The organism is Streptomyces sp. N35, from assembly GCF_016464295.1.
Taxonomy (GTDB): domain Bacteria; phylum Actinomycetota; class Actinomycetes; order Streptomycetales; family Streptomycetaceae; genus Streptomyces.
The window spans coordinates 36,890-94,560 of the sequence record NZ_JAEIMH010000017.1 but is presented as its reverse complement, the minus strand read 5'-3'; the positions used below and the strand labels follow the sequence as shown (position 1 = coordinate 94,560).

The 57,671-nt window shown below is 69.5% G+C and carries 45 protein-coding genes (1 of these 45 cut by a window edge); 21 read left to right on the top strand and 24 right to left on the bottom strand.

From position 1 onward, the window contains the following. The 3 genes from JAO81_RS12460 to JAO81_RS12450 all read right to left on the bottom strand — a co-directional run. On the bottom strand, window positions 1-4,320 hold the 5' portion of the coding sequence (locus tag JAO81_RS12460; protein ID WP_199547876.1) for an Eco57I restriction-modification methylase domain-containing protein. 1,374 nt of this gene lie to the left of the window's left edge; only the first 4,320 of its 5,694 coding nucleotides appear in the window; the start codon lies at window positions 4,318-4,320; the stop codon falls past the left edge of the window. Further along, window positions 4,317-7,409 (bottom strand): DEAD/DEAH box helicase, encoded by a 3,093-nt coding sequence (locus JAO81_RS12455; RefSeq protein ID WP_199547875.1) that lies wholly within the window; start codon window positions 7,407-7,409, stop codon window positions 4,317-4,319. The genes JAO81_RS12460 and JAO81_RS12455 overlap by 4 nt, the downstream gene beginning before the upstream one ends. A gap of 194 nt (window positions 7,410-7,603) precedes the next feature. Then, window positions 7,604-8,977, bottom strand: a complete 1,374-nt coding sequence (locus JAO81_RS12450; RefSeq protein WP_199547874.1) for a serine/threonine-protein kinase — start codon at window positions 8,975-8,977, stop codon at window positions 7,604-7,606. 266 nt (window positions 8,978-9,243) lie between these two features. Here JAO81_RS12450 and JAO81_RS12445 point away from each other — a divergent pair, with 266 nt between their 5' ends. Then, complete coding sequence (locus JAO81_RS12445; protein ID WP_199547873.1) at window positions 9,244-10,770, top strand: CBS domain-containing protein; 1,527 nt, start codon at window positions 9,244-9,246, stop codon at window positions 10,768-10,770. 326 nt (window positions 10,771-11,096) lie between these two features. Here JAO81_RS12445 and JAO81_RS12440 read toward each other — a convergent pair whose 3' ends face one another. The 3 genes from JAO81_RS12440 to JAO81_RS12430 form a co-directional block, all read right to left on the bottom strand. Beyond that, window positions 11,097-11,513, bottom strand: a complete 417-nt coding sequence (locus tag JAO81_RS12440) for an Atu4866 domain-containing protein (protein WP_199547872.1) — start codon at window positions 11,511-11,513, stop codon at window positions 11,097-11,099. 74 nt (window positions 11,514-11,587) lie between these two features. Then, window positions 11,588-11,986, bottom strand: coding sequence for an aldo/keto reductase (locus tag JAO81_RS12435; protein ID WP_307813319.1), 399 nt, complete (start codon window positions 11,984-11,986; stop codon window positions 11,588-11,590). Between the two features lie 381 nt (window positions 11,987-12,367). After that, on the bottom strand, window positions 12,368-13,051 hold the full coding sequence (locus JAO81_RS12430) for an alpha/beta fold hydrolase (RefSeq protein ID WP_199547870.1): 684 nt from the start codon (window positions 13,049-13,051) through the stop codon (window positions 12,368-12,370). 218 nt (window positions 13,052-13,269) lie between these two features. Here JAO81_RS12430 and JAO81_RS12425 point away from each other — a divergent pair, with 218 nt between their 5' ends. The 3 genes from JAO81_RS12425 (at window position 13,270) to JAO81_RS12415 (ending at window position 17,519) form a co-directional block, all read left to right on the top strand. After that, window positions 13,270-14,787, top strand: coding sequence for an NAD(P)/FAD-dependent oxidoreductase (locus JAO81_RS12425; protein ID WP_199547869.1), 1,518 nt, complete (start codon window positions 13,270-13,272; stop codon window positions 14,785-14,787). A 70-nt stretch (window positions 14,788-14,857) separates the two neighbouring features. Next, on the top strand, window positions 14,858-15,856 hold the full coding sequence (locus tag JAO81_RS12420; RefSeq protein ID WP_199547868.1) for a diiron oxygenase: 999 nt from the start codon (window positions 14,858-14,860) through the stop codon (window positions 15,854-15,856). A 55-nt stretch (window positions 15,857-15,911) separates the two neighbouring features. Beyond that, complete coding sequence (locus tag JAO81_RS12415) at window positions 15,912-17,519, top strand: FAD-dependent oxidoreductase (RefSeq protein WP_199547867.1); 1,608 nt, start codon at window positions 15,912-15,914, stop codon at window positions 17,517-17,519. Window positions 17,520-17,603: 84 nt separating this feature from the next. Here the strand turns inward: JAO81_RS12415 and JAO81_RS12410 are convergent, their stop codons facing one another. The 11 genes from JAO81_RS12410 to JAO81_RS12360 form a co-directional block, all read right to left on the bottom strand. Beyond that, the gene (locus tag JAO81_RS12410) at window positions 17,604-18,293 is read right to left on the bottom strand and encodes a TetR/AcrR family transcriptional regulator (protein WP_199547866.1); all 690 of its coding nucleotides are present in this window, start codon (window positions 18,291-18,293) and stop codon (window positions 17,604-17,606) included. 58 nt (window positions 18,294-18,351) lie between these two features. Beyond that, window positions 18,352-19,320, bottom strand: coding sequence for a HEAT repeat domain-containing protein (locus JAO81_RS12405; protein ID WP_199547865.1), 969 nt, complete (start codon window positions 19,318-19,320; stop codon window positions 18,352-18,354). 335 nt (window positions 19,321-19,655) lie between these two features. Continuing rightward, window positions 19,656-20,105 carry a MaoC family dehydratase gene (locus JAO81_RS12400; protein ID WP_199547864.1) on the bottom strand — a complete coding sequence of 150 codons (450 nt, stop codon included), beginning with the start codon at window positions 20,103-20,105 and terminating at the stop codon, window positions 19,656-19,658. Between the two features lie 10 nt (window positions 20,106-20,115). Further along, on the bottom strand, window positions 20,116-21,630 hold the full coding sequence (locus tag JAO81_RS12395) for a long-chain fatty acid--CoA ligase (protein WP_199547863.1): 1,515 nt from the start codon (window positions 21,628-21,630) through the stop codon (window positions 20,116-20,118). 36 nt (window positions 21,631-21,666) lie between these two features. Beyond that, window positions 21,667-22,542: an amidohydrolase family protein gene (locus JAO81_RS12390; protein WP_199547892.1), complete on the bottom strand. Its 876-nt coding sequence runs from the start codon at window positions 22,540-22,542 to the stop codon at window positions 21,667-21,669. 5 nt (window positions 22,543-22,547) lie between these two features. After that, window positions 22,548-23,465, bottom strand: coding sequence for an SDR family NAD(P)-dependent oxidoreductase (locus JAO81_RS12385; RefSeq protein ID WP_199547862.1), 918 nt, complete (start codon window positions 23,463-23,465; stop codon window positions 22,548-22,550). Beyond that, window positions 23,452-24,414 carry a branched-chain amino acid ABC transporter permease gene (locus JAO81_RS12380; RefSeq protein ID WP_199547861.1) on the bottom strand — a complete coding sequence of 321 codons (963 nt, stop codon included), beginning with the start codon at window positions 24,412-24,414 and terminating at the stop codon, window positions 23,452-23,454. Before JAO81_RS12380 ends, JAO81_RS12385 begins: the two co-directional genes overlap by 14 nt. Next, the gene (locus JAO81_RS12375; RefSeq protein WP_199547860.1) at window positions 24,411-25,274 is read right to left on the bottom strand and encodes a branched-chain amino acid ABC transporter permease; all 864 of its coding nucleotides are present in this window, start codon (window positions 25,272-25,274) and stop codon (window positions 24,411-24,413) included. Before JAO81_RS12375 ends, JAO81_RS12380 begins: the two co-directional genes overlap by 4 nt. Beyond that, the gene (locus tag JAO81_RS12370) at window positions 25,271-25,945 is read right to left on the bottom strand and encodes an ABC transporter ATP-binding protein (RefSeq protein WP_199547859.1); all 675 of its coding nucleotides are present in this window, start codon (window positions 25,943-25,945) and stop codon (window positions 25,271-25,273) included. The genes JAO81_RS12375 and JAO81_RS12370 overlap by 4 nt, the downstream gene beginning before the upstream one ends. Beyond that, window positions 25,942-26,709, bottom strand: a complete 768-nt coding sequence (locus JAO81_RS12365) for an ABC transporter ATP-binding protein (protein ID WP_199547891.1) — start codon at window positions 26,707-26,709, stop codon at window positions 25,942-25,944. Before JAO81_RS12365 ends, JAO81_RS12370 begins: the two co-directional genes overlap by 4 nt. After that, window positions 26,706-27,893: an ABC transporter substrate-binding protein gene (locus JAO81_RS12360; RefSeq protein ID WP_199547858.1), complete on the bottom strand. Its 1,188-nt coding sequence runs from the start codon at window positions 27,891-27,893 to the stop codon at window positions 26,706-26,708. The genes JAO81_RS12365 and JAO81_RS12360 overlap by 4 nt, the downstream gene beginning before the upstream one ends. Before the next feature lie 149 nt (window positions 27,894-28,042). On the opposite strand from JAO81_RS12360, the gene JAO81_RS12355 reads away from it, so the two are divergent. Continuing rightward, window positions 28,043-28,873, top strand: coding sequence for a PaaX family transcriptional regulator C-terminal domain-containing protein (locus tag JAO81_RS12355; protein WP_307813318.1), 831 nt, complete (start codon window positions 28,043-28,045; stop codon window positions 28,871-28,873). On the opposite strand, the gene JAO81_RS12350 is transcribed toward JAO81_RS12355, so the two are convergent. From JAO81_RS12350 to xylB, 6 genes are all read right to left on the bottom strand, one after another. Next, a complete protein-coding gene (locus JAO81_RS12350) occupies window positions 28,857-29,726 on the bottom strand; it encodes an IclR family transcriptional regulator (protein WP_199547857.1) in 870 nt (289 codons plus the stop codon). The genes JAO81_RS12355 and JAO81_RS12350 overlap by 17 nt on opposite strands. A 186-nt stretch (window positions 29,727-29,912) precedes the next feature. Continuing rightward, window positions 29,913-30,851 (bottom strand): PDR/VanB family oxidoreductase, encoded by a 939-nt coding sequence (locus JAO81_RS12345; protein WP_199547856.1) that lies wholly within the window; start codon window positions 30,849-30,851, stop codon window positions 29,913-29,915. Beyond that, entirely contained in the window at window positions 30,848-30,997 is a 150-nt protein-coding gene (locus JAO81_RS12340) for a hypothetical protein (protein WP_199547894.1), read from the bottom strand. The genes JAO81_RS12345 and JAO81_RS12340 overlap by 4 nt, the downstream gene beginning before the upstream one ends. Window positions 30,998-31,056: 59 nt before the next feature. Then, a complete protein-coding gene (locus tag JAO81_RS12335; protein ID WP_199547855.1) occupies window positions 31,057-32,082 on the bottom strand; it encodes an aromatic ring-hydroxylating dioxygenase subunit alpha in 1,026 nt (341 codons plus the stop codon). An 89-nt stretch (window positions 32,083-32,171) separates the two neighbouring features. After that, on the bottom strand, window positions 32,172-34,391 hold the full coding sequence (gene yicI / locus JAO81_RS12330; protein ID WP_199547854.1) for an alpha-xylosidase: 2,220 nt from the start codon (window positions 34,389-34,391) through the stop codon (window positions 32,172-32,174). Between the two features lie 138 nt (window positions 34,392-34,529). Then, the gene (gene xylB / locus JAO81_RS12325) at window positions 34,530-36,011 is read right to left on the bottom strand and encodes a xylulokinase (RefSeq protein WP_199547853.1); all 1,482 of its coding nucleotides are present in this window, start codon (window positions 36,009-36,011) and stop codon (window positions 34,530-34,532) included. Window positions 36,012-36,283: 272 nt separating this feature from the next. Between xylB and xylA the strand changes: the two genes are divergently transcribed. The 5 genes from xylA (at window position 36,284) to JAO81_RS12300 (ending at window position 42,093) form a co-directional block, all read left to right on the top strand. Further along, window positions 36,284-37,450, top strand: coding sequence for a xylose isomerase (gene xylA / locus JAO81_RS12320; RefSeq protein WP_199547852.1), 1,167 nt, complete (start codon window positions 36,284-36,286; stop codon window positions 37,448-37,450). Between the two features lie 128 nt (window positions 37,451-37,578). After that, the gene (locus JAO81_RS12315; protein WP_199547851.1) at window positions 37,579-38,862 is read left to right on the top strand and encodes a sugar ABC transporter substrate-binding protein; all 1,284 of its coding nucleotides are present in this window, start codon (window positions 37,579-37,581) and stop codon (window positions 38,860-38,862) included. 14 nt (window positions 38,863-38,876) lie between these two features. After that, window positions 38,877-39,839: a carbohydrate ABC transporter permease gene (locus JAO81_RS12310; protein ID WP_199547850.1), complete on the top strand. Its 963-nt coding sequence runs from the start codon at window positions 38,877-38,879 to the stop codon at window positions 39,837-39,839. Between the two features lie 5 nt (window positions 39,840-39,844). Next, the gene (locus JAO81_RS12305; protein WP_199547849.1) at window positions 39,845-40,675 is read left to right on the top strand and encodes a carbohydrate ABC transporter permease; all 831 of its coding nucleotides are present in this window, start codon (window positions 39,845-39,847) and stop codon (window positions 40,673-40,675) included. Window positions 40,676-40,683: 8 nt separating this feature from the next. Then, complete coding sequence (locus JAO81_RS12300) at window positions 40,684-42,093, top strand: GH1 family beta-glucosidase (RefSeq protein ID WP_199547848.1); 1,410 nt, start codon at window positions 40,684-40,686, stop codon at window positions 42,091-42,093. A 68-nt stretch (window positions 42,094-42,161) separates the two neighbouring features. Here the strand turns inward: JAO81_RS12300 and JAO81_RS12295 are convergent, their stop codons facing one another. Next, the gene (locus tag JAO81_RS12295; protein WP_199547847.1) at window positions 42,162-43,445 is read right to left on the bottom strand and encodes an ROK family transcriptional regulator; all 1,284 of its coding nucleotides are present in this window, start codon (window positions 43,443-43,445) and stop codon (window positions 42,162-42,164) included. 159 nt (window positions 43,446-43,604) lie between these two features. Here JAO81_RS12295 and JAO81_RS12290 point away from each other — a divergent pair, with 159 nt between their 5' ends. From JAO81_RS12290 to JAO81_RS12240, 11 genes are all read left to right on the top strand, one after another. Then, window positions 43,605-44,903 (top strand): extracellular solute-binding protein, encoded by a 1,299-nt coding sequence (locus JAO81_RS12290; RefSeq protein WP_199547846.1) that lies wholly within the window; start codon window positions 43,605-43,607, stop codon window positions 44,901-44,903. Beyond that, window positions 44,900-45,874, top strand: a complete 975-nt coding sequence (locus JAO81_RS12285; RefSeq protein WP_199547845.1) for a carbohydrate ABC transporter permease — start codon at window positions 44,900-44,902, stop codon at window positions 45,872-45,874. Before JAO81_RS12290 ends, JAO81_RS12285 begins: the two co-directional genes overlap by 4 nt. Next, a complete protein-coding gene (locus JAO81_RS12280; protein ID WP_199547844.1) occupies window positions 45,871-46,692 on the top strand; it encodes a carbohydrate ABC transporter permease in 822 nt (273 codons plus the stop codon). The genes JAO81_RS12285 and JAO81_RS12280 overlap by 4 nt, the downstream gene beginning before the upstream one ends. Before the next feature lie 39 nt (window positions 46,693-46,731). After that, on the top strand, window positions 46,732-48,993 hold the full coding sequence (gene yicI / locus JAO81_RS12275) for an alpha-xylosidase (RefSeq protein WP_199547843.1): 2,262 nt from the start codon (window positions 46,732-46,734) through the stop codon (window positions 48,991-48,993). 36 nt (window positions 48,994-49,029) lie between these two features. Continuing rightward, window positions 49,030-50,043 carry a LacI family DNA-binding transcriptional regulator gene (locus tag JAO81_RS12270; RefSeq protein WP_199547842.1) on the top strand — a complete coding sequence of 338 codons (1,014 nt, stop codon included), beginning with the start codon at window positions 49,030-49,032 and terminating at the stop codon, window positions 50,041-50,043. Between the two features lie 144 nt (window positions 50,044-50,187). After that, on the top strand, window positions 50,188-53,115 hold the full coding sequence (locus JAO81_RS12265; protein ID WP_307813317.1) for a glycoside hydrolase family 3 C-terminal domain-containing protein: 2,928 nt from the start codon (window positions 50,188-50,190) through the stop codon (window positions 53,113-53,115). A gap of 99 nt (window positions 53,116-53,214) precedes the next feature. Continuing rightward, the gene (locus tag JAO81_RS12260; RefSeq protein WP_199547841.1) at window positions 53,215-53,679 is read left to right on the top strand and encodes an SRPBCC family protein; all 465 of its coding nucleotides are present in this window, start codon (window positions 53,215-53,217) and stop codon (window positions 53,677-53,679) included. Beyond that, window positions 53,676-54,014 carry a metalloregulator ArsR/SmtB family transcription factor gene (locus JAO81_RS12255; protein ID WP_199547840.1) on the top strand — a complete coding sequence of 113 codons (339 nt, stop codon included), beginning with the start codon at window positions 53,676-53,678 and terminating at the stop codon, window positions 54,012-54,014. The genes JAO81_RS12260 and JAO81_RS12255 overlap by 4 nt, the downstream gene beginning before the upstream one ends. A gap of 59 nt (window positions 54,015-54,073) precedes the next feature. Then, window positions 54,074-54,526, top strand: coding sequence for an SRPBCC domain-containing protein (locus tag JAO81_RS12250; RefSeq protein WP_199547839.1), 453 nt, complete (start codon window positions 54,074-54,076; stop codon window positions 54,524-54,526). Between the two features lie 73 nt (window positions 54,527-54,599). Then, window positions 54,600-56,123: an alpha-N-arabinofuranosidase gene (locus tag JAO81_RS12245; RefSeq protein WP_199547838.1), complete on the top strand. Its 1,524-nt coding sequence runs from the start codon at window positions 54,600-54,602 to the stop codon at window positions 56,121-56,123. A 136-nt stretch (window positions 56,124-56,259) separates the two neighbouring features. Then, window positions 56,260-57,543, top strand: a complete 1,284-nt coding sequence (locus tag JAO81_RS12240; RefSeq protein ID WP_199547837.1) for an ABC transporter substrate-binding protein — start codon at window positions 56,260-56,262, stop codon at window positions 57,541-57,543. Window positions 57,544-57,671 lie beyond the last annotated feature (128 nt).

Below are 57,671 nucleotides of genomic sequence, written 5' to 3'. Positions count from 1 at the left end.
GTCGACTGACAGCGAGTTCTCCTCCCCGGCAAGCTTCTGCCAGGCGATGAGCGTCGCGCGCTCCACAGTCACCACTCGGTTCAGGTGCGGCCTCAGGTCCCAAACGCCGTTGTTCTTGATACCTGGGATGACGCCCTTTCCGTCGTGGCGGAGGGAACGGGTGAGCACCTGCGGGTGCATCAGCCAGCTCAAGTGCTCAAAACCGATATTCCGCGTGTTGCCGTAGATATTTACGCTGAAGTGGCTGGCATTCCCAACTGGCGAGGGGAACAACTTGAGTTCATTTACGAAATCCGCATGCAGCCGCAAATGCTCGTACGCGGCTCTCCGCAACGCCCCCTCTTTCGCCCCCGTCAGATGCGTAGACGGATGCACCAGCCCAGCGATGCCATCCTGGCCAGTCGCCCGCCACGCCAGCAGCATGAACGCGCGATACATGTCCGGGCGGGTGCCGACCAGCTCCGGATACGTGTCCAGCGACGCCAGGAACGCCGATACGCCGGCCACGGTCTCCAGCTCACCGAGATAGAAGGAACGACGTACCGGATCGCGCAGGAGCTCTCCGACGTGTTCCGCGCGTCGCTCTTCAGCTGCTTTCCCTCCCAGCTCGAACCAGGGCTCAAGTTCGGCCAGTACAGCGTTCTCGTCCCACTCCTGCCGAACCCAAGGCGGATTCCCCACCATCACATCGAAGCCGCCCTCAGCGAAGACATGCGCGAGGCTCAACTCCCAGTGAAAGAAGCCGCGTTCCTCTGCGATTCGATACGACGTCTCGTACCACGGAAACCGGTCGCCCAGGTCGTACGGCTCCATCCAGACTGAGAAGCGCCGCATCTGCTCTTCAAGGGTCCCCTCCAGCTTGTCCAGCTTCTCCAGGCTGTCCGCGACCCGCACCTCGTCCAAGGAGACCTGCTTCTTGCCCGACTCGACTCCGACCCGCCCCAGGACAGCTTCGGCGAACTCGATCCAGTCGTCGAGGTTCTTCAGGGCCGTACGCCGCCCGTCGTATCCCTTCTTGATCTTTGTGAGGTCACGCTCGCCGGCGAAATAGCACGGATCGGTGCCGTTGAGCAGCCCGACCTCCTCCAGCGGCCAGAACCACAGCGCGCACCAAGCGTCCATGACCTGCTTGAGCCGCCAGTACGGTCGGCCCTCTTCTTCCAGCGCCTTGCGTACGGCGTCCCTGTCCATGACCTTCCCGCCCGCGCCTTCCCTGCGCTCGGCGAGCATTGTGCTGTCGGCGCCCCAGACGTCGATACCGCGCGCGATCTCCTGCTCGGACAGGCGCAGCCGCTTGACGACGAGGTTCCACAGGTACTCGACTCGCTGGGCGAGCGCCATCAGGCGCCCGACCTGTGCGTCTTCCTCGTCCTGCGCGGCCTTGTCGTCGACCTTCTTGGCGCTGCGGACCGCTTTGATGCCTCGCTGCGCGCCGAGAGTCGGCCGCGGAGTCCGCTCCTCGCCCCCGGAGAGCACATCGTCGAACCCCAACCCTTGTTGCTCCCAGACAGTCACGCCAGGGAGGTCCAACGCGCCCTGCCCAAACCCCTGTTCGTCGTCGACCTGCAGGGTGACCTTCGGCTTGCGTGCCGCAGCGGACTTCGCGGCCACTGGCTTCTTGCCGCTACCGCTACCGCCTCGCGGCGCCCGCCGAATCTGCGACCGCCATGCCTTCATCGCCTCGATGACGTCTGCGTCGAGCCACTCGGCGTCGGCCCCGGCAACCACACTGGTCAACTTGTCCTCGGGCTCGCCCTTCTTCGGCTTGCGCACCCGGACGTCGTCGGCGACCGACCCCCACCCCAGCGACGGCAGCAGAAACTGGTGCACTGCCTGACCGGGCAACGTCTGAGCCAGCGGCACAACGTCCGGCGCCCGCTGGCCCTTCGTCTTCAGCCACTCACCCTTCGCGAGTGCGTTACCCGGATAGGTCTTGCGCGAGGCTCCGACCAGTGAGTTACCCCGGTGCAGGTGCAGGCCGTACCAGGGAGCCTTCATGCCCTGATACATGGTGTTGAGCCACAGCGAGATCTCCGCGAGCTCGACTGCGGTGTCGTTGAGGTCGACGCCGTACGAGTTGTGCAGCGCGATGTACGCCTTGACCTTCTGCAGCTCCCGCAGATAGTTGTCGGCGTCGATGTCCTGGCCGGTGTCGCGCTTGGCGAGGCGGAGGTAGAGCTCAGCGAGCTGGTTGACGGCCTCGTTGAGGAACGCGCCGGAGCCGAGCGCCGGTTCGCACACCCTCCACTTCAGCACCTCTGCCGCGATGACCTCCGCGGCCTCCGGCTCGGCGGGGTCGATTTTTCCCTCGGGGTGCAATCGGAAGCGCAGGGCCTGTTCAACGGTGGCCTTGGTCAGGGACTCGGGGGTGTAGTAGGAGGCGCTGGTCTGCCGGTCGCGGCCGGCGAGGCGGTAGACGTAGGAGCCCACCGGATGTACGCGGGAGACCCGTTCGTCGGACTCGGGGTCGGGCCTGTCCTTGACGAAGACGCTGTGCCCCGGCTCGTCGGGGTAGCGGCCGGAGTTGACTTGACTGCTGGTGATCAGCCAGGAGCCGTCCTTCGGGTCGCCGCCCTTTGCCACCTCGTACAGCGCCTCCTCGGCGATGAAGCCGGTGTAAGACATCAACCCCTCATAGACGGCGCCAAGCTGGTTGATGCCGAGCTGCGCGTACGAGATGAAGCCGCCGCGCCCGAACTTGCCCTTCCCCTCGACGAGTGTGAGGTTGCGCAGCACCTGGTGGAGGGTCTTGTTGCGCAGCCGCAGGTCGAGGGGAGGGCGCGTGGTGCCCGGCTCGTCACCGAGCGGCTTCCAGGGCACCCGGCGGCCGACGAGCTTTATCGACGTCGGGTCGAAGAGCTTAGAGCGCAGCGCCTCGATGCGTACGTCGATGTGGCCGTCGTCGGCGGCGAGTTCCACCGACTCCGTCGGCTCGGGGGCGGCAGTGGCGGCATCGCGGGTGGTCTGGGTGTCGGCGACGGGGTGGCCGGTGTAGACCTTCTCGAAAAGCAGGTCCAGGGAGTCGTGGAAGTGGTAGCCGGTGCGGGCGTGGTGGCCGGTCAGTTCCTTGGGTACGACGAGCTCACGCAGCCTCGCGACGCTGTAGCCCTGGCGGTATTCCTCGCTCTTCATCGGGAGGATGCCGAGGTCGGTCCTGGCCTCGGCATACAGCAGGAACAGGATGCGGTAGAGGTAGCGCAGTGACTCGGTGGTCAGCAGCTTCGGGAGGTCGCCGGGTTCCTTGAGATCGTGGGGCAGCCACTCGGCGAGGTCCTCGGGGCGCACGCCTTGCTCACGGGCCAGGTCGAGGACCTCGTTGGCGATGAGCTGAACGGACTTCTGCAGGCCGTGACGCAGATCGGCGGTGACGCTGACCGAGTGGTCCCGGGACTCGGCCAGGAACCGGGCGATGTCATCCTCGGATCCGTCATCCTTGGGACGCAGTGCGTCCGCCCTGAACAACGCCGCGATGACGTCAAGTTCACCGGCGGTGGAGCCCTTGGCTCCCTTGCGGGGCAGCGCCACGTCCAGGCTGACCGCGAGGTGGCGGCCGCGGGGGAAAGCGTCGCGGTCGGCGAGGATCATCACGCCGCCGAAGAGCAGCAATGCGTAGCGGGGCGGGTTGGCCGCATTGCTGAACAACCAAGACGCGAGGTCAGTCACCGTGGTCAGGTGCTTGCCGGACGCGACACGGACCGGGGCGGGAAGCCGGTTCGCACCGGTGTCGCTGAGCGCGGTCTCGACCGTGGTCGCGAAGCCGCCGGAGAGAACGACGAGTTGTTCCTCGGCGTGTGCGAGGGGCACGGCGGCCAGGCCGCCCGCACCGCGCGCCGTGAGCACGACAGGTGTCGCATCGAAACCCAGCGCGCGCAGCAGGTTGACGTGCCACGTGTGCAGGGCGCTGCGCCAGGCACCTTCCGGGCTGCCGTCCTGAGCCCAGGCATCTGGGCCCGGCACGGGCTGCCGGGCGACGGGCGGTTCCTCGTCCTTGGGCAACGACTTGAGTTCCTGGGCCGCCGCCTCCTGAGCGGCCACGGCGTACCGGTCGGCCGTGGAGTTGTACTTCTCAGCGTCGTCGAAGAGAGCGGCTCGCGCCGTCTGGTAGGGACCGGTGAGGTCACGCAGCCCCTGCCGCGGAGTGTGATTGCCCTGCCGTTCCTGTTCGCTCCACTCCTTGAGCAGACCGCCGCGCAGCTGCTTGGGCAAGATCTCGCTCAGGTAGAAGGCGGGCAGGTACTCGCCTTGGTTCACCAGGGAGTCGAAGACCTCCCCGTCCGCACCCAGGCCGTTCTTGGCGGTGATCGACTTCGTCTCGCTCATGCGCTCGGCTCCAGAACCGCGAGGATACGTACCATCGGCTCACCGGCCGTCTTCAGCCTGCGTGCCTGCCTGCTCAACCGCTCGGCCGCGGCGTCACGTGCCGTGCGACCGCCGGACCAAGCACCCGGCAGGGGCTCCTGCCGCCACTGTGATACGGACATCTCGACCGCGTCGAGCGGGGCGTCGACGAGCTCATCGCTGATCTTGCGCCGCTCCTCCAGTTCGAGACGCGCTCGCTCCACCACACGAGGCACCACAGCTTCGAGCGCGGCGAGATCTCCCACCTTGTAGTGATCATCCATCGCAGGACCGACGCCGAGTTCGGCGAGCAGGTCCCGCGTGAGTTCGCGTACGCGGGGCTCGTCTGCGGCGAGTTGGTCGACGGCTAGCCAGGCGACGACTGTGGGCCGCCCCTCGGTGTTGGACCACACGCCCTGGACAAGGAAGACGGGATCGGGCACGTCCCTCGCGCTGACCTGGAGCACGGGGGCGGTCTGGCGGCGCTGCTGCACAAGAACCTTGTCGGTGATCCACTCCACGACCGGGTGGAGCTCACCCACGTAGTGCGCGTCCGGCCACAGCGAAGCAGAATCCGCGTCTTCACGCGCCCGGCGCAGCGAGTCGGCGGCGTCCGAGCGGCTGAAGGTCAGCTTGATGCGCTTGTCGACGCCTTGGTCGCGGCGGTACGAAGTGGGCAGTACGGACAGCCGCGCCTTGAGGTCGTCCGGAGTATCGAAGCTGAGGTCATTGCCGTCGACGGCCGTATTCAGGCGGAACGCCTCCAGGTCCTGAAGCTCGTCGAGCGCAGTCAGCACGAAGTCACGCGTCTTCGTGAAAAGCCGTAGTTCGTCCGCCGTCTCGGGCGGAGCGGCGTCGTGCGGCCCATCGTATTCGGGGACGGCGTCCTCCACTTCCGTATCCGTGTCCAGCAGGTCGAGCAGGTCGAGACCGCTGCCGGTGCCGAATTCCCCCATGAGGGCTTGCTCCACCGGGAGTTCGACCTCGGTCGCGTCGGCGGTCGCGTCCGGCTTCGGCGCGGCCTCCATCGACCGCACCGCGTCCTCGGGGCTGTCGGTGAGCAGGGCCTCCATAAGCCGTTTTTCCTCGACGTCCGCGTCATGGTGCGCGGACACCGCCTCGACCGTGCCGAGAACCTTGTGGACGGCCGCTTCCCGCTCCAAGACTCGCTGCGCCACATGCGTGTCGTCCATCGCGCCCTCGGTCACGGACTTGAGGATCATCGCGCGGAACTCGGGCTGGTGCAGCTGCCCGTAGCGGTCGATGCGGCCGTTGCGCTGCTCGACCCGGATCAGACTCCACGGCAGATCCCAGTGGATGAGGTGGTGGCATTGGCGGTGCAGGTTCACGCCCTCGGAGGCGCCGTCGCCGGTCAGGAGCAGCCGGACCTCGCTGCCACCGCGCGCGAACTCGTCGACGTAATCCATCTGTACGGTGTCGGGAATCTCGCTGTGCAGGACCTTCACCGCGCTCGGCGCGTCCTTGGGGCGCCAGCCGAGCAGCGCGGGCAGCACCGTACCCAACCAGTTGAGAGTCTCGCGCCGCTCGGAGAAGACCACAGCTCGGGTGGTACTGCCGGGCCGGACACCGATGCGTCCGAGTTCCTCGACCAGCGCCTGGAGCTTGGCGGCACACCGCGTGTTCCCTGCGGCGGTCTGCTGCTCGATGCGACGGGTGAGCTCCGCGAGGCGCAGGAGCGACGCTGTCTCACGGCCAGTGGCCATGGCGGGATCGATGAGGCCCGGCGGGTCGGTGACCTTGTAGTTCTCCTCTGTCGCGTCCTTCTCCTTGGGCTTCCAGTGCTTCTGGCGTACGAGGCGGGCACGTACGGTCGCAAAGAGCGCGCGGTGCGAGGACAGGAACGACTTCAACATCACGTACGGGAAGAGCCGGTCTTCTCCGTCGAGGACCAGCGCGGCCGCGTCCTCGGGAGCGCTGCCCGGTGGTCGCAGCCAGTGGGCGGCGAACTCGGCGAAGACCTGCTCCTCCAGGTCACTGGCGGTGCAGGGAACCGAGAAGGACCCTCCCCGCGGCGCCCAGGATCCCTGCAGCGCCTTGGCCACTTCGCGGCTTGTCTTGGTACGCCGGATGTAGAGGTGTTCCAGCTCCTCGGGACGCGGGTCGTTGGCGTCCTTGATGGCCATCGGGTCGAGGAGGCGTACGAGGCCGGCGAATGAACGGATCTTGCCGTTGTGCGGGGTGGCGCTGGCCAGGATCAGGGCGTCGGACTGGTCGGCGAGCAGTTCGGCGAGGGCGCGGCGGGCGCTGGACTCGCCGATGAGGTTGTGCGACTCGTCGATGACGACGGCGTCCCAGCGAACGTCCTTCAGCCATCGTCCGTAACTGCCGGCGTTCTTGATCGTATCCATGGAGACGATCGCCCGCTTGAAGTGTGTGAAGGGGTTCCGGCCGGCCGGAATGCGACGCTCGATGCGGGCGATGCCCACGCTGTCGAGGCGGACCAAGGGCAGCGAGAACCGCGTCCACATTTCGTGCTGAAACTGCTCCAGGACCGGCGCCGGCGTCACGACCAAGATCCGCTCACCGCGACCACGCCTGATGAGCTCCCCGAGTAGCACCCCGATCTCCAGGGTCTTGCCGAGGCCGACCACGTCACCGATGAGTATGCGCGGGCTAAGCGGGTTGGCCAGCGCCTTCTCGGCGGGGCGCAGCTGGTAGTCCATGCGGTCGAGGAGGAAGCCCTCGGTGAGCGCGAGCCTCCGCTCGGCCTGCGGCAGCGGCGTCTTCCGCATCACTGCCTCGAGGAAGAGACGGCTGCGGCGGAACTCAGGCGAGGCGTCGGGTACCAGGCGAGTCTCCTCCGGCCGCAGCACTTGCGGGCGGTCGAGAGAGGTGAGGAACCGCGCGTCATGGCCCCGTACGAGATCCGAGGCACCGGTCGCCTCGATCAGGAACTCTCCTTCCCTGATCTGCACCGCGTTCCGGACCAGCCACTCCTCGTCGCGCACCTCGATCTGCGCGCCGGGAGCTAGGCCGAGCTGCGCGGCGCTCGTCGCGGTGTCCGGTGACACGGCACTGGCTTCGGCGCGTCCGGCCGCTGCGTCGGGCATGGAGTTGATCCCTCTCTTCGTTGCACACGGGCTTTCGTGGGCGCTCGCGACCGGAGTCACCGGCGTCGAGCCGCCCTCATCAGCTCCTCGGCGAGCCTATGCCCAGACTGCTCGCTCCTGGCATCGGCGAGGCGCAACCAGGGCTTCAGCCGGCCCATACGTGACTTTCGGCTCCCTCAGCGGAAGCTGCGTGCCTACAGCTGGGAGCTGTGGGCGTACGCCTTGCGCAGGTCTCGCGCCGCACGGAGGGCGGCGGCCGGTGCTTCGCGGACCGGGGCGGGAGGCAGTGCGGGGGCGGGCAGAGGCGGAGCGATGCGATAGCTGGTGGTGTCGCCACTGGATTGGTTCTGGCGCGGCTCCGGGCTGGCGGCCGGCGCCGGGTCAGGCACGGTGGGCGTGTAGGCCGGAAGCGGCCTAGTGTTGGCCTCGTCGGACGGTGCCGGAGCCTGCGGGTCGCCCTGGCCGGGCAGCTGGAGGAGCTGGTTGAAGAGTGCATCCCATGGGGCGTCAGGAGCATTGCCATCATCCACCGCCGCCTGGGCCGCCTGCTCGATGACGGGGTTAACGGCTCCTGGGGAGGCACTGGCCGGCAGCTCAGGGGCAAGCCCTGCCTGCACGACGAGCTCCGCGAGCTGCTCCTGTGCCGTCGCTTCTGTCAGCGAACTCGTGATGAGCAGCTCCTGGAGATCGTTCTGCACCTCGTCAAGGGTGGGACGCTGCTCAGGAACATGAACGATGATCTTGGCAAGGAGCGGGATGAACTCCGCGCCCACGTCCGTCCACGAGGGAGGGTTGTTCGTGGGGCCCCACTTCCCGTACGGGGGCCGACCGCCGGTCGCGACGTAGAAGAGCGTGGCGCCCAGCGAGTACACATCACCGGGTTCCTTGACGCTCCTGAGGTCTTCGGCCTGCTCCCTGGGCATGTAGTGAGGGGTCCCGAACCCCATGCCTGCCTTGGTCAGAGCCTGGCTGGTGCGGCGGTCGGCCAGCGTTGCGAGTCCGAAGTCCAGGATGGCGGGTCCTGAGGGGCCCAGCACGACGTTCGACGGCTTGAGGTCACGATGCAGGAGATTCGCGGCGTGGATGGTGCGCAGGGCGTCCACAAGGGCCAGGCCCAGCGCGGCGTAGGGACCTACTGAAAACTTGACGTCGTGGTCGCCGAGGTATTTCACCAAGCTGCCCAGGTCCGGCCCGTGCAGGTACTCGCTGGCGAACCACGGCAGCGGGGCCTCGGGGTCGGCGCCGAGGAAGGCCGGTACCCGGTCGCTGATCACGGCCTGTACGGAGCGGATCTCGCGGTCGAAACGGGCCCTCTTCTCCTCCTGGCTCACGTCCTGATGATCGGCTTCGAGGAATTCCGGGAGGATGACCTTGACTGCGGCCAGCTCGTTCTCGCGGGCCTCATCACGCTCGGAGAGGAAGTACCCGGCCTCCATCTCCGGGCCGAGTCGCTCCAGGGGCAGCCGCCGGGCCAGATACACCTTGCCCATGCCGCCCTTGCCCAGCACTGCGAGCAGTTCGAACGGGCCGAGCACCTGTGGGTCCTTCTTCGGGTCCAGCTCTTCCATCGGCACCCTCGTACCCCCACCCGACTCGTGATTCCAACTGCGCTCACCGCTGCGGCACCCATGCCGGAGAGCATCGGTCATCAGCTCGGTACCGGCGTGCGGCTTGTCGATCAGTCTAAGGGGACACTTACGAAGGCAGGAGGCTCCCGCGGCCCCGAGGAAACCACTGTGGCTGATTCTCTTGCGTGGTACCCGAGTTGCTTGCCACTGCTGATCGGCTCCTGCAGGATCAAACACCTGGTGGAATCTCGGGTTTCGGGGGCGGCATGCGTGCATGGACGGTTCGGGCAGGGCGCGACGGAGAGCGGGAACAGGCCGCACTCGACGACGGGCTGATCATCGCGGGCTGGCCGGGCTCGGGAGATCTCACAGAAGCGACCACCCGGGACGAGATACGCGCCGTCGTGCAGGACTCGTATCCGCATGAAGGCCCCAGGGTCGTGGCGAACTGGACCGGACAGCTGCTCCGCTTCCGGCAGGAGATCCAGATCGGCGACCTAGTGGTGCTGCCCCTGCGGTCTTGGCAGCTCGCCGTCGGCCGAGTGACCGGCGACTACGCCTACCGTGCGGACGCCGAGGACGGCCTCCGGCACGTACGGGCCGTGGAGTGGCTGGTGAAGGACCTGGACCGGGCGGCCGTGCAGCAGGACCTCCTCGACAGCATGGGGTCCCTACTCACCGTTTTCGAACTGAGCCGGTTCAATGCCGCGGAGCGCGTCGCGGCACTCGCGCAGACCGGCACCGACCCGGGTCGTCCGGACCCGGCAATCAGCGTCGCCACTCCGGACAAGCTCGCTGCAGCGGTGGCCGCGCGCCCCGCGAACCAGCCGCTCAAGATCTCCATCCGGGACTTCCTCTCCGTATGGAACGCACCACGCCGCTATTCGTCGGTGATCGACGAGATCCAGACGGACCTGCTGCGCCTCGGCCTGGTGACGAGTCCATCCTTCACAGAGGGAACCATCGACAGCGAGATCACTGTGCTGTCTGACGGGGAGGAGCCCGACGATGAGGGAAGCAGCAGCCTCATGCGGTCCGGAGTACAGGTACTCGGCGAGCCGGAATTGCCGCCGGTGGCGTACCGCATCAGCAACCTGCCGGCGGCGCACCAGGCGCTGGCCTCCGTACGCGTAGGCGACAGCCTTCGGTCGGCGACGACAAAGATGATCCTGAACCACTACTCGCAGCTCCCGGTTCTCGACGCTGACGACAGGTTGCGCGGCGTCGTCAGTTGGGAGACCATCGGCATGGCCCGACTCGCGGACCCCGACGCCCAGTTGGACGCCGCGACGAAGCCGGCCCGCGAGGCCGACAGCAACGACGACTTGCTGAACTGGATCGGCGAGATCCGCCAGTCCGGATACGTCTTCGTACGGGACCCCGATCTGAAGGTCACCGGAATCATCACCGCGGCCGACCTCACTGTGCAGTTCGGCGCCCGGGTACGCCCCTTCATCCTGCTGGAAGAGATCGAGCAGCGACTTCGACGTGCCGCGGACGCCCACTTCACCGTGATCGAGCTGAGGGCCCACGTCCCCAGGTCTCGCAGGGACACGGTCATGAGCGCAGCGGGCCTGACACTCGGCGCATACGGCTATCTCCTCAAGGAAGAGGAGCATTGGAAGCGCCTTGGCTGGGACGTCGACCACCAGCTCTTCCTGGAGTGGCTGGAGGAGTGCCGGATCTTCCGCAACAACCTCATGCACTTCAGCCCCGACCCGCTCACTGAAGAGCAACTCCGCCCGGTCGAGGGGCTCTTGCAGCTACTCCGCTCCCTCGACCCTCGGCCCTGAGTGTCGACTTGACGCCCGCCGAGTGAGGGGCTGAACCAGGCGCGGCGGTGATCCGTGGCGGCCCGGCCTCGTACGTCGTCCGGGCAGAGAGCATCAAACGCTCATGGTCGTGATCAACGTGGCCACGGCTGAGCTACAGAAGTTGCAGTCACCCCGCATCACCGGCATGTGCGTATGGTTCAGCTCCCCCCCCTCGGACACCAACCAAGACCCCACGGCGTCCTGAGACCGGGGGGGTTTGGGTTGGGCCCGGCTCCCCCCCCCGACCCCCAACCAGCCCCCCTCGGCCTCTGACGCCGTGCGGTCTTGTCGTCGCACCGGTCACCTCACCGGGGGTGGAGGGTGTACCCGCTGAGCTCGACGTGCGGATGCGGGTCTTCGTCGACCAGGGTGCCCGCGGCGCGGGCGCCGTCGTCCGCGGAGGGCGTGAAGCCGTCGTCGGTGGCCTTGTAAGTACCTTGGTAGGCGGCCTGCTTCCCGTTCAGGTCCTCCGTGAAGGTGTCGTCAGCACGGAGCGCGAGGCGCAGATCGCCGCCCTCGCTCTCCCAGGTGCCGATCAATTCGGCCTGCGCGGAGGCGGCTTCGCTGCTCTTCGCAGGCGCGGATTGCGATGCCGCCTCAGAGGGACGGGCCGCGGACGGCTCAGCTGCCGTCCCATCCCCGTCCCCATCCCCGCCCGCGCCGCAGGCGGCGAGCGTCACCAGGAGTGCCGCCGCGGCCACGGCCCTGGCCGGCCGGCTCATCGACCCGCTCCCGTGGCTTGGGCCTGACCGCTGATCTCGGCGAGGTCGGTCTCGGTGAGCTGCAGGTCGGCTGCTTAGTGCCAAGAGCCGGTCTGGTCGGGAGTGCGGGCACCGACGATGGCTCCGCTGACTCCGGGCCAGGCCAGGGCCCAGGCGATCGCCACCGAACCGACCGCCACGCCGCGCCGATCCGCGACCGTGCGCAGCCGGTCGACCACCCGCAGGTCGGCGGCCAGGTCCCGGGTGAAGTCCGGATGGGTGCGGCGCCCGTCATCGTCCGCGAGTGCCTGGGCGCGCGCGGTGGTGAAGGTGCCGGTCAGCAGGCCGGAGTGCAGCGGGGAATAGGCGATCACTCCGGTGCCGTGCCGATCCGCCCAGGCGATCTCCGCGGCGGCCGAGAGGTTCAGCACGGACAGCGGGGGTTGGACGGCGTCGATCGGGGCGACTGCCGCCGCACGTTCGAGCTCCTGCACGCTGTGGTTGGACAGCCCGATGGCGCGGACCCTGCCCTCCTTGCACCGGTGTCCGGCCAGTGGACCTGGTAGAGATCGATGGCCTCGCCCAGGTCCGACCCTCGGCGTCGTCAGCCAGCGGGGCACGGCCTATCGTGGACCGCTGTCCGACATCATCAGCCGAGCCCTGGCAGCGGACGAGCCACTGTAGCCAGTGCGGATTGGTCCCGCGTGCCGCCTACGGGATGACGGGCGCCAGCTCCGCCGCGAGCGAGCCCGCCCGGTTTTTGTGGCGCCGGGGGGGCGTGGTGTGGGGGCGCCCCAGCTCCCGCGGGAGCGCCCCCGCGGCTTTTTGAAGCCGCGGGGTCCTGTCGTTGTGGCGACCCTCATGGCCGCTCGCCATTACGAGTCGGCGGCCTCCGCCAGCGCGCGGGCCAGCTCGCGAGGGCGGGTGGTCATCGGCCAGTGGCCCGAGTCGAGGTCCACGTAGTCGAGGTGGGTGGCGCGGGCCAACTCGGGACTGTCGCCGTCGGCGATCCACTCCTTGGCCTGGGCCGCGGTGAACTCGGGGCAGATCAGCACGACGGGGACGTCGAAGCGGCGCTCGTCGGTCAGGTGCACGACCCCCTTGGCGACACCCTCGGGGACCGGAACGGCGGCGGACTCGAAACGGCGCCGGGCCTCCTCGTCCAGATCGGCGGAGTCGGCTCCCTCGAAGGGGGCCCAGCCCGGGAAGGGCATGACGCCGCCCTCCGTCGCGAAGTAGTCGGCGTAGGCCCGGCCGTCGGGGGCGGGGAAGCCGCCGATCAATACGGCCTTGGCCACCTTCTCCGGTCGTGCGTCGGTGGCCAGCCAGGCCAGACTTGCCGCGGCGGAGTGCCCCACGATCAAGGGCTTCCCAGGCGCCGCGTCCACGGCGGCGAGCACTGCCGCCAGCTGGTCGTCGAGCGTCGCGGAGGCGGTGCCGTCGCCTTGGCCGGGAAGGGTGAGCGGCACCGGGCGGTGGCCGAGCTCGGTGAGTTCGGGCGCCACGTCGTCCCATGCGGATCCGTCGAGCCACAGGCCGGCGATGAGCAGGATGTCCACTGGTGTGCTCCCTGGGGAGAGTTGGACCTGACTGCCGCCCAGGCTATCGGTGGGCTCGGACAACGAGCCAAGGCATCCCTGCCGGTAGTCCTCGCCCCTGTGAACGCACGTGACCCACATCACGTTACCGCCGGTATCTGAAACAGTGTGTCGCAGGTAAATTGCGGGAACGCACAGAGATGGAACCGCGTGCCCGACCGAGAGTGGGGACCTCCGTAATGGAGCAGCAGTACGTCGACGTCCTGGTGATCGGTGCCGGAATCTCCGGCATCAGCGCCGCCAGTCATGTCCTGCGGGACGCGCCCGGCACTTCGCTCGTCGTGCTCGAACGGCGCGCGCGGGTCGGTGGCACCTGGGATCTCTTCCGGTATCCCGGTATCCGCTCCGACTCCGACATGTCCACCTTCGGATTCGGTTTCCGGCCGTGGCGCGACGCGCGCATCCTGGCCGGCGGTGCGGAGATCCGGCAGTACGTGGAGGACGCCGCGGGCGACACCGGCGTACTTGAGCGCATCCGCTTCGGGCGGCGCGCGATCCGTGCGAACTTCTCGCACGCCACCGGGCGTTGGGACGTCGAGGCCGAGGACGAGGCCACGGGCGAGCGCGAGTCGTACAGCGCGGGCTACCTCGTCGGCGCGACCGGCTACTACGACTACGACCGGCCCTACCGCCCGCAGTTCCCGGGCGAGGCCGACTACCAGGGCACCGTGGTCCATCCGCAGCACTGGCCGGAGGACCTCGACCACAGCGGCAAGCGCGTCGTCGTCATCGGGTCAGGTGCCACCGCCATCACCTTGCTGCCCGCGATGGCCGGCGAAGCCGCGCACGTCACCATGGTGCAGCGCTCGCCCACGTACATCCTCGCGCTGCCCGAGGTCGACCCGCTCACCTTCGTGCTGCAGAAGCTGCGCGCACCCGCGGCGCTGACGCACAGGATCGCGCGGGCGCGCAACATCGCGCTGCAGCGCGGGAGTTACGCCTTCTGCCGCAAGTACCCGCGCCTCGCCCGCCGGGCGCTCCTCGGCCTCGTACGGGCGCGGGCCGGAAAGAGTGTCGACATGCGGCACTTCAGCCCGCGCTACAAGCCCTGGGACCAGCGGCTGTGCGTGGTGCCCGGCGGCGATCTGTTCAAGGTTCTGAAGAGCGGCAAGGCGTCGATCGCCACCGATCACATCGACACCTTCACCGCCGACGGCATCCGCCTGAAGTCCGGCGAGGAGCTGACGGCCGACATCGTGGTCACCGCCACCGGCCTGAGCGTCCGTCTCCTGGGCGGCATGGAACTCACCGTCGAAGGACGCCCCGTGGACATCGCGAACCGTGTCCTCTACAAGGCCGTCCTGCTCGAGGGCGTACCCAACATGTCCCTCGTGATCGGCTACACCAACGCCTCCTGGACCCTGAAGGCGGACCTGGCGGCCGACTACACCGCCCGCCTGCTCGCGCACATGCGGCGCCACGGGCACGACATCGCCACGCCGGTGGCCACGGACGGCGACCGTTCCGAGTTCTCCGTCATGGGCGAGGCGCTGACCTCCGGCTATATCGCCCGGGCCAATGAGGTCATGCCGCGCCAGGGCACCCGTGACCCGTGGCGGCTGTGGAACAACTACTACCGCGACCGCGCCATGCTCCGGTCCGCCCCCATCGACGACAGCGCCCTGCGCTTCGAGAAGGCCGACCCGGCTCGTGCGGACTCTGCGGTCGACGCCCAGGAACCGACCCACGCCGCCTGACCGTTCGGCAACCCACGCCGCCGGCCGGTGCGGCTCGTCCAAGCCACCCCGCAGACAACCGAGGACGAAGATGACCGCGAACCTGACCAGGAAGGTCTACGACGAGCGCCTGCGGACCCTGTCCGAAGGCTCCGTGAACGTCAACTTCAACGCCTTCACCGACATCAAGTGGGACGACCCCGAGTTCGCCGTGGACACCGGCGACCCCCGCTGGGTGCTCACCTCCGCGGACGCCCTGGGCGCCCACCCGTGGTACCGGAAGCAGCCGCTCGAGACGCAGATACGGATCGGGATCTGGCGGTGGGCGACCATCGCCAAGGTGGGCATGCAGTTCGAGAACCTGCTCATGCGCGGGGCACTGGACTACATCTACCAACTGGGCAACCGCAATGAGGAGTTCAGGTATCTCACCCACGAGATCACCGAGGAGACCCACCACACCCAGATGTTCCAGGAGCTGGTCAACCGCACCGGCGTGGACACCGCCGGCGGAAAGCGCTGGTTCCGGCAGCTGAGCCGGGTCCTGCCGCTGGCCGGCTCGCTCTACCCGGAGGCGTTCTTCACCGGCATCCTCGCCGGCGAGGAGCCCATCGACCACCTGCAGAAGGCGGCCCTGCGCAGCGGGGAACCGGTGCATCCGCTCCCGCAGCGGATCATGCAGATCCACATCGCGGAGGAAGCCCGGCACATCTCCTTCGCCCATGAGTTCCTGCGCCTGCGCGTCCCGCGCTTCGGCAAGGCCCGCCGCGGCGCGCTGTCCGTGCTCTTCCCGCTGATCATGCGGGTCCTGTGCGACGTCATCATGATCCCCGACCGGAAGTCCGCCGCCGAGGTCGGCATTCCGGCCTGGGTGCTCAAGGACGTCTTCTGGAAGTCCGACGCCGGCCGGAAGATGCTCCACGACCTCTTCTCCGACGTACGGATGCTCGCCGAGGACATCGGTCTGATGAACAAGGTGTCCCGTCCGGTGTGGAAGGCGCTGCGGATCAACGGCAGGCCCGCGCGCTTCCGCGGCGAGCCCGCCCCGCTCACGGCCGCAGACCGCCCCGCCCCGCTCGCCGCCGACTGAACGGCCCTGGGCCGCACCGCACTTCCCCGACCATCCGAACGGAGACCAGCCCGCCGTGCCGTACGTCGTCACCCGATCCTGCTGCGCCGACGCCTCGTGCGTGCTGGCCTGCCCGGTCAACTGCATCCACCCCGCACCGGGAGAGCCGGGCTTCGGCACGACCGAGATGCTGTACGTCGATCCGCGCACCTGCGTGGACTGCGGCGCCTGTACGACGGCCTGCCCGGTCGACGCGCTCAAGCCCCATACGGCGCTCACCGAAGGGGAGTTGCCGTTCCTGGAGCTGAACGCGTCGTACTACAAGGAGAACCCGCACGCCGATCGCGCACCCATGTATGTGGTGCCCGGGCAACGCGGCCTTCCGGCAGGCGAGATGTCCGTCGCCGTCGTCGGCGCGGGGCCCGCGGGCCTGTTCGCCGCCGACGAGCTCCTGCGCCACCCGGGCGTGCGCGTCACCGTCCACGACCGGCTCCCCACGCCGTACGGTCTGGCGCGGGCCGGTGTCGCGCCGGATCACCAGGACACCAAGCAGGTCACCGAGCTCTTCCGGGCCATCGAGTCACAGCCCGGTTTCCGCTACCGCCTCGGCGTCGAGGTCGGCACCGACCTCACGCACGCGGACCTGCTGCGCGAGCACCACGCGGTGATCTACGCCGTCGGCGCCGCGACCGACAGGCGCCTCGGCATCGAGGGCGAGGACCTGGCGGGCAGCGTCTCCGCGACGGAGTTCGTCGCCTGGTACAACGGCCACCCCGACCGTGCGCACGACGCGTACCCCTTCGACACGGAACGCGCCGTCGTCATCGGCAACGGCAATGTCGCGCTCGACGTGGCCCGTACCCTCACCGCCGATCCCGAGGCGCTGGCCCGTACCGATATCTCAGACCGCGCACTCGCCGCGCTGCGCGCGAGCAAGGTCCGCGAAGTCGTCCTGCTCGGCCGCCGCGGGCCCGCCCAGGCGGCGTTCACCGTGCCCGAACTCCTGGCGCTTCGCGCCCTGAAGGACGTGGACGTGCGGGTGGAAGGCTGGCCCGAGGACCTGGCGCCCGATACCACCGAGAAGACCCGGCTGCTGTGGGAGCTGGCCGGCCGGACGCCGGTCGAGGGCCGCCGCCGTATCGTGCTGCGCTTCCTGGCCAGTCCCGTACGGATCATGGGCGAAGGATCCGTCCAGGCCCTGGAGCTGACCTCCACCGAGCTGGCCACCGACGGCGACGGCACTGTCCGCGCCCGGCCCATCAGTGTGCCGGGGACCCTGGAGACCGGTCTCGTTCTGCGGTCCGTCGGCTACCGCGCCCGGCCCGTACCGGGCCTGCCCTTCGACGAGGACAGCGCGACGGTCCCGCACGAGCGCGGCCGGGTGCGGCCCGGTGTCTATGTCGCGGGCTGGATCAAGCGGGGGGCGACCGGCTACATCGGTACGAACAAGACCTGTGCCCAGGAGACGGTCGAGTCCCTGCTCGACGACTTCGCCGCCGGTCTCCTAAGCCGTACGGAACATCGCGTGGGCGTCGCGGTCGACGGTCTTGGCCTGGACGCATGGCGCGCCATCGACCGCGCGGAGGTGGCGGCGGGTGAGGCCCAGGGCCGGCCGCGCGTCAAGCTCACGGACGCGGAGTCCCTGCACCGTGCGGCGAACGCCACCCCGGTGCCACGCGGCTGAGATCCATGACGTCCGGGACCACAGGTTCAGATCCCTCATCCGGGGCCGGACAGCTTCAGATCCCTTGCGCGGGACCGGAGACGCTCAGAGCCCTTCCAGCTCCGAGACCTTCTGCCGCGGTGACAGCTCCACACCCAAGTCCCGCAGCGTCGCGTCGAGGACCGCCCAGACCGAGCGGCACAGCATCGCCCGCAGCTCCTCCTCGGACTGCTCGCGCCCGGGGTCGTGGACCCACTGATTGACCGCGGTGTCCACGAACCCCACGATCCCCACCGCGACCGAACGGATCGGCGCCTCCTGCAGCCCGAGCGCCCGCAGGATGTCCCGGAAGCGGTCGGCCAGCATCAGCGCGATGGCGGACTTGGCGTCCGCCACCAGCGAACCGTCCCCCATCGCATGCTCCCCGACGCCCATGTAGGCGTAGAGCCGCGGATGTTCGACGACCCAGTCCAGATGCGCACCGACCACCCGTTGGACGGACTCCTCGACGGTCCCCTCGAAGCTGAGCGTGGGCTCCATCCGCCGCATGAAGGACTCCACGACCCGGCGCCTGATCAACTCGTCCAGCGTCGCCCGGTCCTTGAAGTGCCGGTACAGCACCGATCGAGGCAGCCCCACACGCTCCGCGAGACGCTGTACGCGGAACGCCGTGCCCTCCTCCTCGATCAGCGCGACCGCCGCATCCACCAACTCGACCCGGCGCTGCGCCTTGTGCTCGCTCCAGCGCGTGGAGCGCCCGTCGATCTGCGGCTCACCACCGGTTCTGTCCACCATCCCGCCAGAATATCCACCACCTGACCAGCCACGGAGCCGGCCGCGGCAGCGCCCGCGGCTACAGGAGGCCGCACGAGCCCTCGCGCTCCAGGAGGCCGCACAAGCCCTCGCGTTCCGAGGGAAGCCCCACCTTGCGGAGCCAGATGATCCTGCCGGCGGTGTTCCCCCAGTCGTCGTCGTATTCCAACGCGGCTCTCAGGAAGGTGCGTTGGGCCCGGGTAAGCGGCGTACCGGCCCGATGCCCGTCGGGAAACGCCTTCACCATCAAGGGTCCCCAGTCCCACTCGACCGTGAAGTGGCTGCTCATCCGCAGCATGGCGACCGCGGCCGGGAGCAGCTCCTCGAGCGTTGTGCGCTCCAGGGCGACCCGCAGGAGCGTGAAGCGGAACCAGCCGTCGAAGTGCGGCAGATGCGGCCGGAACCAGGGATCCGCCTCGGCCGGTCGCTCCAGCGCGGCCAGCAGGAGCGCGGTGGCCTTCGCCTCGCCGGCGTTGCGGTCGGCGAGGGCGGCACAGGTGGCGACGGCGGGGTCGGGATCGTCGAGGTACGCCGTGGTGTCCTGACCCCACAGGCCCAGGGTGACGGCGCAGACGGCCCGCTCCCGCCGGGACGGACTGTGCGTGAGGGTGTGCCGCAGGTGCCCAGCGGCGTGCGGGATGCGTTCCGCGAGGTCGGGGGCGCGCAAGAGATGGGTGACGGTGCCCACCGCTGCCTCCCGTATCGCCGGATGGGGATCCGACAGATACGGCTGCACGCTCTCGAAGAGCACGGGCCTGACGGCACGGCATGCCGCCGTCACGCCCGGCCCGTTGGAATCCTCGCCCCTGGCCGCCTCGCCGTAGGCGGCACAGTCCGCGATCCGGCCGAGCCATTCGATCAGCGCGGCGCGCAGCGGGCGCGCCCGGTCGTCCCAGGGGTAGTGGCTCTCGTGCTCGGCGAGGGTGCGCGGATGACCGAGGACGGCCGCGACGCAGAGCGCGGCGGGTGGCGTCGCGGAGTACAGCGAACCATGGTGGAGCACCGCCATGTCGAGCATCCCCAGCGCCTCGGACTGTCTTGTCCGCGTCCGAGGCGAGCAGCCCGGCCAAGTACGGAGGGATGTCGCCGGCCGGACCGTAGGCATGCTCCAGCGCCCCCCCAGTCCGTATGGCTCAACTCGCCTGCCGCATAACCGGAGAGCTCCTGCTCCGCCACGCTGCCCACCCCTGGTTTCGGTCCGACGCCGGCGGCACACGATGCCGTATGCCACTGACAACGGGCGCCGAGTTGAGTTGCGTCCGGTGGCAAGGGGCGCCGAGTTGAGTTCCGTCCGGTGGCAACGGGCGCCGAGACGAGCCCCGTCCACGCGGCGGCGCGTCCGTCTCAGCGGTAGAAGCGCGAGACGGACTGCAGCACGCAGGCCGGCTTGGGTGCCTCCTCGATCTCGATCGTGCCGTCCACCGTGATCTGGACGCCGCCGCCGGGGACGTCGGCCGCCTCGGTGAGGCGGGCGTGCAGGCGCAGGCGGGAGCCGGCGGGGACGGGGGCCGGGAAGCGGACTTTGTTGAAGCCGTAGTTGACCTTGGTCTTCACCCCGTCCACGTCCAGGAGCGCCGTGAACATCGGGATGAAGAGCGACAGGGTGAGCAGACCGTGGGCGATGGGGACGCCGAAGGGGCCGTTCTTCGCCTGCTCGGGGTCCACATGGATCCACTGGTGATCGTCGGTGGCGTCCGCGAAGGTGTCGATACGGGCCTGCGGGACCGGGAACCAGTCGCTCGTGCCCAGCTCTTTGCCGGTCATGCCGACGAGGTCGTCGATGTGCACATGCATGGAGGGCTCCTCAGCCGTGGAGGTCGCGCAGGCGGGATTTGAGGATCTTTCCGGCCGCGTTGCGCGGCAGTTCGTCGACGAACACCACCGATTTGGGGATCTTGTACGAGGCCAGCACGCCCCGGAGGGCGTCGATGACGCGAGCGGTAGTGAGCCCCGAGCCGGGCCGGGGGATCACGACGGCGCGGCCGACCTCGCCCCAGGTGGGGTCGGGGACGCCGATGACGGCGCAGTCGAGGACGTCGGGGTCGGCCGCGATGGCCTTCTCGACCTCGGCCGGATAGATGTTCTCGCCGCCGGAGATGATCATGTCCTTGAGCCGGTCGGTGATGAACGCGTAGCCGTCCTCGTCGAGTACGGCCAGATCGCCGGTGTGGAACCAGCCGTCCCTGAGGACGGCGGCGCTCTGTTCTGGCAGGCCCCAGTAACCGGCCATGACATGCGGGCCGTTGACCAGGACCTCACCCGGCTCGCCCGGCATGACGTCCGTGCCGTCGGGGCCGACGACGCGTACGTCGGTGAAGAAGTGCGGCACTCCGGCGGAGCCAGTCTTGGACACGGCGTGGGCCGCGTCGAGGAACAGTGTTCCGGGAGCCGCCTCCGTCATCCCGTATCCCTGCAGGAAGGTCAGGCCCCGGGCGGCATAGGTCTCGATGAGGGAGGGCGGGACCGGGGAGCCGCCGCAGGTCAGCAGGCGCAGCGAAGTCAGGTCCGCGGCAGGCCACTTGGGGGACCGGGCGAGCTCGTTGAACATGGTGGGTACGCCGAACATGAACGTGACCCGGTGGCGCTCGATCAGCTCGAAGGTGGAGTCGGGTGTGAAGGCCGGGACGAGGACGCAGGCGCCGCCCTTGAGCAGCACCGGCAGGGTGAGCATGTTGAGCGCGGCGGTGTGGAACAGGGGCGCCGAGACCAGGGCGGTCTCGTCGGCGATCAGATCGGTGTCGACCAGGACGTTGAGGGCGTTCCAGGTGAGGTTGGCATGGGTCAGGACGGCCCCCTTGGGGCGGCCCGTGGTCCCCGAGGTGTACATGATCAGGCACAGGTCCTCGGGCGCCACCGGCTCGTCGAGCGGATCCTCCGGGGCCGCCCGCATGATCTCGGCGTAGCCGACCGCATCGGGGGAAGGGCCCGCGAGCGCCACGTGCACGCGTACATCCGTCGTGGCGCGCAGGGAGCCGACCAGTGGTGCGTGGGCCGGGGCGTGGATCAGGACGGACACCCCGGAGTCGGTGAGCTGATAGCCGATCTCCGGCGCGGCCAGACGGGTGTTCAGCGGGACGAAGACGGCGCCGATGGCTCCGGTGGCGAACAACGTCTCCAGGAACGACGGGTGGTTGGGGCCGAGATAGCCCACGCGGTCGCCGCGCTGTACGCCCAACGTGCGTAACGCGTGGGCGAGTCGCAGCACGCGGCGGTGCAGCTCGCCGTAGGTGATCGTGCTGCCGTCATGGACCAGGGCGGTGCGGTGCGGGGTCTTGCGCGCTCTGCGGGTCGGCCACGACCCGATTCCCTCGTTGCGCATGTGCGTGACCTCCTCTCGGCTCCTCGCGCGGATGGCTCAGGTCTTCCGCAGACCCAGCAGGCGGGCCGCGTTCTCCTTGAGGATCAGGGGCCGCACCTCGTCCTTGATCGGGAGCTCGGCGAAGTCGGCGAGCCAGCGGTCCGGCGTGAGCAGCGGGTAGTCGGAGCCGAACAGCACCTTCTCCCTGAGCAAGGTGTTGGCGTACTGGACGAGCTGCGGCGGGAAGTACTTCGGCGACCAGCCGGACAGGTCGATGTAGACGCCCGGCTTGTGCGTGGCGATGCTCAGTGCCTCGTCCTGCCAGGGGAACGAGGGGTGGGCCAGGATGATCTTCAGATGCGGGAAGTCGACGGCCACGTCGTCCACATGCAGCGGATTGGAGTACTTCAGCCGGATGCCGCCACCGCCCGGAACCCCGGAGCCGATCCCGGTCTGCCCGGTGTGGAACAGCGCGATGGCGCCCAGCTCCTCGATCGCCTCGTACAGGCCGTAGGCGATCCGGTCGTTCGGGAAGAAGCCCTGGACGTTGGGGTGGAACTTGAAGCCCCGTACGCCGAACTCCTCGACCAGGCGCCGCACTTGACGCACTCCCGCCTTGCCCCGGAACGGGTCGATCGAGGCGAACGGGATGAGGACGTCGGGGTTGCCCGCGGCCGCCTCGGCCACCTCCTCGTTGGGTACGGGCGGCGTCCCGGTGGCGTGCTCGGCGTCCACGGTGAACACCACGGCGGCCATGGAGCGCTGACGGTAATAGGCCGCGATCTCCTCCAGGGTGGGCTTGCGCCGGGTCGGGTCGATCTTGAAGTACGTGCTGGACGCGTCGTTCAACTCCTCGTCCAGGGAGGCGTTTCCGCGCGCGGAGACCTCGGCGTGCGTATGCACGTCGATGGCGGTGAGCTCGTCGGGGTTCAGCACGGTCAGGCCTCCGGGACCACGGGGGCCGGGATGCCCACGGACTGGGGCTCGCGGCCGAGCGAGGCGGGCCAGACGGCGGCGATCGTCTCCGGGCTCCAGCCGCCGTCGGCGTAGGCCGCCGCGATCTCCTGCGGGTGCGACCAGAGCGCGAGCTTGTCCCCGCCGATGCCGATGCACTGCCCGGTGATGTCGCGGGCCGCGTCCGAGGCGAGGTACGGGACGAGTGCGGCGCAGTCCTCCGGTGTGCCGAACCCCTCGCCCTTGCGCAGGAAATCGGGCAGCGGGCGGCCCTTGCGCTGCTCCTCTATATACGGGGCGAACGCCGGGATCGTCTCGGTCATGGCGGTGGCCGCGACGGGGATGATCGCATTGACGGTGATCTCGGACCTGGCGAGCTCCATCGACCAGGTGCGGGCCATGGCCGCGATACCCGCCTTGGCCGCGGCGTAGTTGGTCTGCCCGAAGTTGCCGCGCTGTCCGGCAGGCGAGCCCACCAGGACGATCGAGCCGCCGTCGCCCTGCTCCCGCATGCGTACGGCGGCGGCGCGGGCACAGGTGAACGTGCCCCGCAGATGGACGCCGAGCACCGCGTCGAAATCGTCGTCGGACATCTTCCACAGCACCCGGTCGCGCAGGATCCCGGCGTTGGTCACCATGACGTCGAGCCGCCCGAACGCCTCGACGGCACGCCCCACGAGGCGGTCGGCGGCCGCGGTGTCGCCCACGGGCACGACCTCCGCCACCGCTTGCCCGCCCGCCCCGGTGATCTCCTTGACGGCCGCCGCGGCGATCTCCTCGTCCACGTCGTTGACCACGACCGAGGCGCCCGCACGAGCCAGCGCCCGCGCATAGGCGAGGCCGAGGCCCCGCCCGCCGCCGGTCACGACGGCCACCTTGCCGTTGAGATCAATTCGGCTCATAGTGCATCTCCTTCGGGGCAGTTGACGGAGTGTCGGCGGGCTCCCCGGTGCGGCGCCGCGGCCACCGGACGTGCCGTGACCACCAGGACGTCGCGCTGGGCACCAGACCGCGCGGCAGGAAGAGCACCACGAGGATCAGCAGCACTCCGTAGACGGCGTAGGACAGGACCGCGGGCGCGGAGGCGGGCATGCCCTCGCGGGTGCCGAGGTCGTTGAGCCACTGGAGCAGCAGGGTGATCGCGGTGGCGCCGGCGAGCGCACCCCAGATGGTGCCCGCGCCGCCGACGACGGCCATCACCACGTACTCGAAGGAAAGGAGCACGGGGAACGAACCCGGTGACACATAGCCGATGTAGAAGGCGTAGATACCGCCCGCCAGACCGGCGAACCCGGCCGACAGACTGAAGACGACCAGTTTGTACGTGGCCACCGGCACCCCGGACGACTCGGCGGCGACCTCACTGGTGGCAAGGGCCCGCAGACCGCGCCCCGGCCGGGAGGCCACGACGTTCCGCGTGATCAGGACGACCAGGAGCAGGGCGGCGAGAGCGAGACAGATGTACGGACGGTCGCCGGAGAATTCGTAACCGCCGATGTTCAGGAGCGGAATCCCCTGCAGGCCGATGTCGCCGCCCGTCCACTCCTGCTGCCCCACGATGCTCAGGAGCACCAGCTGGACGGCGAGTGTGGCGAAGGCGAGGCGGTGGCCGCGCAGGCGCAGGAGCGGGATGCCGATCAGGGCGGCGGCCGCCGTGGCGACGAACGGCGCGGCGAGCAGGCCGAGCCAGGTCGGCTTGCCGTGGGTGGCGAGCAGAGCCGCGGTGTAGGCGCCGATCATGGTGAAGGAGGCCTGGCCGAGGGAGACTTGGCCGGCGTAGCCCATCAGCATGGACAGGCCCGTGACCACGATCGCGGAAAGCAGCAGAAGGACCAGGACGGATTCGTTCATCGGGCCGCCTCTTCGGTGAGCGACGTACGCTGCGAGGCCTGCCAGATCATGATCGCGAGCATCAGGAGCAGCGCGACCACCGTCTGGTACGAGGCGTCCAGATACCCGGCCACCATGGACTCCGCGACGCCCAGGATCAGGGCGCCGACGAGGGCGAGCCCCGGCCGGGTGAGGCCGCCGAGGATCGCGGCGGCGAATCCGCTGGTGATGAGCAGGACATCGCTGTTGTACGAGATCGGAAGGAGCGGGGTGAGCAGCACGCCCGCGGCGCCGCCGAGCATCCCGCCGAGCGCGAAGGCGATCAGCCCCATCCGGGTCACGTCGATGCCCACCGCACGCGCCGCGTAGGGGTTGGAGGCGCAGGCGGTGAAGGCCTTGCCGAGGTAGGTACGGGTGAAGAACAGGCCGAGCAGGGTGAACACCACCGCGGTCACGCCGATGACGAGGAACGACTGCTTCTGCACGTAGGCATCGGCGATCTGCACCGAGCCGCGGAGCCCGGGATGGGAGCGGGGGTTGTCGCCCCAGATCATGATCTCGACGGCGTACGCGACGAAGCCCACGCCGAGCGTCACGATCAGCGCGGACTGCGCGCTCGTCCCGGGTCTGCCGGTGGCAATCAGACCGACCAGCAGACCGACCGCGCCGGCCACCAGGACCGCGAGGAGCTCGGCGGCCCCGTGCGGGAGGCCGGCCGAGAGCAGCGAACCGGCGGTCAGGCCCGCCACCACGGCGAACATGCCCTGCGCGAAGTTGACCACATGGGTCACCCGATGGACGGCCACCAGACCGCTGGCGAGCAGCGCGAAGCCGCAGCCGACGGCCAGGCCCGCGACGAGGTACTGGAGGAAGTCGCTCACAGGACCGCCCCCAGATAGGCGTCCGCGACCTCGGCGCTCGCCGTGAGCTCGGCCGCGGTGCCCTCGGCGCGGATCCGGCCCGCCTCGAGGACATAGCCGCGGCCGCACAGGTCGAGGGCGAGCCGTGCGTTCTGCTCGATCAGAAGGACGGCCATCCCGCGTTCGGCGTTCAGGGTGCGCAGCTGCGCGGCCAGGTCCGCGGTGACCAACGGGGCGAGACCGAGGGAGAGTTCGTCCACGACGACCACATCCGGATCGGCCATCAGGGCCCGTCCGAACGCGACCATCTGCTGCTCGCCGCCGGACAGGCTGCCCGCGCGCCGCTCGCGCAGGCGGACCAGACCGGGCAGCACCTCGTACACCTTGGCGGTGTCGCGGGACCCGGAGTCTCTTCTGCGCCGCCAGGCGCCGAGCGCGAGGTTGTCGTCGACGGTCAGGTCCCCGAAGAGCTGCCGCCCTTCGGGCACGAGGGCGGCGCGGCCGTGCACCGCGACGCGTCCCGACTCCGGGCGGACGATGCCGAGGACCGCGTTGACGAGGGAGGACTTGCCGGCCCCGTTCGGGCCGATGAGCGCGACGAGTTCACCGGCCGCGACGCTCAGGCCGACCCGGTCGAGAGCGGTGGCCGTTCCGTACCGGACGACCAGGTCCTCCGCCTCGATCACGTTCATGCTGCCTCCTTGCCGAGGTAGGCGGCGATGACCCGCTCGTCCTGGCGGATCTCGGCCGGGGTGCCCTCGGCGATGTGCGCGCCGAGGTCGAGCACGCTGATCCGGTCGGCGAGCCGGGCGACGAAGGCGACGTCGTGCTCGACGAGCAGCGTCGTCGGGCCCTCGCCCCGCAGCGACTCGATGAGCTGGGCGAGAGCCTCGCGTTCGGCGGCGCGCAGCCCCGAGGCCGGTTCGTCCAGGAGCAGCAGCCGCGGCCGGGCGCACAGCGCGCGGGCCACCTGGAGCGAGCGCTGCTGACCGAGCGGAAGCTCCTCGGCGGCCCGGTCCGCCCAGTCCTTGAGGCCCACCCGGTCGAGCGCCTCCAGGGCGTCGGCTTTGATCGCCCTCTCCTCCTTGCGGTGCGCCGGAAGCCGCAGTGCCGCCGAGAGGAAGCCGTGCCGGGTCCTGGCGTGCGCGCCGACCATCACGTTCTCCAGAGCCGTCATGCCCAGGAAGAGCCGGGCGCCCTGGAAGACGATCGCGATGCCGAGCCTGGCCCGGGCGTGCGGGGTCAGCCGCTCCAGACGCCGCCCGGCATAGGTCAATGTGCCGTGATCGGGCAGGAGATGGCCGCTGATCAGATTGAACAGGGTCGACTTACCCGCCCCGTTGGGGCCGATCACCCCGCGCAGCTCGCCCTCGGCCACGCTCAGGCTGACATCCCGTACGGCATAGACACCGCCGAACGCCTTGCCGACGTCGTTCACTTCGAGCAGCGAGGTCATCCCGCGGCCTTGGCGGTCGCGGCATTGCGTTCGGCCGACCACTCGGTGGGCACGAGCTTGCCGTCCTTCACCCGGTTCATGGAGATGTCCGTCGGCTTGAGCCCCGAGTGATCGGTGGGGGAGTAGGTGTACTTGCCCGTCGGGGTGACCAGGGTCAGCGACTCGAGCGCATCGCGGATCTTCTCCTTGTCGGTGCCGCCCGCCTTCTCGATCGCGGCCGCGAGCAGCTTCACGCCCGCATACCCGTCCATGGCGAACTGCGGCGGCTCGTACCCGTACTTCTCCTTGAACGGGACGGACATCTCCTCGATCGAGTCCTTGAGCTTGCCGTCGGGCAGCGTGTCGCCGATGACGCCGATGGCGCTCTGCACGTACACGCCCTCACTCGCGCTGCCCACCGGGTCGAGCCAGAGCTTGCTCGCCTGCGAGGCGGTCATGAACAGGGGAAGCTTCAGGCCCGAGTTGGGGAACTGCTTGGCGAGGGTCACTCCCGGGGCGCCGCTCGCCCACGCGACGAGGGCTTGCGCGCCCGAGCTCCGCACGTGCGTGAAGACCGGGCTGAAGTCGGTCGCCGTGGTCTCGTACGGCTCCTCCTCGACGATCGTGACGCCGTATTGGGCCGCGTACTTCTTCATCCCGGCGAAACCGGCCACGGAGTAGGAGCTCTTGGTGTCGTACGCGACGGCGATCTTGGTGATCTTGTGCGCCTGGAAGTACTGGAGCATCGCCTCGGCGTACTTGGACGAGATCGCCGGCACCACGAACGTGTACTTCTGGACGGGGTCGACCTGTTCGTCCGCCGGGGCCAGGGAGATGTAGGGGATCTTCGCCCGCTCGGCCAGGGGCTCCACCGCGAGGCCCACGTTGGAGAAGGTCGACCCGAGGATCGCGGTGACCCCCTGCGACCTGAGCTCATTGAAGTGCAGCACGCCCTGGTCGGGTGCGGTCTTGTCGTCGAGGGTGATCAGTTTGATCTTCCGGCCGTCGATGCCGCCGGCCTTGTTGATCTGGTCGACGGCCAAGTCGACGGTCTTCTTCGCCTCGCCGCCGAGTGGGGCGTAGTTGCCGGTCAGCGACTCGATGAAACCGATCTTGATGGTGTCACCGCCGCCACCGGTGTCCCCGGAGCCGCAGGCGGTCAGGGCCAGCGCGGCCGCCGCAAGTAAGGGGATGAGCTTGCGCATGGAAGACCTCCTGGGAATGGATCTGGTCTGCCGCACCCTCCCCGGCAACGTCCGGCGAAGAGGTAACCTGCCTGAAGTTAGGCGTGTTGGTCACGACCGTCAATAATCTGCCCAACATCATCTGCATCATCCGAAGGGGAGCGGAACGAGTGGACACAGATCCCGCCGGGGCACCTCCGCGACTGCGGCCGCAGTCCCTGATGCTCACCTTTCTCGGCAACTACGTGCTGCGGCGCGACATCGCCGTCTTCTCCGGCAGCTTCATCGAGCTCTTCGGGCGCCTCGGTGTCAGCGAGCACGCGCTGCGCTCCACGCTGACCCGCATGGTCGGCAAGGATCTGCTCACCCGTCACCGGCAGGGCCGGCGGATGCACTTCGGCCTCACCGACCGCTCGCGGCGCATCCTCATGGACGGGGAACAGCGGGTCTGGACCCATGGCGCGGTCAACGACGACTGGGACGGATCCTGGACCGTGCTCGCGTTCTCGATGCCCGAGTCCTGGCAGAGCCGCCGGCACGAGCTGCGCTCGCGGCTGACCTGGGCCGGCTTCGGCTCGCTCGGCAACGGCATGTGGATCGCCCCCGCCGAGGTGGACGTGACTCCGATCGCCGCGGGACTCGGCCTGAACGGGCATATGAAGGTCTTCACCGGCGCCGCACAGGAGCCGACGGACGTACCGTCGATGATCAAGGACGCCTTCGACCTCGACGGCCTGACCGAGAACTACCAAGCGTTCCTGGCCCGTTGGGACCGTCCGGACCCGCTGCCCGACGCCCCCGACGACCTGGCCAGGTTTCTCTGGATGACCACGGAATGGCTGCAACTGGTCCGCTTCGATCCCCGCCTGCCCGTCGAGTACCTGCCCGAGGACTGGCCGGCGATCCGTGGCGAACGCGTCCTGTGGGAGCTGCGGGCCCGCTACGAGGAGCCGGCGCGGCGCCTCGCGGACGAAGCGCTGGAGTTCATTCGGGTCGACTGAACTCGGGGCTCGCACCGTTGAGTTGGGGGCCGGAGCGGAGGGGTGCGCCCTGCGGGCCGATGCTCTGGCTGAGGCGGTCGGCCGAGTCCGGGGCGCGCAGCGCGCTCGGCGCGCCCAGGGCGCGGGAGATGCCGCGGACCCCCGCGCGTACGGCGGGGATGAGGGCGCGCGGCTCGGCACCCTCGGCGGGGACCACGATCGACACCGCGGCCACCACCGTGTCGTCCGGACCGTGCACGGGCGCGGCCACCGACAGCGCCACCAGCTCGACCTGCCCGTCACTGACCGCCACCCCGGTCCGCCGCACCTCGGCGAGCACCTGGCGCAGCCGCTCCCCGGAACAGATCGTCTTCTCGGTGAAGCGCCGCAACGGCCCGGCGTACGCCCGTTCCTGCGTGGCCCGGTCCGCATGCGCGAGCAGCACCAGGCCCACTCCCGTCGCGTGCGCGGGGAAGCGGCCGCCGACCCGGGTGAACACATGGACGGCGTTCCGGCCCGAGAGCCGCTCGAGATAGATCACCTCGAGGCCGTCGAGCACGGCGAGCTGCACGTTCTGGTGGGTCGCCTCGTACAGGTCCTCCAGAAACGGCAGCGCGGCCTCGCGCAGCGCCGGGCCGCGCGGGGCGAGCGAGGCGACTTCCCACAGCCGCAGGCCGATCCGGTAGATCCCCCGCGGATCGCGTTCGAGTGCGCCCCAGGCGACCAGTTCGCCGGCGAGGCGGTGCGCGGTCGGGGGCGGCAGACCGGTCCGCCTGCTGATCTCGGCCAGGGACAGCCCGGGCCGCTCCGGCGTGAACGCGTCCAGGATCCCGAGCGCCCGCCGGGTCACCGAAGGCCGGGCGGGCTTGTCCATCGCCGTCTCCGCTCCGTCGCGTCCCTGAAGCCGCCCGGGTCATCAGGGCTTCCCGGGCCACTAGCGCTCGCTGGGATCCCAGCGCTCGCCGGGCTTCCAGCGTTCGCCGGGCTTCCAGCGTTCGCCAGGCTTCCAGTGCTCGCCGGGCTTCCAGGGCTTCCAGGGCGACGGAGTCTACGGCGGACGTCAAAGATCGAGAAGGAGTCGCGAGGAATGGGCGCGCGAGACGCAGATCATCATGAACTCCCCGCTCGCACGCTCCTCTTCGGTGAGCACCGCGTCGCGGTGGTCGGGGACCCCGGCCAGGATCTCGGTCTCGCAGGTGCCGCAGGTGCCCTCGCGGCAGGACGACAGGGCGGTGACCCCGGCCGCCTCCACCGTGGCGAGGATGGAGCGGCCGGCGGGCACCTTCAGTGTCAGACCGCTGCGGGCGAGCTCCACCTCGAACCCCTCGTCCTCCTCGGCATCGTCCACCGGCTTCGGCGTGAACCGCTCGACCCGCAGGGCCCCTTGGGGCCAGCGGGCGCAGCGTTCCTCCACGGCGGCCAGGAGCGGCTCGGGACCGCAGCAGTAGACCAGGGTGTCCGGCAGCGGCGTGCGGAGCAGTCCGTCGAGATCGAGCAGCCCGGTGGTGTCCTGCGGCCGGATCCGCACCCGGTCGTCGCCGTAGCGGGCCAGCTCGGTGCGGAAGGCCATGGACGCCGTGCTGCGGCCTCCGTACTCCAGACGCCAGTCCGCTCCGGCCGCATCGGCCGCCGCCACCCTCGGCAGGATCGGCGTGATGCCGATGCCTCCCGCGAGGAACAAGTAGCTTGGCGATGAGGCGAGTCGGAAGTGGTTACGGGGCCCCTCGGCCGTCAGCCGCACACCGGGCCGCAGCCGTTCGTGGACCTGGGCCGAACCCCCGCGCCCGTCCGGCTCGCGGAGCACGGCCACGCGCCAGGACCCCGTATCGGCCGGGTCTCCGCACAGGGAGTACTGGCGGACCAGGCCGTCGGCGAGCCGCAGGTCGATATGCGCACCGGGCTCCCAGGACGGCAGCGGTCCGCCGGACGCCCGGCGCAGGGTCAGGGCCACCACATCCTCGGCCACCCGCTCGCGGTCCGCGACGACGACCTCGATCACCGTGCCTCCGGGCCATGGTCGGGGTGGGCGAGCAGCCAGTTCCAGACACCGACGGGATCCTCGGCGCGGACGACCGCCCCGCAGTGGCAGGTCCCGGTGAGTATGTCCGAGCCCGGTTCCCACAGCACCTGGAACCCGCGCTTCACGCCCGGCATTCGGAACCCGTTCCCCTCGCGGCCCGTACCCGGCACGTGAACCCCGCGCTTCACGACTGCTCGATCAGCCGGTGCAGCATCCGCCGTGCGGCCAGACCGCCGGTGTCGATGTTGATGCTGAGCTCCTGATACCCCTCGGGCTCGGCGGCGATGGCCTGTTCGAGGAGGTTCAGGGCGGTCACGTCCTGCAGGACCACGGTCCGGTTGCTCTCGGCGAGAAAGGCCGAGACCTCCTCGTCGTCGCGCGCGAAGTCCCGGGCCACCATCCAGAAGTCGAAGGTGCTGTGCTCGGTCTCCGGAGTGATCGCGTAGACGATCTCGGCGTGGTTCGCCGCGCTGTCGTCGCCGTCAGGACCGGGTTCCAGACCGGTGGGGGCGATCCGGCTGTGCAGCAGATACAGACAGGGCGGGCGGTACTCGATGTCCTGCCACCGGTCGATACGCCCCTTGATCCCGGTGGAGTTGGCGTAGAACGGCGGGCACTCCACGTCCTTCATCCGGCGCCGCGCGTACACCACACCGGCGTCCTCGTCGGTCTCCGTGGTGATGGGTGTCTGGGCGACCTCGGGCGTGCCGATGTATCCGGCGTGCAGATACGTCTCGTGGGAGAGGTCCATCAGGTTGTCCACGAGCAACTCGTAACGGGCGGCGAGGGGTTCCATCCCGCGGACCGTCGTGTAGTCGGGCGAGTCCAGCCACGGCGCGCGGGGGATGGCGGCCGTGTCGGCCGCGGCGGCGTCCCCGATCCACACCCAGATCAGGGAGTCCTGCTCCACGACCGGATACGACAGGACGCGGGCCGTCCGCGGAACGCGTGACTGGCCCGGCACGGCCACACAGGAACCGTCGGGGTCGTAGGTGAAGCCGTGGTAGCCGCACACGATCCGGTCGCCGACCCTGCTGCCCGCCGACAGCGGATAGCGGCGGTGCACACAGCGGTCGGCCATGCCCACCACGCGTCCGTCCGCCGTCCGGTAGAAGAGGATGGGCTCACCGCAGATGGTCCGCCCGAACAGAGCGTCCCCGATGTCCTCGCCGTACGCGGCGACGTACCACTGGTTACGTGCGAAGGGCATGGCTTCGGCTCCCCATGGTCGAACGGACCTGCCTGCGGTCCATCTCACCGGTGAACAGCCCCTGTGCCTACGGGGTTTCCGTCTACGGTTCACAGCTCCGTCACGGACGGAACTGGCACCCCCTCGGACGCCGACACGGCCACGCCCGCCTGCCGGGCCACCCGGTACACGGCGGCGGTGCGCCCGTCGTGGTCAGGGACCGTGACGGTCACGTCCTGCGCGTCGGGCGTGCCCAGGAGCGTGAGGCCCTCGGCCCAGTCGCCGCCCGGCCGCTGCTCGTCCGCCGCCAACGGCAGGACGGCGCCGGGCCGTACGTACAGCGGGAGGCTGTCGAAGCCGTGCGTCTCGCGCCGCCAGGCCGGGCCCTGCACCTTCTCGCCGGTGAGCAGGTGTGTCCAGGTGCCCTCCGGCAGATAGAACTCCACGTCGCCGTCGGCGGAGAACACGGGCGCCACCAGCACATCGGGACCCAGCATGTACTGGCGGTCCAGAGCGCGGGCCGTCGGGTCCTCGGGGAATTCGAGGAGCATCGGCCGCATCAGCGGCACACCGGCTCCGTGCGCCTCGGTCGCCGCGCCGTACAGATACGGCATGAGCCGGTGCTTGAGCTTGGTGAACTTCCGCGCCACGTCGACCGCTTCATCACCGAACTCCCACGGCACGCGGTACGAGCTCGACCCGTGCAGCCGGCTGTGCGAGGAGAGCAGGCCGAAGGCGAGCCAGCGCTTGAAGACCGCCGGGTCGGGCGTGCCCTCGAAACCGCCGATGTCATGCGACCAGAAGCCGAAGCCGGACAGGGAGAGGGACAGGCCGCCGCGCAGCGATTCGGCCATCGCGCCGAACGACGACCAGCAGTCGCCGCCCCAGTGCACCGGGAACTGCTGGCCGCCCGCCGTCGCGGACCGCGCGAAGAGGACCGCCTCGCCCAACCCCCGCTCCTTCTGCAGGAGTTCGAAGACCACCTGGTTGTACAGCTGGGTGTAGTAGTTGTGCATCCGCTCCGGGTCGGAGCCGTCGTGCCAGACCACGTCCGTGGGGATGCGCTCGCCGAAGTCCGTCTTGAAGCAGTCGACGCCCTGGTCGAGCAGGACCTTCAGCTTCGCCTGGAACCAGGCGCTCGCGTCCGGGTTCGTGAAGTCGACGAGCGCCATGCCCGCCTGCCACAGGTCCCACTGCCAGATGTCGCCGTTCGCCCGCTTCACCAGATAGCCCAGCTCTGCGGCCTCGTCGAACAGGGCGGACTTCTGGGCGATGTACGGATTGATCCATACGGAGATCTTGAGGCCGCGCTCTTTGAGCCGGGCCAGCATGCCGACCGGGTCCGGGAAGACCTCCGGGTCCCAGGTGAAGTCGGACCACTGGTACTCGCGCATCCAGAAGCAGTCGAAGTGGAAGACGCTCAGCGGGATATCGCGCTCGGCCATCCCGTCGACGAACTTCGTCACCGTCGCCTCGTCGTACTGCGTCGTGAACGACGTCGTCAGCCACAGCCCGAACGACCACGCGGGCGGCAGCGCCGGGCGGCCGGTGAGCGCGGTGTAGCGACGCAGTACGTCCTTCGGGGTCGGTCCCGCGACGACGTAGTACTCGAGCGACTGGTCCTCGACGCTGAACTGCATCTGGCCCACCGACTCGGAGCCGATCTCGTACGAGACCCTGCCCGGGTGCCTCACGAACACGCCGTACGCACCCGCGGGGGAGATGTGCAGGCTGAACGGGACGTTCTTGTACGCCTGTTCGCTGCTCGTGCCGCCGTCGGCCTGCCACATGTCGACGACCTGGCCGTTCCGGATGAACGGCGTGAAGCGCTCGCCGAGGCCGTACACCTGCTCACCGACGCCGAGTGCCAGCTGGCCGGCCATGTGAGGGGAGCCGTCACCGGTGGTGAAGAAGGCGGTGCCCTTACGGCCGGCCGAGGTCACCTCGCGGCCGTCCGCATCGTGGAAGGACAGCGTCCAGGGAGCGGCGGTGTCCAGACGCACCGACAGGGCGCCGCTCGTCAGCTCGACGACCTCGCCGTCCCGGAGCACCTGCCCGACGGACGCGTCGCCGCCGGGCAGTTCGAAGTCGGGGCCCGTCCTGCGCCGGCCGGCCAGATGCGTCGTACGGACGCCGATGACGCCCTCGGCGGGGGAGAAGCAATCGGTCGTGAGGAGCGGGGAGTTGAGGGTGTCGCCGCGGCGCTCGACCCGCTTGACGGCGGCGTACGCGGTGAAGCGGTCGGCGTCCGCGCGGATGTCGCGGACCTCGGTGGCGTACGAGGCCTGGACCCCGTCGCGCATCAGCCAGAAGCCATCGGTGAACTTCATGATCTTCCCAGGGGAGCAGGGGTGGGTCGGTTCGTCGCCGGCGGTGGACACCGGCAGGGTGGGTCGGGTGTTCGGTGGTGTTACGGGCCGGCAGGGTGGGTCGGGTGTGCGGCGGTGTTGCGGGCCGGCTGCGGTGGATCAGCTCAGCAGGGCGGGCGTCGCCCGCTCCAGGGCGTCGGACAGGCGGCGCCAGGCCGGCAGGTCGCGGGGGAGCGCGGGCAGGAGCGTGCCGCGGCCGGTGTCCCATGCGGTGGCCACGGCGACGGGGTCCCGGCCGGTGACGGCGCCGGCGGCCAGGGCGGCGGCGCCGAGCGCCACCAGTTCCTCGGCCTCGGGTACGAGGACGGGACGGCCGGAAAGCCGGCGCACCGTCTCCACCCAGGCGCGGCCCCGCGCACCGCCGCCGATCAGCCGGACCGGGCGTGCGGCCGCCTCCGGGTCGTCGGGGTCGAGACCGCAGGCGCGCAGCAGCTCGTCGAGGGCGCGCAGCAGGGTGAACGCGGCGCCCTCGTAGGCGGCGCCGAGGATCTGCCGGCCGCTCGTGGCGTGCCGCAGACCGGTCAACAGGCCGGCCGCGTGCGGGAGATCGGGGGTGCGCTCCCCGTCGAGATACGGCAGCAGCACGACCTCGCCGCCCGGCTCGGCGTCCTCGCGGTCCAGGCCGAGCAGCGCCGCGATCCTGTCGACGGCGAGCGTGCAGTTCAGCGTGCAGGCCAGCGGGAGATACGTACCGTCGGCCGCGGCGAAACCGGCGAGGGCCTCGGAAGCGGGCCGGGTGCGGGTCGTGGCGAACACCGTGCCCGAGGTGCCGAGGCTGAGCACGGGATGGTCCAGGAGTCCGGCGCCGCCGAGGCCGAGCCCCACCGCCGCCGCCATGTTGTCGCCGGTGCCCACGCCCACCGCGATGCCCGGTGGCAGGCCGAGCTGCCCGGCGGCGCGTGCGGTGAGCGAGCCCGCGCGTGCTCCGCCGCCCGGGGCGAGCGCGGGCAGCAATCCGGGTGCGAGACCGATGAGGCCGAGGATCTCCGGGTCGTACGCGCCGGTGGCCGTGGAGTACCAGCAGGTGCCCGAGGCATCACCGGGGTCGGTGAGCGCCACGCCGCACAGGCGCTCGGTGAGGAAGTCATGGGGCAGCCGCACGGCCGCCACCGCGAGCTCCGGTTCGGTCTCGCGCAGCCACTGCCACTTCGCGGCGGTCATCGAGGCGACGGGCACGGTGCCGGTGCTCTCGAGCCAGGCCCGCGCGCCACCGAGCCGTTCGGTCAGCGCGGCGGCCTGCGGGGCGGCGCGGGTGTCGTTCCAGAGCATCGCGGGGCGCAGCGGACGGCCCTGTGCGTCGAGGACGACGAGGCCGTGCTGCTGCCCCGCGACCGCGATGCCGGTGACCGCCTCGGGCGGGACACCGGCTTCCTCGAGTCCGGCCGCGACAGCGTCGCGCAGCGCCGACCACCACAGCTCCGGGTCGCTCTCGCGCGCGCCGTGCTCTCCGGTCACCAGATGCGGGGCGCGACCCACGGCCAGCAGGTGTCCGGTGCCGGCGTCCGTGACGGCCGCCTTCGTGGACTGCGTCGAACTGTCCACCCCGATCACGACTGCGGAAGGCGGTGATGACGGTGGCATGGCGCCTCTCCACTTGCTTGCGACCTTGAAGTCAAAGACTGTGTCGGCGCCATTTGATCGTACAGAAAACAAAAGGGCAAGAGGTGAGGGCCCCTGAATCATCGAAGCGCTTCGATCCTTCTTACAGCTGGTGATTGAGGGTGTGCTGGGGGTCATCTGAGCTTGAGGGTCTAGCGCTTCGACGCTTCATCGCGTATTAGTCATGTCAGAAAACAAACAGCTCGGTGAACGCCGGGCCGACGCGCAGCACGTGAGCAGCAAAGGGCCGCAGCATGTCCGATCGCTTCACCCCCGCCTTTGACGACAAGTTCACCTTCGGTCTGTGGACCGTCGGCTGGCGTGGCAACGACCCCTTCGGCGACGCCACCCGCCCCGCCCTCGACCCCGTCGAGTCGGTGCGCCGTCTGGCCGAACTCGGCGCACACGGCGTCACGTTCCACGATGACGACCTGATCCCGTTCGGTGCCTCAGGCAGCGAGCGGGACGCGATCGTCAAGCGGTTCCGCGCCGCGCTGGACGAGACGGGCCTCGTCGTGCCGATGGCGACGACGAACCTGTTCACGCACCCGGTCTTCAAGGACGGCGGCTTCACCGCCAACGACCGCGACGTGCGCCGGTACGCGCTGCGCAAGACGATCCGCAATATCGATCTCGCGGTCGAGCTCGGCGCGCGGACCTATGTCGCCTGGGGCGGCCGCGAAGGCGCCGAGTCCGGTGGAGCCAAGGACGTGCGCGACGCCCTCGACCGTATGAAGGAGGCCTTCGACCTCCTCGGCGAGTACGTGACGCAGCAGGGCTACGACCTGAAGTTCGCCATCGAACCCAAGCCGAACGAGCCCCGCGGCGACATCCTTCTGCCGACCATCGGCCACGCCCTCGCGTTCATCGAGCGCTTGGAGCGCCCCGAACTCGTGGGCGTGAACCCGGAGGTGGGCCACGAGCAGATGGCGGGCCTGAACTTCCCGCACGGCATCGCCCAGGCGCTGTGGGCGGGCAAGCTCTTCCACATCGACCTCAACGGCCAGACCGGTATCAAGTACGACCAGGACTTCCGCTTCGGCGCCGGTGACGTACGCCAGGCGTTCTGGCTCGTCGACCTCCTGGAGACCGCCGGATACGAGGGCCCGCGCCACTTCGACTTCAAGCCGGTGCGCACCGACGGCATAGACGGCGTGTGGGAGTCCGCGAAGAACTGCATGCGCAACTACCTGATCCTCAAGGAGCGTGCGGCCGCGTTCCGCTCCGACCCCGAGGTGCAGGAGGCGCTGCGCACCTCCCGGCTCGACGAGCTCGCCCGGCCCACCGCCGACGGGCTCGCCGAACTGCTCGCGGACAAGGGCGCGTTCGAGGAGTTCGACGTGACGGCCGCCGCCGAACGGTCGATGGCCTTCGAGCGCCTCGACCAGCTCGCCATGGAGCACCTGCTCGGCGTCCGCTGACGCCGCTCCCTTCGCGACACGGCCGGTACGGCGCAGGCCGGAGCCGTACCGGGCCAGAAGCGAACACCCCGACGGGACACGGGCGTTCCGTCGGGGCCGGCCACCCCTCCCAGGCAAGGGCAACCACCGTGACAGCAGTTCCTCCTCCGGACGCGACGCGTGCCAGGCGCCGACGCTCCGGCCGACAGGTCCGCCGGGCCCGACGAGTCGCAGCCCCGCTCACCGTTGTCTCCGCGCTCGTCGCCACCGCCGCCCTCGCGGGCTGCGGACAGCAGCGCGACCCCGACGTCTACACCGTGCTCAACTCGTCGACCGACGACTCGTACCACAGCTGGGACGCGGCGACTCTGAAGCGGTGCAGCGCGAAGCTCGGCATCACCATCGAGCAGCAGAGCGTACCCGCGCCGCAGGTGATGACGAAGTCCCTGCGCATGGCCTCGTCGAAGTCGCTTCCTGACGTCATCCAGTTCGACGCCTCGGAGATGCCGACGTTCGCGGAGGCCGGCGGTCTGATCGACCTGCGCACCCTGGGCCTGTCCACGCAGGACATTCCCAAGGGCATCGTCGACTTCGGCTCCTACGAGGGGACGTACTACGGCGCCGCGCGGACGGTGAACACCCTCGCCCTCTTCTACAACAAGGACATCCTGGACAAGGCCGGACTCGAAGTCCCCACCACCTGGGACGAGATGAGGGACACGGCGAAGAAGCTCACCCAGGGCAAGCAGTACGGCATCGCCCTGAGCGCGGGCGGCGCGGAGGACGGCGTCTTCCAGTTCACGCCGTTCATGTGGTCCAACGGCGGTGACGAGCGGGAGCTCGACTCCAAGAACGTCGCCGAGGCGCTCGACTACTGGAAGGGCCTCATCAAGGACGGCTCCCTGTCCAAGTCGACCGTCAACTGGACCCAGGCCGACGTCAACGACCAGTTCATGGCCGGCAACGCCGCGATGATGATCAACGGTCCCTGGCAGGTCGAGACCCTCAACACCAAGAAGGACCTGGACTGGGGCATCGCACAGATCCCCGTCCCGAAGACGGGCGACGACTCGGTCGGACCGCTCGGCGGCGCCATCCTCACCGTGCCCAACACCGGTGACACGGCCCGCGAGAAGACCGCCGCGAAGATCGTCGGGTGCATGTCCTCCGAGCAGGAGCAGATCACCTACGCGCGCAACAGCTGGATGGTGCCCGCCAACGCGAAGGCCGCCGCGATCTGGCGCAAGGAAGTGCCCGAACTCGACGCGCTCGCCGACCAGGTGGCCACCGCCCGCTCGCGCACCACGCAGGTCGGGGCCGGCTGGGCCTCCGTATCGCTGGCCCTGCAGAGCGCCTTCCAGTCGGCGCTCACCGGTCAGGACAGCGCGGCCGCGCTGAAGAAGGCGCAGGCCCGCGCCGCGAGCGGGAACTGAGGGGACTCACGAACATGTCGACCACCACGGCTTCACCGCCCGCCGCCGCTGCAGCCGCCACGAACGCCACCGCCGTGAAGCAGCCCGACCCGCTGCGCACCCGGCGCCGGCGCAGGCTCTCCCAGTGGGGCTTCATCGCCCCCGCCGTCGTCTTCATGCTGCTGTTCTTCGGCTATCCGCTCGTCCGCAACATCGTGATGAGCTTCCAGGACTTCTCGCCGTCCACGTTCTTCGACGGCAAGGCGCCCTTCAACGGCACCGACAACTGGAGCAAGGTCTTCCAGGACGACCTCTTCGGCAAGGCGCTCTGGCACACCATCGTCTTCACGATCGGGTCCCTGATCGGCCAGTTCGGCATCGGACTCGCGCTCGCGGTCTTCTTCACGAAGAAGTTCCCGCTCAACGGGTTCCTGCGCTCTCTGATCCTGCTGCCCTGGCTCGTCCCGATGGTCGTCTCCGGCATCGTGTGGCGGCGCATCCTCGACCAGGACACCGGCGTCCTGAACTCCCTGTTCGACACCCTCGGGTTCGGCGGCAGCACTCCCTGGCTGACCAGCCCGGGCATGGCCCTGTTCTCCGTGATCATGGTGAACATCTGGATCGGCATCCCGTTCAACATGGTCATCCTCTACGGCGGACTCCAGGAGATACCCAAGGAGCTGCACGAGGCGGCCGCCCTGGACGGCGCCTCGGCCTGGCGCACCTTCCGGTCCGTCACACTGCCGCTGCTCAAGCCGGTCATCACGGTCGTGCTCGTGCTCGGCTTCATGTCGACGGTGAAGATCCTCGATCTGATCCTCGCCCTCACCGACGGCGGCCCCGCCGACTCCACGCAGACGCTCGGCACCCTCACGTACCAGAACTCCTTCGTCCAGCTGGACTTCGGCGCGGGCGCCGTCGTCGGCAACGTGCTCATCCTGATCTCCGCCGTCTTCGCGGTGTTCTACCTGCGGGCCAACCGCTCCGAGGGGAAGTGACCGGCATGGCAACCGTCACCGTGACCAGCAAGCCGAAGCGTCGCTGGGGAGCGACCATCACTGGCCTGGTGATCCTGTGCGCGATGCTCTTTCCGCTGTACTGGATGGTCAACACGGCCCTGCAGCCCGACTCCGGACTTCTCGAAGTCTCCCCGGTACCGGGGTCGTTGGACCTCTCCGGCTTCACCTCCGCGATCACCGAGCAGGGCGGTCACCTGCTGACCTCCCTCGTCGTCGCGCTCGGTGCCGTCGCCATCTGCCTGGCGATCGCGGCGCCGGCCGCGTACGGGCTCGCGCAGTTCCGGCTGCCCGGGACGAAGAGCATCGTCTTCGGCACGCTGATCACCCAGATGGTGCCGGGCATCGTCATCGCCAACGCCCTCTACAGCGCGTACGTCGATCTCGGCCTGGTCAACTCCTACTTCGGTCTGATGCTCGCCGACGCCTCGCTCGGCATCCCCTTCGCCATCGTCCTGATGCGCTCGTTCATGGTGGCCATCCCCAAGGAGGTCATCGAGGCGGCGGAGGTCGACGGCGCGGGCAAGCTGCGCACGTTCCTCCAGGTGGTGCTGCCGATGAGCCGCAACTCCCTCATCACAGCCGGGCTGTTCGCCTTCCTGTACGCATGGAGCGACTTCATGTTCGCGCTCACGCTGAACACCACCGACGAGGTCAAGCCCGTCACGCTCGGCATCTACCAGTACATCGGCGCCCACGTCGGCGACTGGGGCTCGGTCATGGCCGCCTCCGTCCTGTCGGCGATCCCGGCCGCCGTGCTGCTCGTCCTCGCCCAGAAGTACATCGCCGCCGGCATCACCGGCGGATCCGTCAAGTAAGGCCTTCCATGAGTGACTTGACCGAATTCCCCGAGGGTCCCGTGTTCCCCGAAGGTTTCGTGTTCGGCGCGGCGACCGCCTCGTACCAGATCGAGGGCGCCGCGTACGACGACGGCCGGGGCCCCTCCATCTGGGACACCTACAGCCACACGCCCGGCCGCACCGCGGGCGGCGACACCGGTGACGTGGCCTGCGACCACTACCACCGCTACCGGGAGGACATCGGGCTCCTGCGCGGGCTCGGCGTCGACTCGTACCGCTTCTCGATCGCCTGGCCGCGCATCCAGCCGACGGGGCAGGGGCCCGCCAACCAGAAGGGGCTCGACTTCTACTCCCGCCTGGTGGACGAGCTGTTGGAGGCGGGCATCGAGCCCGCCGCCACGCTCTACCACTGGGACCTGCCCCAGGCCCTGGAGGACCGGGGCGGCTGGCGGGTCCGCGAGACCGCGGAGCGGTTCGCCGAGTACACGGCGGTCGTCGCCGAGCTCCTCGCCGACCGGGTGCCCCGCTGGATCACCCTCAACGAGCCCTGGTGCAGCGCGTTCCTCGGCTACTCGGTGGGCCGCCACGCGCCCGGCGCGCAGGAAGGCACGGGTGCGCTGGCCGCCGCCCACCACCTCCTGGTCGGCCACGGTCTGGCCGTCAAGGCGCTGCGTGCGGCAGGCGTACGCGAGGTCGGCATCACGCTGAACCCCGACTTCAACGTGCCCGCCACCGACTCCGCCGGCGACCGGGCCGCCGCCCTGCGCGCCGACACCCAGCACAACCTGGTGTGGACGGACCCGATCCTGGCGGGCCGCTACCCGGAAGCGGAGCAGGACACCTGGGGCGAGCTGATCACGCGCCAGGACTTCCGGCGCGAGGGCGACCTCGAACTCATCGCCCAGCCACTGGACTTCCTCGGCGTCAACTACTACCGGCCCACCCTCGTCGCCGACGCCCCCTACCGGGAGGCCGACCCGGCGGTGCGCGTCGCCACCGACAACCGGTACGCGGAGCGGCCCTGGCCGGACGTGCGGCGCAACGCCATGGGCTGGCCGGTCGTCCCCGAGACCTTCACCCGGCTGCTCACCGGCCTCAAGGACCGCTACGGCGACGCCCTGCCGCCGATCCACATCACGGAGAACGGCACCGCAGAGCACGACGAGCCGGCCTCCGACGGCGCCGTCCACGACACCGACCGGGTCACGTACCTCCACGACCACCTCACGGCCCTGCGTGCCGCCATGGACGCGGGAGTCGACGTGCGCGGCTACTACGTGTGGTCCCTGCTCGACAACTTCGAATGGGCGCTCGGCTACGCGAAGAGGTTCGGCATCATCCGGGTCGACTACGACACCCAGGAGCGCACCCCGAAGGACAGCTACCACTGGTACCGGAGGCTGATCGCCGCACACCGGGACAGGAACCAGGGCTGACCTTGTCCCCACCCTGACCCGGAGCGCGGGAGCGGACGGGCGCCGCCATGCCCCGCTGACGCAGGGCGTCAGTCCCTCCCGCGCTCCGCGTACGCCGCCGGATCCGCGAGCACCTCACGGATCACGCGCGCGGCCGCACCGCGCGCCGCGTCGCCGGACGAGGACGAGGCGCGCAGCCGGCCGTTGCCGGGCGTCCACAGCCCCGACACCACCCGCGCCGTCAACTCCGCGTCCGCGGCCGGGGCCAGCCACGGCATCAGCCCGCGGAAGACACCGCCGAGCAGCACCGCGTCCGGATCGATGAGGTTCACGGCCCCCGAGAGCACCCGGCCCAGACGCCGGCCGGCGTCCTCGAGGGCCGCAAGGGCCTGCTTGTTCCCGTCCCGTGCCCGCGACTCGAGCTCCGCGACTCCGGCCGCCCCCGAGCTCTCGTCGAGGCCCGCCGCCCGCAGCAGCGCGGCCTGTCCCGCGTACTGCTCCAGACAGCCGCGCGCCCCGCACCGGCACTCGGGCCCGTCCGCCTCCACCACGACATGCCCGATCTCGCCCGCGAACCCGTGGGCGCCGCGCAGCAGCCGGCCGCCCAGGACCAGCGCGCCGCCGATGCCGATCTCGCCGGTCAGATAGATGAAGCTGGTCACGCGTCCGGTGCCGTCGTGCCCGGCGCCCTTGCTTCCACCGTCCCCCGCACCGTCGCCGAACCACAGCTCGGCCATCGCCGCCAGATTCGCCTCGTTGTCCGCGCTGACCGGCAGCGCACGGTGCGCGGGGCGCAGGGCGGACAGCGCCTGGGCGAACACGCCCTCGACGGCCACCCGGTTCCAGCCGAGGTTCGGCGCCTGCCGCACCGCGCCGCCGGACACCAGACCGGGCAGCGCCAACTCGGCCGCCACCGGCCGCAGTTCCTGCTCTGCGGCGGACTCCAGGGCGCGGGCCGCGATCCGCGCGGCCTGCGTCAGCACGGCGGTGGGCGCTGCTGCCCGGTTGTCGAGGCGCTCGACCAGACGTACACGATCGGTGCCGGCGAGATCGACCACGCACACGGTGATGTAGTCGATGTTGATCTCGACGCCGAGCCCGGAGGCCCCGGTGCGCGCCATCTTCAGGACCGTGCCCGGCCGGCCCGCCTGGCCGCTGAACGTCTTGCCCCACTCGGTGAGGTACCCGTCGCCGAGCAGCTGGTCCACCAGGGAGGAGACCGCCGCCCGGGTCAGCCCGACCCGCCCGGCGACCGCGGCCCGCGTCGCCTCGCCCGCGTCGTGCACCGTACGCAGCACGAGACTCAGGTTGTGCCGGCGCAGGGTCGCCTTGTCGGCCTTGGGCGCGCCGGCGAACGGGTCACTGCTGTTCATCGTGGGCCGAGCCTAAGTGATATTCGATTTGTTCACGCCATTGACCTACTGCCGACACATCCCTACCTTGCTCCGTCGAAGCGATTCGACAGCAGTCATCGAATCGATTCGACACACCCGCACTTCCTTCCGGCATTCCCACTCCCACGGAGGCAGCCGATGTTGAAGGCACGGAGAAGGGCGCGCCTACTGGCGGCCGCCCTGGCAGGGATCCTCTCGATGAGCACGCTCGCCGCGTGCGGCGACGACGCAGGCGACAAGGAGTCCGGCAAGACGCTGCGGCTCTGGCACTACGAGGCGCCGGAGAGCGCCATGGGCAAGGCCTGGAACGAGGCGATCGCCGAGTTCAAGAAGACGCACCCGGACGTCAAGGTCGAGTTCGAGGCCAAGGGCTTCGAACAGATCCAGAAGACCGCCCCGCAGGTCCTGAACTCCGACAAGGCACCTGACCTGCTCGAGTACAACAAGGGCAACGCCACCACCGGACAGCTGTCGAAGCAGGGGCTGCTGACCGATCTGACCGATGAGGCGAAGCAGCGCGGCTGGGACAAGTCCGTCCCGCCGACCGTCGCCATCACCAGCAGGTACGACAAGGGCGTGATGGGCAAGGGCGCCTGGTACGGCGTGCCCAACTACGCCGAGTACACGATGGTCTACTACAACAAGGACCTGTTCACCGAGCACAAGGTCGACGTCCCGACCACGGTCGACGCGCTCGAGGACGCCCTCGCGACCTTCAAGGACGCCGGCCTCACCCCGTTCGCCAACGGCGGCGCCGAATACATAGCCCAGCAGTACGTCTACCAGCTCGCCCTCTCGCAGGCCGACCGCTCCTGGGTCGACGACTTCCAGATGAAGGGCAGGACCGACTTCTCCGACGCCGCCTGGACCTACGCCGCCGAGACCTTCGCCGACTGGGTCGACAAGGGCTATATCGCCAAGAGCTCCAGCGGCCTGAAGGCCGAGGACGCCGGCGTCTCCTTCATGCAGGGCAAGCACCCGATGTTCTTCTCCGGCAGCTGGTGGTTCGGCCGCTTCGCCGAGGAGGTGAAGAGCTTCGACTGGGACACCTTCATGTGGCCCGGCAGCAAGCTCACGCTCGGCTCGGGCGGCAACCTCTGGGTGGTGCCCGAAGGCGCCAAGAACAAGGAACTCGCCTACGACTTCATCGACATCACGATGAAGAAGCAGGCCCAGAACACCCTCGGCAACGCCGGCGGCGTGCCGGTCGCCGCGGACTCCTCCGCCATCACCGACGAGCGGGCCAAGAAGCTGATCGAGCAGTTCGACACGCTCGCGGGGAACGACGGCCTCGCGTTCTACCCGGACTGGCCGGCCAACGGCTTCTACGACAGCCTCGCCTCCGAGGTCCAGAAGCTGATCACACAGAGCGCCGGTCCTGGTGACGTACTGAAGTCGCTCCAGTCCGAGTACGACGAGAACGTGCTGAAGGAATGACCGACCTCGCCACCAAGGCCTCGACAGGCGCCGGCGGGGGCCCGACCCCCTCCCGTCGGCGCCGGGCGGGCGCCGGGCGCTCCCGGACGGACGGGTCGTACGCGCTGTACCTGCTGCCGGGCGCGCTCGCGTTCCTCGTCGTCATCGTCGTGCCGTTCGTCATGAACACCGGCATCAGCTTCACCGAGTGGTCGGGCGTCGGCACCCCGGAGTTCACGGGTCTGGACAACTACGAGAAGCTCGCGGGCGACGAGGACTTCTGGGAGTCGTTCCGGCACAGTCTGGCGATGGTCGTGGCGATGGCCGTGGTGCCCACCGCCCTCGGACTCGTCCTCGCCTCCGCGCTCTTCGACGTGGTCGCCCAGCACGCGGGCAGCCGCTGGGCGTCCGCCCTGCGCGCCTGCTTCTATCTGCCGCAGGTGCTTCCGATCGCGGTCGCCGGCATCGTCTGGAGCTGGATCCTCGCGCCCGAGAACGGCTCCCTGAACGATCTGCTCGGCGCGGTCGGCCTCGACTCGCTGCAACAGGACTGGCTCGGTGATCCCGACTGGGCGCTGTACAGCGTCATGGCCGTGATGATCTGGGTGCAGATCGGCTTCCCGCTGGTCATCTTCATGTCCGGTCTGCAGCGCCTCGACCCCGCCCTGCACGAGGCGGCGGAGCTGGACGGCGCCGGCTGGTGGCGGCGGTTCTGGCACGTCACCCTGCCGCAACTGCGGCCGGAGATCGCGGTGGTGCTCCTGTGGTGCACGATCGCGGCCCTGAAGGTCTTCGGCATGGTCTACGTCCTGACCGGCGGCGGTCCCGGCGGGTCGACGAACGTGCCGTCCTACTTCGCGTACCAGAACTTCTTCGAGAACTTCCAGGCGGGCTACGGGGCCGCGGTCTCCACCGTCCTCACCATCCTCATCATGGTGCTGGCCCTCGTCGCGCTGCGCCTGCAGACCAGGGCGGAGGACGAGGCCGGATGACCGCCCTCAGGAAGTACCCCGTACTCGCGGCGCTCGTGCTCGGCGCGCTGTTCATGATCCTGCCGTTCGTGGTCGTGGTCATGAACGCGGTGAAATCGCCCGAGGAGTACTCCTCCGACGGCCCGCTCAGCCTGCCCGACAGCGTGTACCTGGACGGCCTCGCCGACTTCTGGGAGCGCGTGGACTTCGGCGAGAAGCTGTGGAACTCCGTCCTGATCTCCGGCTCGGTGGCGGTGCTCGCCGTCGTGCTCTCGGTGTTCAGCGCGTACGCCATCGGCATCGGCCGGATCAAGGGGCGGCCCTGGGTGCTCGCCTTCTTCGTCCTGGCGAACATGCTGCCGCAGGAGTCCCTGGTCTACCCGATCTACTACCTCTCCAAGGAGGCCGGTCTCTACGACACCAGGCTCAGCGTCATCATCGTCTTCACGGTCATCCAGTCGGCCTTCGGCACCTATCTGCTCTCCTCCGTGCTCTCCGGTTTCCCACGCGAGATCATCGAGGCCGCACGGATCGACGGGGCCACCAAGTGGCAGGTCCTGTGGCGGGTCGTCGTGCCGGTCAGCCGGCCCACCATCGGCGTCCTGATGGTGCTGTTCTTCATCTGGACCTGGAACGAGTTCCTGCTGCCCCTGGTCATGCTCGTCTCCGACGACGTCCAGACCGTCTCCGTCGCCCTCGGTGTGCTGCAGGGCCAGCGCGACATGGACGCCACGATGACGAACGCCGCCGCGCTCCTCGGCGTGCTGCCCGCCATCGCCTTCTTCCTCCTCTTCCAGCGGACGCTGACCCGCGGCATCGCCGTGGGCGCGGTCAAGTGATCCCCGAACCCACCCCGGTACACCCCGAAAGGCGGCCGCATGAAGTTCACCGACGGCTACTGGATGCTGCGCAAGGGCGTGAGCGCCGCTCATCCGGTCGAGGTCCTCGACGTGACCGACGCCGAAGGCGGCACGCTCGAGATCCACGCCCCCACCCAGCCCATCCGGCACCGCGGCGATCTGCTGAAGGGCCCGGTCATGACGGTCTCGTGCCATTCGCCCCTGCCCGATGTGATCGGCGTGACCCTCACCCACTTCGACGGTGAGGTCGACCGGGGCCCGCACTTCGCCCTGGCCGAGGGCGACGCACACGCGCAGGTGTCGTACGACGACGGGCATGCGCTGCTCGTCGCGGGCAGTCTCGCCCTGCGGGTGTCGCGCGGCGGGCCCTGGCAGCTCGACTTCCTCACCACGGACGGGATGAAGCCGCTCACGTCCTCAGGGCCCAAGGCCATGGGCATCATGCAGACGGACAGCGGCCGGCACTATCTGCGCGAGCAGTTGAACCTCGCGGTCGGCACCAACGTCTACGGACTCGGTGAACGCTTCGGGCCGCTGGTCAAGAACGGCCAGGTGGTCGACATCTGGAACGCGGACGGCGGCACGGCCACCGAACAGGCCTACAAGAACGTGCCGTTCTACCTGACGGACGCGGGCTACGGCGTGTTCGTCGACCACCCCGGCCGGGTGTCGCTCGAGGTCGGCTCGGAGGCGGTCTCGCGGGTGCAGTTCAGCGTCGAGGGCCAGGACCTGACGTACTACGTCATCCACGGCCCGACCCCCAAGGAGATCCTGCGCAAGTACACCGCGCTCACCGGCCGGCCCGCGCTGCCGCCGGCCTGGTCCTTCGGGCTGTGGCTCTCGACGTCGTTCACCACCTCCTACGACGAGGAGACGGTGACGTCCTTCATCGACGGTATGGCGGAGCGCGAACTGCCGCTGTCCGTCTTCCACTTCGACTGCTTCTGGATGCGCGAGTTCAACTGGTGCGACTTCACCTGGGACCCGCGCGTCTTCCCCGACCCGCAGGGCATGCTCGCCCGACTCAAGGAGAAGGGGCTGCGGATCTGTGTGTGGATCAACCCGTACATCGCGCAGCGCTCCCCGCTGTTCGCCGAGGGGCGCGAAGGCGGCTATCTCCTGAAGAAGCCGGACGGCAGCGTATGGCAGTGGGACCTGTGGCAGCCGGGCATGGCCCTGGTCGACTTCTCCAACCCGCAGGCGCGTGCCTGGTACGCGGACAAGCTGGAGGCGCTGCTCGACATGGGCGTCGACTGCTTCAAGACCGACTTCGGCGAGCGGGTGCCCACGGACGTGGCGTACTTCGACGGCTCGGACCCCGAGCGGATGCACAACTACTACACGTACCTCTACAACCAGACGGTCTTCGACGTGCTGACCAAGCACCGCGGGGAAGCCGAGGCCGTGGTCTTCGCCCGTTCGGCGACCGCAGGCAGCCAGCAGTTCCCGGTGCACTGGGGCGGTGACTGCGAGTCGACGTACGAGGCGATGGCCGAGTCGCTGCGCGGCGGGCTCTCGCTCGGCCTGTCCGGCTTCGGTTACTGGAGCCACGACATCGGCGGCTTCGAGGGCACACCGTCGCCCGCGCTCTTCAAACGGTGGATCGCCTTCGGCCTTCTCTCCTCGCACTCCCGGCTGCACGGCTCGTCCTCGTACCGGGTGCCGTGGCTGTTCGACGAGGAGGCCGTGGACGTGCTGCGGCTGTTCACCCGTCTGAAGCTGCGCCTCATGCCGTACCTCGACGCGGTCTCCCGCCAGGCGCACACCGAAGGCGTGCCGATGATGCGGGCGATGGTCCTCGAATTCCCGGACGACCCGGCGTGCACCCACCTGGAACGGCAGTACATGCTCGGCCCCGACCTGCTGGTCGCGCCGGTGTTCTCGGACGCGGGCGATGTCTCGTACTACGTGCCCGAGGGCACCTGGACGCATCTGCTGACCGGTGAAGAGGTGCGGGGGCCGCGCTGGGTGAAGGAGCGCCACGGCTTCGACAGCGCGCCGGTGCTCGTGCGCCCGGGCGCGGTGCTGCCGGTGGGCGCCGTCGACGACCGGCCGGACTACGACCACGCGGACGGTGTGACGCTGCGTGCGTACGGGCTGCGCAGCGGCGAGCGGGTCGAACTGACCGTGGGCGGCGTGGACTTCACTGTCGTACGCGAGGGCTCCACGGTACGGGCCTCGGCGAGCGATACGAGCCGGCCGTGGGGGCTTCAGGTGGCCGGCGGCCCCGAGACGCGCGCCGAAGCGGGCACCGGGGTGGTCGTGGCGGAGCTGGGCTGAGCCGGGTCCGTCCGACCAGTCGTCCAGGGGGAGTTGATGGTCAAGATCACCGATGTGGCCCGGCACGCCGGGGTGTCGCCGAGCACGGTCTCGTACGCGCTGAGCGGGAAGCGGCCGATCTCGGCGGAGACCAGACAGCGCATCGAAGCCAGCATCCACACGCTCGGCTACCGGCCGCACGCCGGCGCCCGAGCGCTGGCCAGCAGCAGATCCAACGTGCTCGCCCTGGTGGTGCCGTTCCGCACCGGGATGCATGTGCCGGTGGTCATGCAGTTCGCGGTGTCGGTGGTGACCGCGGCGCGCGGGCACGACCACGACGTGCTGCTGCTCACCCAGGAGGAGGGAGAGGAGGGGCTGCGGCGCGTCGCGGACACGGCGCTCGTCGACGCGCTGATCGTGATGGACGTCCAACTGCACGACGCCCGGCTGCCGTTGCTGCGCGCGCTCGACCGGCCCAGCGTCCTCATCGGGTTCCCCGCCGAGCCGCGGGGGCTCACCTGCATCGACCTCGATTTCGAGGCGGCGGGCGGGGCGTGCGTGCGGCATCTGGCCGAGCTGGGCCACCGGTGCGTGGCCCTTGTCGGCTCGCCGCCCGAGGTCTATCTGCGGGAGACCGGCTTCGCCCAGCGCGTCACGCGCGGCTTCACGGCGGCCGCGGACGAGCGCGGGCTCACGTCGACGGTCCACCCCTGTGAGGCCACGCAGGCGGCGGCGCGCGACATGGCGCAGCGGCTGCTGCGCCGACACCCGGGGCTGACGGGCCTCGTGGTGCACAACGAACCGTTGGTGCAGCCGCTCATCGACGCGTTCCGCGAGCTGGGCCTGCGGGTGCCCGAGGACCTGTCGGTGGTGGCGATCTGCCCCGACGCGCAGGCCGAACAGGCGCCCCTGCCGGTGTCGAACGTGGCGGTTCCGTCGGCGGAGATCGGGGCCGAGGCGGTGGAGCTCCTGATGCGCAAGCTGGCGCAGCTCCCCGTACCCGAATCCACCCTGCTGCCGCCCCGGTTGACGCGCCGGCGGTCCACGGCGCCGCGGTCCGCCTCGGGCTGAGGAGCGGACCGGACGCACGTACCGCATCACCCTGATCCATGACATGGGTCGACGCGATTCGACCAGACAGCCAGATCAGCCAGACAGCCAGATCAGCCAGACGAGCCAGATGAGCACTGAGCCAGACGAGAAGGAGAAACCCACGTGAGACGCAGAACCATGACCACCCTCCCGTTCGCCGCCGCCCCCGCCGGAGCCGCCGCCGGCCCGGCGGCCGCGCTCGGCGCCCCGGCCGCCCCGGCCGCCTCGCCGGCTGCCGCACGACTCGCGGGCCGTGTCGAGGAGTTGCTCGGCAAGCTCACCCTGGACGAGAAGGTCTCGCTCCTGCACCAGTGGCAGCCCGCGATACCCCGCCTCGGCATGAAGGCGTTCCGCACCGGCACCGAGGCGCTGCACGGTCTGGCCTGGCTCGGCCCCGCCACCGTCTTCCCGCAGGCCATCGGCCTCGGCTCCACCTGGAACCCGGAGCTGATCGAGGAAGTCGGCTCCGCCGTCGGCGACGAGGTACGCGGCCTGCAGCACGAACGCCCCGCGGGCTGGGGCCTGAACGTGTGGGCGCCGGTGACCCAGCTGCTGCGCGACCCGCGCTGGGGCCGCAACGAGGAGGGCTACTCCGAGGACCCGCACCTGACCGGTGTGATGGCGACGGCGTACGCGAAGGGCCTCAGCGGCGGCGACCCGGACCACCTCAAGACGGCGCCGCTGGTCAAGCACTACCTGGCCAACAACAACGAGGTCAGGCGGGACCAGACCTCTTCGGACCTGCGGCCCCGGGTGTTCAAGGAGTATGAGGAGCCCGCGCACAAGGCGGCCATCGCGGCCGACGCGGCGTGCGGTGTGATGACCGCGTACAACCTGGTCAACGGCCGCCCCTGCACTGTCACCGACCTCAACAACTCGGTGCGCACCTGGACCGACCGCGCCCTCCTGAACGTCACCGACGCCTGGGCGCCCAACAACCTGCCCGCCGGCGGCTCGCAGAAGTACTTCGACACCCTCGCCGAGGCGGACGCCGCGATCCTCAAGGCGGGCCTCGACAGCTTCACCACCGACGACACGGACCCCTCCAAGACCATCGCGGCGATCAACGAGGCCCTGGGCAAGGGGCTGTTGGCCGAGTCGGACGTCGACACGGCCGTACGGCACATCCTGGACATCCGCTTCCGCCTCGGCGAGTTCGACGAGAACGGCGGCCCCTACGGGCACCTCGACAAGTCCGTCATCGACAGCCCGGCGCACCGGCGCCTGGCCCGCAAGGCCGCCGCCGAGGCGATCGTGCTCCTGAAGAACGAGCGCGGCGCCCTGCCGCTCGACGCCCGCGCGCTGCGGAAGGTCGCCGTCGTCGGCCCGCTCGCGGACACCCTCTACACCGACTGGTACTCCGGCGAACTGCCGTACCGCGTCACGCCGTTGGACGGGATCACGAAGCGGCTCGGCGCCGGCGCGGACGTGGTGAGCAGCGAGGGCGTCGACCGCATCGCGCTCAAGAACGCCTCGACCGGCGCGTATGTCACGGCGGGCACGGGAGCGGCCGGTGCGGCCCTCAAGGAGAGCGCCACGGAGCCCGGCGCCACGGAGCACTTCGACGTCTTCGGCTGGGGCCAGGGCGTGGTCACGCTGCGGGCGGCCGCCAACGGCAAGGTCGTCGGCATGCGCGACCCCGGCGGGAGCGGCTACCAGTTCTTCAACGACCAGGCGCAGCCCAACGGCTGGTTCGTCTCGCAGCTGTTCTCGCTCCAGGAGCAGAGCGACGGCACGGTCCTGCTCAAGTACGTCGGATACGAGAACTGGCTCGGCGACAACGTCTACCTCCGTGCCCGCGCGGCGGACGGCGTCCTGGTGCTCGGTTCCGCGGCCGAGGCGAGCCGCTACACCCGAGAGGTCGTGCGCGACGGCATCGAAGAGGCGGTCGCGGCGGCGCGGACGGCGGACACGGCCATCGTCGTGGTGGGCTCCATGCCCTTCATCAACTCCCGCGAGACCGACGACCGCGAGGACATGGGCCTGGCCGAGACCCAGGCGGCGCTGGTCAAGGCCGTGCGGGCGGCCAATCCGAAGACGGTGGTCGTGGTGGAGAACAGCTACCCGACGACGCTCACCTGGGAACAGGAGCACGTCCCGGCCCTGCTCTGGACGACCCACGCGGGCCAGGAGACGGGCAACGCGCTGGCCGACGTCCTCTTCGGTGACGTCAGTCCGTCCGGAAAGCTGACCCAGACCTGGTACCGCTCCGAGGACGATCTGCCGTCCCTGCTCGAGTACGACAACATCAAGTTCGACCGCACGTACCAGTACTTCAAGGGCGAGGTGCTCTACCCGTTCGGGCACGGCCTCTCGTACACCTCCTTCCGCTACGGCAAGCCGCGCGCCGTCCGCGGCGGGATCGAGGTCGCGGTCACCAACACCGGGCGCCGCACCGGCGCCGAGGTCGTGCAGCTCTACACCCGGCAGCGCACCTCCCGGGTCAAGCAGCCCCTGAAGAAGCTGCAGGCGTTCCGCAAGGTCACCCTGAAGCCGGGCCGGACGCTGACCGTCACCCTGCCGCTGTCGCGGGACGATCTGGCGCACTGGGACGTCACCCGTTCCCGGTGGGTGGTGGAGGAGAGCACATACGAGGTCATGGTCGGGTCGTCCTCCGGTGACCTGCGCGGCCGTACGACCCTGGAGGTGCGGGGCGAGAGCGTCCCGGCGCGCGATCTGTCGCGCACCACACGGGCGGAGAACTTCGACGACTACGCGGGTGTACGCCTTGTCGACGAGGCCAAGCCGCGCGGCACGGCCGTCGGCGCGGAATCCGGCCGGGCCTGGCTGCTGTTCGCCGACGCGGATCTGCGCGGCGGCGCGCGGCGCCTGACGGCACGGGTCGCGAAGGAGTCGTCGGGCGAGGGAGCGGTCGAGGTCCGGCTCGGCGCTCCGGACGGCCGGCTGGCCGGCCGTGCGACGGTGACGAGCACGGGGTCGCGGTACACGTACACGGAGGTGACGGCCTCGCTCACCGGTGCTTCCCGGCGGCAGGACGTGTACCTGGTCCTCACGCAGGGGCTGCGGCTCGCCACGTTCTCACTGAGCTGACCTGCATGTCCGCCCCTATGTGCAACCATTGGTTGCACATAGGGGCGGACTGCTCTATCGTTATGTGCAACGAAAGGTTGCGCGATGATGGAGGAGAGCATGCAGCACGCCAGGATCGAGCGGGAGATCCGGATCGACGCCGCACCCGACGTCGTCTACAAGGTCATCAGCGCACCTGAGCACCTCAGGGAGTGGTGGCCGGACGAGGCCGAGCTCACCCCGGCCGCCGGTGCCACGGGCGTCATCACGTTCGGCGCCAAGGGTGCGCCGGACGCGAAGGCCGTACCTCTCACGGTCCTCGAAGCCGACCCGCCCCGGCGGTTCTCGTTCCGCTGGGCGTACGGCGAGGGTGAGTCCGCCGCGCCGTCCAACTCCTTCTTGGTGACCTTCGATCTGATCCCGTCGGGGGCGGGCACGCTGCTGCGGTTCTGCGAGACCGGGTTCACGGAGAAATTCTCCGACCGGGACGAGCGTGAACAGCAGTACGGCGATCACGTCACCGGCTGGGACCACTTCCTGCCCCGCCTCGTCGCCTACGCCGCCCGGCTGGTGCGGACGGCGTGAGCGACACCGTCGACGACGAGCTCTGGTCGGCGGTGGGGGACCCCACCCGCCGCCGGATGCTCGACCTGATGCTGGCCGAGGGCGGCGGAACGGCGACCACGCTGAGCGAGCGTCTTCCCGTGACGCGGCAGGCGGTGGCCAAGCATCTCCAGCTGCTCGAACGGGTCGGGCTCGTCCACTCCGCCGCTTCGGGGCGCGAGCGTCGCTTTCGCGTGGACGAAGGACAACTCGCCCGTGCTGTCGAGCAGTTGTCCTCGGTGACCGCCGCCTGGGACGCCCGGTTGCAGCGCATCAAGCGGATCGCCGAAGCGATTCAGCGGGGTCAGGGGAACTGACCTCTGCGAACAACTCCTTCGCGCCCGGACCAGGGCGCCCACCTGAGAAGAGGCATGACATGGCCGACATCCTGCACAGGATCGGAACGACGTCCACCCCCGAGAAGGTCTACGCCGCCTTGACCACGGTCGACGGTCTCGCGAGCTGGTGGACGCGGGAGACGTCCGGTGAGAGCGACGTGGGCGGGATCCTCAAGTTCCGCTTCCACGGAGTGCCGATGCCTGACGGCTTCGACATGTTGGTGCTGCAGGCCGAGCCCACCGAGCGGGTGCTCTGGGAGGTCGTCGACGGCCCCGAGGAGTGGATCGGCACGCGGATCGCCTTCGAGCTGAAGCAGGAGGACGGGTACACCATCGTGCTGTTCCGGCATGAAGGCTGGAAGGAGCCAGGGGAGTTCATGCACCACTGCAGCACCAAGTGGGCCACCTTCCTGATGAGCCTCAAGCACCTCACCGAGACGGGCAAGGGCGAACCCGCGCCGCACGACGTACGGATCAGCAACTGGCATTGACGCGCGAGCGCCAGGACTCTACGGTCCGTTCGATGTGACGATCAGCATTCGAAATATCGAACAAAGGACCCTCATGTCCCGCGCTGCCCGCCTCACCCTCGACCCGGCCTTCACCGTGGGCCGGGTCGACCCCCGTCTCTACGGCTCCTTCGTCGAGCATCTCGGCCGCTGTGTGTACACCGGCATCTTCGAACCCGGCCACCCCACCGCCGACGAGGCCGGACTGCGGGGCGATGTGCTCGCTCTCGTACGGGAGTTGGGGGTCACCGTGATCCGGTATCCCGGCGGCAACTTCGTCTCCGGGTACCGGTGGGAGGACTCCGTCGGCCCCGTCGACGAGCGCCCGCGTCGTCTGGACCTGGCCTGGCGGTCCACGGAGACCAACCGTTTCGGGCTCGCCGAGTTCATGGCCTTCCTGAGGAAGCTCGGCCCGGGTGCCGAGCCCATGATGGCCCTCAACCTCGGCACCCGGGGCGTCGGCGAGGCCATCGAGCTGCAGGAATACGCCAACCACCCCTCGGGGACCGCGCTTTCGGACCTGCGGGCGGCGCACGGCGACAAGGAGCCGTTCGGGATCCGGCTGTGGTGCCTGGGCAACGAGATGGACGGCCCCTGGCAGACCGGCCACAAGACCGCCGAGGAGTACGGGCGGCTGGCGGCCGGGACCGCCCGCGCCATGCGGCAGATCGACCGCGACGTCGAACTGGTCGCCTGCGGTTCTTCCGGCCAGTCCATGGACACCTTCGCCGCCTGGGAGGCGACGGTCCTCACGGAGGCGTACGACGTCGTCGACCACATCTCCCTGCACGCCTACTACGAGCCGACGGCCGGCGATGTGGACTCCTTCCTGGCCTCGGCCGTGGACATGGAGTCCTTCATCGAGAACGTCGTCGCCACCTGCGACCACGTCGGCGCGAAGCTCAAGTCGCCGAAGAAGATCAACCTCTCCTTCGACGAGTGGAACGTCTGGTACATGACCAAGTACCAGGAGGAGGCGGAGCGCACGCCCCTGGACGGACGCGTCTGGCCCGAGGCCCCGCGCCTCCTCGAGGACAGCTACACCGTCACCGACGCTGTCGTGCTCGGCTCGCTCCTGATCGCCCTCCTGCGCCACGCCGACCGCGTGAAGATCGCCTGTCTTGCCCAGCTGGTCAACGTCATCGCGCCGGTCATGACCGAGCCGGGCGGCCCGGCCTGGAAGCAGACCACCTTCTTCCCCTTCGCCGAAGCGTCCCGGTACGGCCGCGGCGAGGTCCTCGACGTCCGCGTGGACTCTCCCTCGTACACGACGAAGAAGTACGGCGAGGTGCCGCTGCTGCACGCCACGGCGGTACGCGGCGAAGACGGCACGGTCACGGTCTTCGCCGTGAACCGCAGCCGGACCGACGAGCTGCCGCTCGAAGTGGCGCTGCGCGACCCGGGGTTGAGCCGGCTCATCGGGCACAGCGCGCTGTCCGACGCAGACCCGGACGCACGCAACACCCTCGACGACCCCGAGCGTGTCACGCCGCACGCGATCCTCGGCACGACGCTGGCGGAAGGCACGCTGAAGGCCGTCCTGGAGCCTCTGTCCTGGAACGTGATCCGGCTGCGCTGATCCTCTCGAAGGCGTGTAAATCGAAGCGCTTCGAAACGGATGCGGTCCGAACCGTTGACGTACCCGACGGCGATCCCTACTTTGTCCCGGCAAGCGCTTACTAAAAACGTTTCAACCGGCAAGAGGGGGCTCAACCATGCGCATGGCCAGGAGAGTTGACCGTCGTGCAATGCTGAAGATCACCGGCGGTTCCGTCGCCGCTCTCGGCCTTACGGCGGCTGGTTGCGGAGGCAGTGGCGGCTCGGGGGACGGGACGGTGACGCTGCGGTACTCCTGGTGGGGTGCGGACGACCGGGCCAAGCGGATCAATGAAACGATCGAACTCTTCGAGAAGAAGTACCCGAAGATCAAGATCAAGACGGACTTCCAGCCCTACCCCGACTTCTGGAAGAAGTTCAACACGCAGGCTTCCGGGGGCAATCCGCCGGACGTCTTCCAGAACGCCATCGGCTTCCTGCGCAAGTACGACGCCAAGAACGTGCTCCTCGACCTGCACCAGCAGGCCAAGGCCGGTCACCTCCGCCTCGACGGCTTCCGTGCGGGCCTGGAGAAGTTCGGCGAGGTCGACGGCAAGCTGCTCGGGGTCCCCGTGGGCAGCAACTCGATGGCTCTCGTCATCGACAAGCACATCTACACCAAGGCCGGCGTCAAGCCCGAACCCGGCTGGACCTGGGACGAGTTCGACGCCGCGCTGAAGAAGATCCGCGACAAGACGGACCGCGCCGGTGACAGCGGCATGCACGGGGTCATGTACATGTACGACCTCTACCTGCGCCAGAACGGCAAGGCCTTCTTCACCGAGAAGGGCCTCGGGTTCACCGAAGCCGACCTGACCGACTGGTGGACGAAGGCCGAGCGGGACACCAAGTCCGGCATCGTCGCCCCCACCAAGAAGGTGGTCCAGGCCAAGCCCAAGTCCGCCGTCACCGCCGAGCTGGCGGCCGGCGAGTTCACCTGGGACAACTTCACCAACCGCTACAGCGCGGAGGGCAAGAGCGAGTACGGTCTCGCGCCGATCCCCACCACCGACGGCAAGAAGACCGGCCAGTACCTCGGCTCGCTGATGCTCAGCGCCTCCAAGCGCACCAAGCACCCCAAGGAAGTCGCCCAGTTCATCGACTTCATGGTGCACGACCCCGAGGTCGCCAAGATCATGGGCTACGACCGCGGAGTACCGGCCACGACCGCCCAGTTCGAGGCCTTCGAGCCCACCGACCCGGTCGCCAAGGAGATCGCCGCGTACGAGGAGTCGCTCGTCGCGTCCGGCGTCCTCGAGCCCATCACCCCGCACCCGGCGGGCGCCGACGTCTGCGAGACGGCCTTCATGCGCCTTGCCGAGGAAGTGGGCCTGGGTACGCGCTCGGTGGACGAGGCGGTCAAGCAGTTCTTCACCGAGTCGAAGACGGCTCTCGGCAGCTGATGGGCCCCACTGTGACTGACGTCCGAGCAACGGAGGCGACGGGCACCGGCATCAAGGTGCCGGGCCCGCGCCCCGCTCCGGCGCCCTCGCCGGACCCCCCCCCCCCCCCCCCGCGGCGCGGGGGGGGC

Coding starts and splice junctions, on each gene's coding strand:
- yicI (WP_199547854.1), bottom strand. CDS start 34,391: ATGAAGTTCACCGATGGCTTCTGGCTGATGCGCGACGGGGTCCAGGCC.
- JAO81_RS12300 (WP_199547848.1), top strand. CDS start 40,684: ATGAGTGACTTGACCGAATTCCCCGAGGGTCCCGTGTTCCCCGAAGGT.
- JAO81_RS12360 (WP_199547858.1), bottom strand. CDS start 27,893: ATGCGCAAGCTCATCCCCTTACTTGCGGCGGCCGCGCTGGCCCTGACC.
- JAO81_RS12445 (WP_199547873.1), top strand. CDS start 9,244: ATGCGTGCATGGACGGTTCGGGCAGGGCGCGACGGAGAGCGGGAACAG.
- JAO81_RS12310 (WP_199547850.1), top strand. CDS start 38,877: ATGTCGACCACCACGGCTTCACCGCCCGCCGCCGCTGCAGCCGCCACG.
- JAO81_RS12295 (WP_199547847.1), bottom strand. CDS start 43,445: ATGAACAGCAGTGACCCGTTCGCCGGCGCGCCCAAGGCCGACAAGGCG.
- JAO81_RS12245 (WP_199547838.1), top strand. CDS start 54,600: ATGTCCCGCGCTGCCCGCCTCACCCTCGACCCGGCCTTCACCGTGGGC.
- xylA (WP_199547852.1), top strand. CDS start 36,284: ATGTCCGATCGCTTCACCCCCGCCTTTGACGACAAGTTCACCTTCGGT.
- JAO81_RS12260 (WP_199547841.1), top strand. CDS start 53,215: ATGCAGCACGCCAGGATCGAGCGGGAGATCCGGATCGACGCCGCACCC.
- JAO81_RS12285 (WP_199547845.1), top strand. CDS start 44,900: ATGACCGACCTCGCCACCAAGGCCTCGACAGGCGCCGGCGGGGGCCCG.
- JAO81_RS12305 (WP_199547849.1), top strand. CDS start 39,845: ATGGCAACCGTCACCGTGACCAGCAAGCCGAAGCGTCGCTGGGGAGCG.
- JAO81_RS12365 (WP_199547891.1), bottom strand. CDS start 26,709: ATGACCTCGCTGCTCGAAGTGAACGACGTCGGCAAGGCGTTCGGCGGT.
- JAO81_RS12450 (WP_199547874.1), bottom strand. CDS start 8,977: ATGGAAGAGCTGGACCCGAAGAAGGACCCACAGGTGCTCGGCCCGTTC.
- JAO81_RS12335 (WP_199547855.1), bottom strand. CDS start 32,082: ATGCCCTTCGCACGTAACCAGTGGTACGTCGCCGCGTACGGCGAGGAC.
- JAO81_RS12380 (WP_199547861.1), bottom strand. CDS start 24,414: ATGAACGAATCCGTCCTGGTCCTTCTGCTGCTTTCCGCGATCGTGGTC.
- yicI (WP_199547843.1), top strand. CDS start 46,732: ATGAAGTTCACCGACGGCTACTGGATGCTGCGCAAGGGCGTGAGCGCC.
- JAO81_RS12290 (WP_199547846.1), top strand. CDS start 43,605: ATGTTGAAGGCACGGAGAAGGGCGCGCCTACTGGCGGCCGCCCTGGCA.
- JAO81_RS12385 (WP_199547862.1), bottom strand. CDS start 23,465: ATGAGCCGAATTGATCTCAACGGCAAGGTGGCCGTCGTGACCGGCGGC.
- JAO81_RS12410 (WP_199547866.1), bottom strand. CDS start 18,293: ATGGTGGACAGAACCGGTGGTGAGCCGCAGATCGACGGGCGCTCCACG.
- JAO81_RS12455 (WP_199547875.1), bottom strand. CDS start 7,409: ATGCCCGACGCAGCGGCCGGACGCGCCGAAGCCAGTGCCGTGTCACCG.
- JAO81_RS12350 (WP_199547857.1), bottom strand. CDS start 29,726: ATGGACAAGCCCGCCCGGCCTTCGGTGACCCGGCGGGCGCTCGGGATC.
- JAO81_RS12440 (WP_199547872.1), bottom strand. CDS start 11,513: ATGAGCCGGCCGGCCAGGGCCGTGGCCGCGGCGGCACTCCTGGTGACG.
- JAO81_RS12405 (WP_199547865.1), bottom strand. CDS start 19,320: ATGGCGGTGCTCCACCATGGTTCGCTGTACTCCGCGACGCCACCCGCC.
- JAO81_RS12395 (WP_199547863.1), bottom strand. CDS start 21,630: ATGCGCAACGAGGGAATCGGGTCGTGGCCGACCCGCAGAGCGCGCAAG.
- JAO81_RS12370 (WP_199547859.1), bottom strand. CDS start 25,945: ATGAACGTGATCGAGGCGGAGGACCTGGTCGTCCGGTACGGAACGGCC.
- JAO81_RS12425 (WP_199547869.1), top strand. CDS start 13,270: ATGGAGCAGCAGTACGTCGACGTCCTGGTGATCGGTGCCGGAATCTCC.
- JAO81_RS12400 (WP_199547864.1), bottom strand. CDS start 20,105: ATGCATGTGCACATCGACGACCTCGTCGGCATGACCGGCAAAGAGCTG.
- JAO81_RS12240 (WP_199547837.1), top strand. CDS start 56,260: ATGCGCATGGCCAGGAGAGTTGACCGTCGTGCAATGCTGAAGATCACC.
- xylB (WP_199547853.1), bottom strand. CDS start 36,011: ATGCCACCGTCATCACCGCCTTCCGCAGTCGTGATCGGGGTGGACAGT.
- JAO81_RS12420 (WP_199547868.1), top strand. CDS start 14,858: ATGACCGCGAACCTGACCAGGAAGGTCTACGACGAGCGCCTGCGGACC.
- JAO81_RS12270 (WP_199547842.1), top strand. CDS start 49,030: ATGGTCAAGATCACCGATGTGGCCCGGCACGCCGGGGTGTCGCCGAGC.
- JAO81_RS12250 (WP_199547839.1), top strand. CDS start 54,074: ATGGCCGACATCCTGCACAGGATCGGAACGACGTCCACCCCCGAGAAG.
- JAO81_RS12280 (WP_199547844.1), top strand. CDS start 45,871: ATGACCGCCCTCAGGAAGTACCCCGTACTCGCGGCGCTCGTGCTCGGC.